The organism is Pseudoalteromonas sp. NFXS53 (genome assembly GCF_056629255.1).
Genome location: NZ_JBWVBR010000003.1, coordinates 1 through 57,671, shown reverse-complemented (window position 1 = coordinate 57,671; position 57,671 = coordinate 1). Strand labels below are relative to the sequence as shown.

53 protein-coding genes and 1 pseudogene (1 of these 54 running past the window's edge) are annotated in these 57,671 nt (G+C 38.3%); 17 read left to right on the top strand and 37 right to left on the bottom strand.

The features are described from left to right. The 10 genes from AC1HJP_RS05010 to AC1HJP_RS04965 all read left to right on the top strand — a co-directional run. Positions 1–600 carry the 3' portion of a GumC family protein gene (locus AC1HJP_RS05010; RefSeq protein WP_480360703.1) on the top strand. Its footprint begins 894 nt before the window's first position, so only the last 600 of its 1,494 coding nucleotides appear in the window; the start codon falls outside the window, past its left edge; the stop codon is at positions 598–600. Continuing rightward, the gene (locus tag AC1HJP_RS05005) at positions 593–1,669 is read left to right on the top strand and encodes a glycosyltransferase (RefSeq protein WP_480360701.1); all 1,077 of its coding nucleotides are present in this window, start codon (positions 593–595) and stop codon (positions 1,667–1,669) included. Before AC1HJP_RS05010 ends, AC1HJP_RS05005 begins: the two co-directional genes overlap by 8 nt. Positions 1,670–1,678: 9 nt before the next feature. Further along, positions 1,679–3,484 (top strand): sugar transferase, encoded by a 1,806-nt coding sequence (locus AC1HJP_RS05000; protein ID WP_480360699.1) that lies wholly within the window; start codon positions 1,679–1,681, stop codon positions 3,482–3,484. A gap of 252 nt (positions 3,485–3,736) precedes the next feature. Next, entirely contained in the window at positions 3,737–4,051 is a 315-nt protein-coding gene (locus AC1HJP_RS04995; RefSeq protein WP_480360697.1) for an STAS domain-containing protein, read from the top strand. 26 nt (positions 4,052–4,077) lie between these two features. Next, entirely contained in the window at positions 4,078–4,944 is an 867-nt protein-coding gene (locus tag AC1HJP_RS04990; RefSeq protein ID WP_480360695.1) for an OmpA family protein, read from the top strand. Beyond that, on the top strand, positions 4,931–7,057 hold the full coding sequence (locus AC1HJP_RS04985) for a polysaccharide biosynthesis/export family protein (protein WP_480360693.1): 2,127 nt from the start codon (positions 4,931–4,933) through the stop codon (positions 7,055–7,057). Before AC1HJP_RS04990 ends, AC1HJP_RS04985 begins: the two co-directional genes overlap by 14 nt. Continuing rightward, positions 7,054–7,761, top strand: a complete 708-nt coding sequence (locus tag AC1HJP_RS04980; RefSeq protein WP_480360691.1) for a tyrosine-protein kinase family protein — start codon at positions 7,054–7,056, stop codon at positions 7,759–7,761. The genes AC1HJP_RS04985 and AC1HJP_RS04980 overlap by 4 nt, the downstream gene beginning before the upstream one ends. A 7-nt stretch (positions 7,762–7,768) precedes the next feature. Next, positions 7,769–9,259, top strand: coding sequence for a SpoIIE family protein phosphatase (locus AC1HJP_RS04975; protein ID WP_480360689.1), 1,491 nt, complete (start codon positions 7,769–7,771; stop codon positions 9,257–9,259). Positions 9,260–9,287: 28 nt separating this feature from the next. Beyond that, complete coding sequence (locus tag AC1HJP_RS04970) at positions 9,288–10,733, top strand: sigma-54-dependent transcriptional regulator (RefSeq protein WP_480360687.1); 1,446 nt, start codon at positions 9,288–9,290, stop codon at positions 10,731–10,733. Positions 10,734–10,864: 131 nt separating this feature from the next. Beyond that, positions 10,865–12,025, top strand: coding sequence for a GGDEF domain-containing protein (locus AC1HJP_RS04965; protein ID WP_480360685.1), 1,161 nt, complete (start codon positions 10,865–10,867; stop codon positions 12,023–12,025). 82 nt (positions 12,026–12,107) lie between these two features. On the opposite strand, the gene AC1HJP_RS04960 is transcribed toward AC1HJP_RS04965, so the two are convergent. The 6 genes from AC1HJP_RS04960 to AC1HJP_RS04935 form a co-directional block, all read right to left on the bottom strand. Then, the gene (locus AC1HJP_RS04960) at positions 12,108–12,356 is read right to left on the bottom strand and encodes a DUF3862 domain-containing protein (RefSeq protein WP_480360683.1); all 249 of its coding nucleotides are present in this window, start codon (positions 12,354–12,356) and stop codon (positions 12,108–12,110) included. A 15-nt stretch (positions 12,357–12,371) separates the two neighbouring features. Continuing rightward, complete coding sequence (locus AC1HJP_RS04955) at positions 12,372–13,214, bottom strand: CsiV family protein (protein WP_480360682.1); 843 nt, start codon at positions 13,212–13,214, stop codon at positions 12,372–12,374. Next, complete coding sequence (mfd, locus tag AC1HJP_RS04950; RefSeq protein WP_480360681.1) at positions 13,211–16,684, bottom strand: transcription-repair coupling factor; 3,474 nt, start codon at positions 16,682–16,684, stop codon at positions 13,211–13,213. The genes AC1HJP_RS04955 and mfd overlap by 4 nt, the downstream gene beginning before the upstream one ends. 100 nt (positions 16,685–16,784) lie before the next feature. Continuing rightward, a complete protein-coding gene (locus AC1HJP_RS04945; protein WP_480360680.1) occupies positions 16,785–17,672 on the bottom strand; it encodes a carbon-nitrogen hydrolase in 888 nt (295 codons plus the stop codon). 1 nt (position 17,673) lies between these two features. Continuing rightward, positions 17,674–18,717, bottom strand: a complete 1,044-nt coding sequence (locus tag AC1HJP_RS04940) for an agmatine deiminase family protein (RefSeq protein ID WP_480360679.1) — start codon at positions 18,715–18,717, stop codon at positions 17,674–17,676. A gap of 76 nt (positions 18,718–18,793) precedes the next feature. Then, the gene (locus AC1HJP_RS04935) at positions 18,794–19,369 is read right to left on the bottom strand and encodes a PilZ domain-containing protein (RefSeq protein ID WP_480360678.1); all 576 of its coding nucleotides are present in this window, start codon (positions 19,367–19,369) and stop codon (positions 18,794–18,796) included. A 165-nt stretch (positions 19,370–19,534) separates the two neighbouring features. Between AC1HJP_RS04935 and AC1HJP_RS04930 the strand changes: the two genes are divergently transcribed. Together AC1HJP_RS04930 and AC1HJP_RS04925 are read left to right on the top strand one after the other, a co-directional pair. After that, complete coding sequence (locus AC1HJP_RS04930; RefSeq protein WP_480360677.1) at positions 19,535–20,548, top strand: S66 family peptidase; 1,014 nt, start codon at positions 19,535–19,537, stop codon at positions 20,546–20,548. A gap of 393 nt (positions 20,549–20,941) precedes the next feature. Then, the gene (locus AC1HJP_RS04925) at positions 20,942–21,850 is read left to right on the top strand and encodes a GGDEF domain-containing protein (RefSeq protein WP_480360676.1); all 909 of its coding nucleotides are present in this window, start codon (positions 20,942–20,944) and stop codon (positions 21,848–21,850) included. Positions 21,851–22,137: 287 nt separating this feature from the next. Here the strand turns inward: AC1HJP_RS04925 and AC1HJP_RS04920 are convergent, their stop codons facing one another. From AC1HJP_RS04920 to ggt, 15 genes are all read right to left on the bottom strand, one after another. Beyond that, positions 22,138–23,460: a Na+/H+ antiporter family protein gene (locus tag AC1HJP_RS04920; protein ID WP_480360675.1), complete on the bottom strand. Its 1,323-nt coding sequence runs from the start codon at positions 23,458–23,460 to the stop codon at positions 22,138–22,140. Between the two features lies 1 nt (position 23,461). Beyond that, complete coding sequence (locus AC1HJP_RS04915; RefSeq protein WP_480360674.1) at positions 23,462–25,396, bottom strand: transglutaminase TgpA family protein; 1,935 nt, start codon at positions 25,394–25,396, stop codon at positions 23,462–23,464. Then, complete coding sequence (locus tag AC1HJP_RS04910) at positions 25,386–26,324, bottom strand: DUF58 domain-containing protein (RefSeq protein ID WP_480360673.1); 939 nt, start codon at positions 26,322–26,324, stop codon at positions 25,386–25,388. Before AC1HJP_RS04910 ends, AC1HJP_RS04915 begins: the two co-directional genes overlap by 11 nt. Then, complete coding sequence (locus AC1HJP_RS04905) at positions 26,324–27,226, bottom strand: AAA family ATPase (protein ID WP_480360672.1); 903 nt, start codon at positions 27,224–27,226, stop codon at positions 26,324–26,326. Before AC1HJP_RS04905 ends, AC1HJP_RS04910 begins: the two co-directional genes overlap by 1 nt. Further along, positions 27,223–27,606: a response regulator gene (locus AC1HJP_RS04900; RefSeq protein WP_480360671.1), complete on the bottom strand. Its 384-nt coding sequence runs from the start codon at positions 27,604–27,606 to the stop codon at positions 27,223–27,225. Before AC1HJP_RS04900 ends, AC1HJP_RS04905 begins: the two co-directional genes overlap by 4 nt. A gap of 298 nt (positions 27,607–27,904) precedes the next feature. Further along, positions 27,905–28,630 carry a hypothetical protein gene (locus tag AC1HJP_RS04895; RefSeq protein ID WP_480360670.1) on the bottom strand — a complete coding sequence of 242 codons (726 nt, stop codon included), beginning with the start codon at positions 28,628–28,630 and terminating at the stop codon, positions 27,905–27,907. Between the two features lie 83 nt (positions 28,631–28,713). Next, positions 28,714–29,973, bottom strand: coding sequence for a Y-family DNA polymerase (locus AC1HJP_RS04890; RefSeq protein WP_480360669.1), 1,260 nt, complete (start codon positions 29,971–29,973; stop codon positions 28,714–28,716). Then, complete coding sequence (locus AC1HJP_RS04885) at positions 29,961–30,374, bottom strand: LexA family protein (protein ID WP_480360668.1); 414 nt, start codon at positions 30,372–30,374, stop codon at positions 29,961–29,963. The genes AC1HJP_RS04890 and AC1HJP_RS04885 overlap by 13 nt, the downstream gene beginning before the upstream one ends. 639 nt (positions 30,375–31,013) lie before the next feature. Next, positions 31,014–31,514: a P-loop NTPase family protein gene (locus AC1HJP_RS04880; RefSeq protein WP_480360667.1), complete on the bottom strand. Its 501-nt coding sequence runs from the start codon at positions 31,512–31,514 to the stop codon at positions 31,014–31,016. A gap of 36 nt (positions 31,515–31,550) precedes the next feature. After that, entirely contained in the window at positions 31,551–32,123 is a 573-nt protein-coding gene (locus AC1HJP_RS04875; protein WP_404395106.1) for a MiaE family protein, read from the bottom strand. Between the two features lie 54 nt (positions 32,124–32,177). Then, positions 32,178–32,831, bottom strand: coding sequence for a sulfotransferase (locus tag AC1HJP_RS04870; protein ID WP_480360666.1), 654 nt, complete (start codon positions 32,829–32,831; stop codon positions 32,178–32,180). A gap of 235 nt (positions 32,832–33,066) precedes the next feature. Continuing rightward, on the bottom strand, positions 33,067–33,771 hold the full coding sequence (locus AC1HJP_RS04865; protein WP_480360665.1) for an SIMPL domain-containing protein: 705 nt from the start codon (positions 33,769–33,771) through the stop codon (positions 33,067–33,069). A 90-nt stretch (positions 33,772–33,861) separates the two neighbouring features. After that, on the bottom strand, positions 33,862–34,674 hold the full coding sequence (locus AC1HJP_RS04860) for an ABC transporter substrate-binding protein (protein ID WP_480360664.1): 813 nt from the start codon (positions 34,672–34,674) through the stop codon (positions 33,862–33,864). Positions 34,675–34,779: 105 nt separating this feature from the next. Beyond that, positions 34,780–36,474, bottom strand: coding sequence for an NAD-dependent malic enzyme (locus tag AC1HJP_RS04855; protein ID WP_480360663.1), 1,695 nt, complete (start codon positions 36,472–36,474; stop codon positions 34,780–34,782). Positions 36,475–36,640: 166 nt separating this feature from the next. Next, positions 36,641–38,398, bottom strand: coding sequence for a gamma-glutamyltransferase (ggt, locus tag AC1HJP_RS04850; RefSeq protein ID WP_480360662.1), 1,758 nt, complete (start codon positions 38,396–38,398; stop codon positions 36,641–36,643). A gap of 87 nt (positions 38,399–38,485) precedes the next feature. On the opposite strand from ggt, the gene rrtA reads away from it, so the two are divergent. After that, entirely contained in the window at positions 38,486–39,082 is a 597-nt protein-coding gene (gene rrtA, locus AC1HJP_RS04845) for a rhombosortase (protein ID WP_480361083.1), read from the top strand. Between the two features lie 54 nt (positions 39,083–39,136). Here the strand turns inward: rrtA and AC1HJP_RS04840 are convergent, their stop codons facing one another. The 3 genes from AC1HJP_RS04840 to AC1HJP_RS04830 all read right to left on the bottom strand — a co-directional run bounded on the left by AC1HJP_RS04840 (position 39,137) and on the right by AC1HJP_RS04830 (position 43,369). Continuing rightward, entirely contained in the window at positions 39,137–39,967 is an 831-nt protein-coding gene (locus AC1HJP_RS04840; RefSeq protein WP_480360661.1) for an alpha/beta hydrolase, read from the bottom strand. Positions 39,968–40,104: 137 nt separating this feature from the next. Next, on the bottom strand, positions 40,105–42,006 hold the full coding sequence (locus tag AC1HJP_RS04835; RefSeq protein ID WP_480360660.1) for a S9 family peptidase: 1,902 nt from the start codon (positions 42,004–42,006) through the stop codon (positions 40,105–40,107). A gap of 178 nt (positions 42,007–42,184) precedes the next feature. After that, positions 42,185–43,369 carry a serine hydrolase domain-containing protein gene (locus AC1HJP_RS04830; RefSeq protein ID WP_480360659.1) on the bottom strand — a complete coding sequence of 395 codons (1,185 nt, stop codon included), beginning with the start codon at positions 43,367–43,369 and terminating at the stop codon, positions 42,185–42,187. Positions 43,370–43,568: 199 nt separating this feature from the next. Here AC1HJP_RS04830 and AC1HJP_RS04825 point away from each other — a divergent pair, with 199 nt between their 5' ends. Beyond that, complete coding sequence (locus tag AC1HJP_RS04825) at positions 43,569–45,683, top strand: winged helix-turn-helix domain-containing protein (protein ID WP_480360658.1); 2,115 nt, start codon at positions 43,569–43,571, stop codon at positions 45,681–45,683. Between the two features lie 44 nt (positions 45,684–45,727). Here the strand turns inward: AC1HJP_RS04825 and AC1HJP_RS04820 are convergent, their stop codons facing one another. The 4 genes from AC1HJP_RS04820 to AC1HJP_RS04805 form a co-directional block, all read right to left on the bottom strand. Next, positions 45,728–46,018: a YciI family protein gene (locus tag AC1HJP_RS04820; RefSeq protein WP_480360657.1), complete on the bottom strand. Its 291-nt coding sequence runs from the start codon at positions 46,016–46,018 to the stop codon at positions 45,728–45,730. A 41-nt stretch (positions 46,019–46,059) separates the two neighbouring features. Then, on the bottom strand, positions 46,060–46,242 hold the full coding sequence (arfA, locus tag AC1HJP_RS04815) for a ribosome alternative rescue factor ArfA (RefSeq protein WP_058029774.1): 183 nt from the start codon (positions 46,240–46,242) through the stop codon (positions 46,060–46,062). Between the two features lie 83 nt (positions 46,243–46,325). Next, positions 46,326–46,691, bottom strand: coding sequence for a DUF7674 family protein (locus AC1HJP_RS04810; RefSeq protein ID WP_480360655.1), 366 nt, complete (start codon positions 46,689–46,691; stop codon positions 46,326–46,328). A gap of 22 nt (positions 46,692–46,713) precedes the next feature. Further along, positions 46,714–47,091 carry a hypothetical protein gene (locus AC1HJP_RS04805; RefSeq protein ID WP_480360652.1) on the bottom strand — a complete coding sequence of 126 codons (378 nt, stop codon included), beginning with the start codon at positions 47,089–47,091 and terminating at the stop codon, positions 46,714–46,716. A gap of 358 nt (positions 47,092–47,449) precedes the next feature. Here AC1HJP_RS04805 and AC1HJP_RS04800 point away from each other — a divergent pair, with 358 nt between their 5' ends. Then, complete coding sequence (locus AC1HJP_RS04800; RefSeq protein WP_480360650.1) at positions 47,450–48,418, top strand: dihydrodipicolinate synthase family protein; 969 nt, start codon at positions 47,450–47,452, stop codon at positions 48,416–48,418. Positions 48,419–48,510: 92 nt separating this feature from the next. Here the strand turns inward: AC1HJP_RS04800 and AC1HJP_RS04795 are convergent, their stop codons facing one another. From AC1HJP_RS04795 to AC1HJP_RS04785, 3 genes are all read right to left on the bottom strand, one after another. Further along, a complete protein-coding gene (locus tag AC1HJP_RS04795; RefSeq protein ID WP_480360648.1) occupies positions 48,511–48,870 on the bottom strand; it encodes a VOC family protein in 360 nt (119 codons plus the stop codon). Positions 48,871–49,014: 144 nt separating this feature from the next. After that, a complete protein-coding gene (locus tag AC1HJP_RS04790; protein WP_480360647.1) occupies positions 49,015–49,326 on the bottom strand; it encodes a hypothetical protein in 312 nt (103 codons plus the stop codon). 930 nt (positions 49,327–50,256) lie between these two features. Beyond that, positions 50,257–51,090: an SDR family NAD(P)-dependent oxidoreductase gene (locus AC1HJP_RS04785; RefSeq protein ID WP_480360645.1), complete on the bottom strand. Its 834-nt coding sequence runs from the start codon at positions 51,088–51,090 to the stop codon at positions 50,257–50,259. 104 nt (positions 51,091–51,194) lie between these two features. On the opposite strand from AC1HJP_RS04785, the pseudogene AC1HJP_RS04780 reads away from it, so the two are divergent. After that, positions 51,195–51,997 (top strand): annotated as a pseudogene (locus tag AC1HJP_RS04780) (IS110 family RNA-guided transposase); the annotation flags it as partial. A 62-nt stretch (positions 51,998–52,059) separates the two neighbouring features. Here AC1HJP_RS04780 and AC1HJP_RS04775 read toward each other — a convergent pair. Next, positions 52,060–52,449, bottom strand: a complete 390-nt coding sequence (locus tag AC1HJP_RS04775; protein WP_480360643.1) for a DUF6678 family protein — start codon at positions 52,447–52,449, stop codon at positions 52,060–52,062. A 110-nt stretch (positions 52,450–52,559) separates the two neighbouring features. Next, positions 52,560–52,889 carry a hypothetical protein gene (locus AC1HJP_RS04770; protein ID WP_480360642.1) on the bottom strand — a complete coding sequence of 110 codons (330 nt, stop codon included), beginning with the start codon at positions 52,887–52,889 and terminating at the stop codon, positions 52,560–52,562. 127 nt (positions 52,890–53,016) lie between these two features. Between AC1HJP_RS04770 and AC1HJP_RS04765 the strand changes: the two genes are divergently transcribed. After that, positions 53,017–54,171, top strand: coding sequence for an IS110 family RNA-guided transposase (locus tag AC1HJP_RS04765; protein WP_480360641.1), 1,155 nt, complete (start codon positions 53,017–53,019; stop codon positions 54,169–54,171). 751 nt (positions 54,172–54,922) lie between these two features. Here AC1HJP_RS04765 and AC1HJP_RS04760 read toward each other — a convergent pair. From AC1HJP_RS04760 to AC1HJP_RS04745, 4 genes are all read right to left on the bottom strand, one after another. Next, a complete protein-coding gene (locus tag AC1HJP_RS04760) occupies positions 54,923–55,261 on the bottom strand; it encodes a DUF6678 family protein (RefSeq protein WP_480360640.1) in 339 nt (112 codons plus the stop codon). Between the two features lie 128 nt (positions 55,262–55,389). Continuing rightward, positions 55,390–55,659, bottom strand: coding sequence for a hypothetical protein (locus AC1HJP_RS04755; protein WP_480360639.1), 270 nt, complete (start codon positions 55,657–55,659; stop codon positions 55,390–55,392). Positions 55,660–56,151: 492 nt separating this feature from the next. Beyond that, positions 56,152–56,685, bottom strand: a complete 534-nt coding sequence (locus AC1HJP_RS04750) for a hypothetical protein (protein ID WP_480360638.1) — start codon at positions 56,683–56,685, stop codon at positions 56,152–56,154. A 117-nt stretch (positions 56,686–56,802) separates the two neighbouring features. Continuing rightward, positions 56,803–56,976 (bottom strand): hypothetical protein, encoded by a 174-nt coding sequence (locus AC1HJP_RS04745; RefSeq protein WP_480360637.1) that lies wholly within the window; start codon positions 56,974–56,976, stop codon positions 56,803–56,805. Positions 56,977–57,671: the final 695 nt, after the last annotated feature.

Here is a 57,671-nt window from a genome sequence, read left to right as displayed (position 1 = left end):
AAATCAATTGATTCAACCGATTTAGACTCGCTTTGGCAAATCGCTAATACCTTGCCTCAAGATGGAGAGAAACAAAATAACGCCTTGTTGGTATCTCAACTATTAACACTAGAAGAAGCAAAAAACAGTTTGGCTCAACATCAACAAGAACTGGATATGTTAGACGAGCAAATTAAACTAATTGCAGCCCGTTTAAGTAGTACCACTGACATAGATAAAAAGCTTCGCAAATTGCAACGTGATTTAGAAGTAAAACAAAATTTATATAAAGATATGTTAGAGCGTTATGAAATGTCTAAGGTAACAGGCCAGCTAGTACGCTACGAAGGCCCTGATAAAGTTAAGACAATTGAACGTGCTTATAGCCCTAGCGTGCCAATTAATAACCCATTATGGATCAGTGTCGTCCTTGGTATTGTCCTTGGGCTATTTTGTGGCATAGCACTTGTATTTGTCTATGCACTACTTGATACACGCATTAAAGACATGAAGACAGTGGCCCATCTTACAGAGCAACCAGTACTGACCGTCATGCCGATAGTTCATCAAGAGTTTGAACGAGAGATCATTATTGAAGCATCGAGGAGTTCTTATGAATAACGTACTACAGCTAATTCAGCATCCACTGGTAGGTGGTTTAGAAAAGATGGTTCTTACACTGTGTCAGCAAAGTAAGTTCTCGAATAAAATGGCTTTAGTTGCCCTTGAGGGGTCAACTAATCGAGCTTTATCAGCGTGGCCAGCATTAAAAGATCTTTCTCATTTTGAATGTTTAGATAAAGAACCTGGTATTTCTTACCAAACAGTTAAAAAGCTCATCAAACTTATTGACGAGTGGGGCATTGATACCATTCATAGTCATCATGTTGGTCCTCTATTTTATGGTGCTATGGTCAAAATGCACAGGCCGCACGTTAAACACATTCACACAATGCACGATGCTTGGTATTTAAATAACTTTAAACAGCGTGTGCTGACTAAATTAGTTCATAGTCTGACTAAAGTCACCATAGTGACAGACGCCAATGCGGTGGCATCTGAACTGACACATCAAACCTCGATTAAAGCAGACTATGTGGTTCATAATGGTATAGATACACAGCTTTTCAGACCTTTTTCAAAGTATCTTGCTCGTTGTCGTTTAGGTTTGCCAACTGGTATTAAACTAGTCGGTTGTGCTGCAAGAGTCGAGAAGGGGAAAGGTCATATAGCCCTAATTGATAGCCTTAAATCTTTGCCAGACCACGTTCACCTTGTTTTTGCTGGCGATGGCAGTCAACGTGAGTTTTACACCAAATATGGTATAGAAAAGTCATTACAAGATCGAATTCATTGGCTCGGTAAAGTCGATGCAATGCCCCTGTTTTATTCTGCCATTGATGTATTTTGTTTGTTTTCAGAACGTGAAGGCCTTCCGCTTACCTTGCTTGAGGCCATGGCCTGTAATATTCCCGTCATTGCTTCTGATGTCGGTGGTGTTAAAGAAATTGTCAGCAAACAAAGCGGTATTTTATTAAACGTAAATATGGCCCATTGTTTGCCAGATGCTATACAGAGAGGTTTGTCTTTACAAAACGGCACTAAGGTCAGAGCACATGCTTTAGAGCTTGGTTGTTCGAAAAAAATGACAAAACGTTATGACTACTTATATGAAAGCATAAAAAGCTAGGAGTAAGTTATGAATACCATGGATATCATTCTCATCACCTGTATTGGCTTAGTGATCTATCACCATGGGGTTTACCCATTGGCACTTAGTGTTGTTGCAAAATACAAACAGCGTCGCAATTTGCAAAGCGATTGTATTAAAGCGTATCAGCCAAAAATTGCGGTGTTCATGGCAGCTCATAATGAGCAAGCATATATTTATGACAAGCTCATCAATATTGCCAGTCAAATTTACCCGAATGAAAAGATTGCTATTCACCTTGTGCTTGATGGCTGTACTGATGACACACTCGCGTGCGCAACTCCAGCACTCGATAGACTGGCTGAACAAAACATATTTTGTCATATCGATGTGTTTGATCAAAATAAAGGTAAGCTAAACGCAATCAATCATCTCATTAACTTATACAGCAGTGATTATGATGTGGTGCTGTTTTCAGATGTGAGTGCTATGTTGAGCATAAATGCTTTTCAAGAAGTCGCGTGCAAAATGGCAGATAAGAAAGTTGCCGTTGTATCGGGCTTATATCAAGTGTATGACCAAGCTAACAATGAACAGAGCGGCTACTGGGCTCTGCAAAATAAAACGCGCTTAGATGAAAGTATCTTTGGCGCGGTCAATGGTGTTTCGGGCTCTTTACTTGCTATAAAAAGTCATTTAGTTAAGCCTCTTGATGAAGGCACCATTAATGACGATTTCATTCAAGCGGTTCAAGCAGTTGATAAAGAGCATGTGATTGCAATATCAGAAGACATCAACATGGTTGAGATGGAAGAAGATGCGTTAGACAAAGACTACACACGCCGTGTTCGTATTTGTGCAGGAAACTGGCAACAACTTGGCTTGCTAGTGAAGAAGTTCGGATCTTTTAACCTGTGGCAAAAACTTATTTTTACTTCTAGTAAAGGGCTAAGAGGTGTCATGCCAATTTGTATCGCTGTACTTTATATTACTTTATTCAGTCAGACAGTATTAGTTGGCGGTTTATATACAGTTGCAGCAATCGGGCTACTGATAACAAACTTAATTGGTTTAGCTAAAATCCGTGGACTGATCAGCTTTAAGCTCCCTGTATTCGATTCTGTGAATTATATGTTGTTTAGTTATCTAGTGGGTTTATACGGAATCGTGCAATTTCACAAAGGTGTCTATAAGCAAAGTTGGTCTCGTGTTCCCCCAAAAAATAACTCTGAGCAAAAACGTATCTTAATCACTAAACGTTTTATCGATGTCATTGGCGCTTCAGTTGGTCTGCTATTGACAGCTCCTATTCTGTTGCTTGTAGCCATTGCCATAAAGCTAGATTCAAAAGGGGGCATTATTTACAAACAGTTAAGGGTTGGAGAGTCTACAGATGATTTTGTAAGCCTAATTTACGTTTACAAGCTGAGAAGTATGTATATTGATGCAGAAGCACGCAGTGGTGCTGTGTGGGCGTCTGATAATGACCCTAGGATCACACGTGTAGGGCGTTTTTTAAGAAAAACACGTTTAGATGAATTACCTCAATTATGGAATGTACTCAAAGGCGAAATGTCATTAATTGGTCCTCGCCCTGAACGTCCTGTGTTTTATAAAAACTTAGAAGAAAACGTTCCTTATTTCACGCACCGTACTTATCAATTAAAACCGGGAATTTCAGGTTTAGCGCAAGTAATGAACGGCTACGATGAAAATATTGAAGGTGTTAGAAGAAAGATAGCCTGGGATTATGCTTATGCACTGTCGCTGTCTAGCTTTTCATCTTGGTACAGAACAGAGATGAGCATTCTAGTTAAAACTATTCAAGTCGTGCTTATGGGAAAAGGAAAGTAACCAATATCAATTGTCGCTTTGATATAAATCCAAGCCAGGTTTTTACTTGGCTTTTTTCATTTTTATAAAGCTTTTCGCGTATATCCATTTTTAATTCCCAAGTGACTCGCATTTTGCAACTGTTTGCTCTTTCTCTTATTGCAATTTGCGAAAACTAAAGTTCACAACCCATAAAAGATTCTTATTTCAATGGTTTAAAGTCTGGCATTCAACTTGATAGTTAAAGTTAAACCTAACGAGAGGATAACTATCATGTATCAGCAACTACCAACAGAAGTAATTGACGACAAAATCATCGTAGAACTACCAAGTGACTTTTCAGGTATGTCTGTAGATAGATATAGAGAACAATTTGATTCACTTGCGAATACACATAAGGACAACATTGTACTAAATTTCAATAAGACAGAGTTTATTGACTCATCAGGTATTGGTGCAATGGTGTTCTTATTCAAGCGGATTGAACAACGTGGTGTGAATATGCAATTGCTCAAAGTAAACGGTCAACCAAGAAAATTAATGACCTTACTAAGAGTAGACTTAACCATTGATTTTATTGATGAGTAGATAAAATTAAAACCAGGAGAGTTGCTATGAGATGGATGTATATTTTGCTAATGCTGATAGTAGTTTCGGGCTGTAGTACATGGCCCGAGCAAGGCAAAGGTGGTTGGGCTGAAGAGTATCACCCTGACAATGAGACAAATAGCGAAACCTGGTATGCATCAGCACCGATGCACATTGCAAACGAGTATGAACATATTCAAATGAAATTAGATTGGTTGAAAGTGCGTGGTATTAACAAATGTATGCCTGCACAAGTATATCAAGCTGAAATGTTATCTAATCGAATAAAGAGAATGCTTGCGGCTGAAATGTATTCAGATGCACAGGCGGATTTAAGAATTTTTTATCATCAACTGAATTTATTACAAAACCACTTTGAACGTGTCCTAAAGCTCACGGGCTGTGCTATGGCAAGAAGCGACACGAACAAAAACGATTCACTCAAAATAATTAAACAGATCAAATCATTGCTGAACAGTGACAATCAGTTTGCATTTGATAGTTTCGAAGTGACACCTAAATACATGAAAAGGCTTACCCAAGCCGCTGATCTATTGAAACTAGTTCCTGAAATTGAGTTACTGCTTGTCGGTCATACAGATAAGAAGGGCATTGACTCTGATAATTATGAGCTCGCCTTTAAGCGGGCAGAAAAGGTAAAGCATTGGTTAAGTGTATATGGTGTTAATCCTACAACCATTACCACCGTAACCCAAGGGAGTCTCTCACCGTATAGTGAAAGCGATAACAACGCGGTTAGCCGCCATTCAGATAGACGTGTAAATGCTTATATTCTCAATGCTGAATCACAAATCGATGCAGAAACTCAGCTAAAACCACTTACATCGTGGACGGATGAGCTGACTAAGGAGCGCAGTGATGGTAAGAATTAATCTAAACAGCCTGATACCTTTTTGGCTTTTAATTATTGCTTCTAGCATTTCTTTGCCTTCTTTTGCAGAAGAAACACCCTCAACAGAAGATAAAGCAACCATTGTAGAAGTGGGCAATAAACTATTTTTGAATATGCCAAATGAAGCAGACTTCGCTGATGTATTCGAAGTAGATAAAAAAGGCCAAATCAATGTGCCTGAAATTGGCAAGGTGACAGTGGCAGGTAAAACCATTCAACGCGTTGAAAATGAAATTAAATTGCAGTTGAGCGGAGTATACAAAGGTCTTGAGCAGTTTTATGTAGAAATAAGAGCAAGAGACTTACTTGTTACCGTTCTAGGTTATGTCAATGAGCCCTCTCAAGTCAGTATTCCTGAAGATGGCAATATACAGATGGTTATCTCTCGAGCTGGTGGGTTAAAACCGGGGGCTCAGTTAAATAAGCTTCAGATCCGCCGCGGTGATGAAAGTATTAGCTTTGATTATAAGGCTTACCTAGACAGTGGAGACCCAGATAAGCTACCAGCGCTGAAATCTGGAGATATTGTTTTTGTTCCAGTCTCACCACTGCTTGGTAATGTACAAATTGATTTCGACGCCCAGACGCTATCTGCATCAGGTGATGCCGAAGGGAATGAAAAAGCCGTGACCCTATTTGGCGAATTACACAGCCCAGGCAGTTTTTCATACAAAGAAGATATGAATATTATTGATGCATTAATGCGAGCAGAAGGGGTAACGCGCTATGCAGATGTAACAAAAATTCGAGTTATACGTAACGGCGAGCCTGAAATATTCGATTTAAAACAATATTTAGACTCTGGCGAAGAATCTTTACTACCAAAAATAGAAGGTGGTACCACAATCTATGTGCCGATTATGGTTGAAGATGTGAATACCACGGCTAGAACCGTTTATATTATGGGCGAAGTTCAAAAACCAGGTGCCTATGAGTCGACCGATAAAATTGGTTTTTTAGATATTCTTGCCAATGCTGGTGGACCTACTCGTTTTGCTGAAACACGACAAATTCGTATTTTGAAGCCATCTGGTGAAAGTATTTACTTTGATTTGCAATCTTACAGTGATGGCGTAGCTACTTCACCAATCCCGCCAATTGACCCTGGTGATGTGGTGTTTGTGCCTGAAAAAACTGACTTAAACGAAAAAAGCTGGCTGAAAGTACCGCCTCAACGTGCGGTTAAAGTGATGGGCGCAGTGAATAGTCCAGGGCGTTACGAATGGAGTGACGAGATGGATTTCACGGATTTATTTGCACACGCTGGAGGTCCAACTAAAGGGGCTAATGTAAATGATATTAAGATCTTTAGAGCCGGCGAAGTACTACAACGTTTTAGTATGGACGATTACGTAAACAGCCCTGATGGTAGTTACCCGCTACCAAGTATTCAAGCGGGCGATACAATCATCGTTGAAGAATTACCCCACGACCCTAAAGACAATAAATCTCAATGGGTTAGACAAGATCCAGATACTTCAATTTATGTGATGGGACAAGTCGGTGCCCCTGGAAGATATGCATTTGATGAGTCACTGCATTTCATTGACATTTTATCTGCAGCTGACGGCCCTAACAGTAATGCTGATATTAGAAATATTCGCATCACACACCGTAATGGCTATGAAGCCAGAGTGAGTAAACTTGACCTAGCACTTTATTTTGAGACCGGTGACGAAACACTTTTTCCTAAAGTACTGCCAGGTGACACAATTTATATTCCTGAAAAATCTAGAGATTGGTTAAGTCGAAAAAAAGAAAATGTCGTTCGTGTGATGGGGGCGATAAAAACACCCGGACGTTACTCGTTTGATGATTCTATGACTTTACTTGATTTATTAGCCGAAGCTGGTGGGCCAACTGGAAGTGCTTTAATTGAAAACATTGTTGTAATTAATCACTCATGTTGTAAAGAGCAGGCAAGACGTTTCGACCTTGAAGAGTTTATACGCGAACCGAACTCAATGCGCATTCCTGTTTTACGTGCAGGAGATACCGTATATATACCTGATCAAGGCCAAGACTTTGGACAAAGAGCGAAAAGTTCAATTGTCGATTTCTTAACAATACTTGCATTAGCGGTGGGTCTATGAAATTAATTCCTACAGAATATCAAGAAGTTGAAGCTGTCTATAAAAGTATTGTAGACAAAAAAGCCAAGTGCTTATGTGTTTTTTCTCCTGTTGGAGAAGAGGGCACAAGTTCAATTTCGGTTTGCCTAGCAAGAAGACTACAAACCATCGACAAGAAAGTATTATTAGTCGACTTAAACTCGTATAACCCAATGTCATTTGATTGGTTAGAAGAGCAGATGGATGACCAAGGCTGGAGTTTTGATGATATAAGCTGTCAGCTTTATACAAAACGATTAAAGCAGTTTGATTTCCTAACGGTTAAAGAGTTGAAAGAAGACGCACAAGTGAGAGAGTTTGGCATTTTACAGCAAGCGATTCTAATGCTTGAACAGGAGTTCACTTATATCATCTTTGATATGCCACCTTTGATGCAAAATAATCGGCAAAATATTCCGCTTCATGTTATTTCAAGTGCAACAGACATGGCTATTTTGAATGTAGCACTTGGCATTAACAATGAAGAACAAGTTCAAGTCAGTGTAGATAAAATTAAAAAAGCCAATTTCAAACATATTGAAGTCATCGTGAGCCAGTTTGCTCTACCTCCGTTAGGCCCTCGTTTAATTGAAAGTGTTGAGCATAGATTAAATCGCTTTCCTTGGCTCAAAGTAAAATTAATCACCGCGATTAAGAAACAAAAATGGCTATTTGAAGCGGTCTGAGGTGACTATGTCGACACTGTTTTATAGAAGGTTTAATTTAGTCTGGCCTGCAATTCAGTCAGTTAGAGAAATATTGCATCATTATCTTAAGCAGATGAAGGTATCTAAGGAAGACATAGATAATACCGGTCTTGTATTAACAGAGTATCTATCGAATTTAATACGTCATTCAGAAGGTGAAGATGGTGTAATGACCCTAGTAATAGACAATATTAAAGGGGGCGTTGCCCTAACAATCATTGATAATACACAATTTTTTTCTGAATTTGCTCAAGTTGAACAAAATGACAGAAGTGCTGTTATAAACGATGGGCAGTTAAGAGAAGGCGGTATGGGCTTGGCACTAATCAATCACTATTTCCCACAGTATCAATACTATAAAGAGTCAGCGCAAAACCATTTCAAAATCACACTCACCAGCACTTCAGATAAAACCAAAGTCGTCATAATTGAGGACGAACTATCAACTTTAAAATTAATCGAGTGCTATCTAAAAGATGACTATGACGTGTATGCATTCGACTGTGAATATAAAGCACATTCTTTTATTTCAAAGCATGACGTTGATTTATTGCTAATAGATTTGAATTTAAATCAGATGTTGGCAACCAAGTTCATTGAACAGATAAACCGTTACCAGCATTTAGCCAACCTTGGGATCATAGTTATGTCTGTTGACGATGCTATTGATACGATCAAGCAAACAGTGTCAGTGGGTATAGATGACTATGTAGTTAAGCCGCTTAACAAAGAAGACATTCAACTTATTTGTGAACGTGTTTTAAGACGAAAAAAAGACTCGATCAGATCAAAAGTTAAAAACGCATATAGCAATAATTTAATAGAGTTAGACTCGCACAAATCATTGTCTGTGTTTGGCAGTGCGACACACGAAAGAAGTGGAGATTTTGTGTTAAATTACAGCAACAAAGAAACAGGTGCGCACTTTGTATTTTTGGTCGATGTCATGGGGCATGGTGAACTTGCTGCAAACACTGCAAGTGAATTAAAAGGCTTTATTTATGGGTTAGTAAAGAACTCAAATGATTTACCGAGCATGATGAATGATTTGAACGATGCAGTAATCAACGGAATTTGTATTAATAAAGATAAAATTTTCACTTTGCTGGGGTTTAAATTTGACGACGACACTTTTGAATACATAAATATCGGTCAACCTAGTTTTTTACTCATTGATAAACAAAACGACACTGTAATGTCATTAGATTCGAGCGAGCCTATAATAGGGTTAAACCCATCATATCAATACAATTCAAAATCTTTGATTTTACCTTCGTCAGCTTACATAGTCGCTTTTACTGATGGTCTTCACGAGAATAGTGACAAGTTTAGCGCATCAGATGAGTTTATTAAAAATAAGCTAAGTGAATTGAGCGTTCAAAGTGCTGAATTTCAAACACAACTTTGGCAAAAATGCCTACCTGATTTAACAAAAGAGATTGACGATTCGACGTTACTGGTTCTTAATAAAGTATAGGAAATGATTTTGCAATCAGGAGGTTGCTATGCCAGCGAGTATTTTAATTGTAGAAGATACAGAGTCCCTTGCATTACTGTATCAGTCTTACCTTATTCCTACAGGGTTAAAAACTTTTGTAGCGGGCACAGGGCAAGCTGCATTAGATTATTTAAATGCTAATCAACCTGATTTAATCATTTTAGATATCATGCTGCCTGATATGAGCGGCATGGACATCTTAGCGCAGTTGCCAGAGCAAAATCGTCCTGATGTTATCGTACTCACAGCCCATGCGAGTAAAGAACTTGCCGTAGAAGCAATTCGTCACGGTGCCATCGACTTCCTAGAAAAGCCGATTGATGCTGAGCGTTTTAGGATCACGGTAAACAATGGTTTAAAATTAAAAACACTCAGCAAAAAAGTCGAAGAGTACCAATCAACATTTGAAAATGGTCGTTTTTGCCAGTTGATAGGTAAATCTTCTGCAATGCAAAGTGTTTATCAAATTATTTCTAATGCGGCGAACTCCAAAGCGACGGTTTTTATTACAGGTGAAAGTGGTACTGGTAAAGAGTTATGCGCAAAAGCGGTGCATGAGTGTAGTGATCGAAAACAAGCCCCTTTTGTTGCATTAAACTGTGCAGCGATCCCCAAGGATTTAATAGAAAGTGAAATTTTTGGTCACGTCAAAGGTGCGTTTACGGGGGCGACATCAAACCGCGAAGGTGCCGCAGGTCAAGCAGATGGCGGTACGTTATTTTTAGATGAATTATGCGAAATGGACCTTGGTCTGCAAAGTAAGTTACTTCGTTTTATACAAACCGGGACTTTCCAAAAAGTAGGCAGTGAAACCTTACAGACAGTAAATGTTAGGTTTGTATGTGCAACAAACCGTGACCCTTGGTTAGAAGTGCAAGAAGGGCGTTTTAGAGAAGATTTATATTACCGTCTTTATGTTATTCCGATACAGCTTCCACCGCTAAGAGAACGTGGCGAGGACGTTGTGCAAATAGCACAAGCTATGTTTGAACGGATCGCAAAAGAAGAAGGCAAACTCTTTGAAAAGTTAACTGAAAATGCGAAACAAAAACTGCTTAACTATGACTGGCCTGGCAACGTCCGTCAGTTAGAAAACATGATCCGCAATACATTAGTTATGAATCATAGTGAAGTCATTGACGCGCACATGTTTCCTGCTTTCCCTGTTACTAATAGCAACGTCCAACAAATTGCTCCCTCCAATCAAGTTAATACACAATCAACGCCTAACCAATCATTTGATGAAGCGCAAAGAGGGTCACCTGTTACAACACCTAATGAACCAACTGCTACGATGCAAAGCCATTTTGATATAAGACCGATGTGGATTGTTGAAAAAGAGTATATTGAACAAGCAATTGAAATTTGTGGTAACAATATCCCCAAAGCAGCTGCCATGTTGGAGCTTAGCCCTTCAACAATTTATCGAAAAATGAAAACTTGGGAGCAGTAGTGCCCAACTATTACCTTCCGAGTTTAAACTAAATTCTGCAATAAACTTGATCTAAATTAACAGTACTTTTTTTGCCCAGCCTAAAATCTCATCATAATAATGTTCATTACATAATGGGATGAGTTTTAGGCATGGTAAATTCAACAGATTCGATAAACTTTAACAATGGAAACAAAGGGAAGTGGCAGTTAAATACGGTTTTGAAACTACTAGGGCTTGAACAGAACACATTATTAGACTTATTGAGTTCAAATAATCATTCGAACGACTTTACTCAAAAGCGCTCAATTTATATCAGAAAACGACTTTGGGTAATGTGTATTTTCTTCGCCATTTCGGTGCCTTTTTTTTCCATTTATGACTTTTATGCCTTTGAATATGAACAAGCAACTACTATATTAATTAGCCGTCTTGTTTTGTCAGCCAGTTTGTTCGCAATGGCTTATTTTATTAAAAAATGCTGTTCTGCCTTACTCATTAAAAAAGTGGTCGCACTGTCTTTTTTCTTACCTTCATTGTTTTATTTAGCTTCAATGATGACCTTTGATAGCCTCAATGACGTGCCATTTATTTTCTCAATGTTACCTTATTTAATTTTAGCAATGGTCGGACTATTTCCTCTCACGATTAGAGGAAGCCTTATTCTAATGGCTTTTATATTTTGTCCGTTTGCAATTGTACAAAGTCTTTTCTACCAAGGTGATGTTTGGTCATTGTTTAATAATACTTGGTTATTTGTACTGTTCGCTGGGATCAGCTTATGGCTGCAAATAGCACAACTTTCAATGCTGATGCACCTCTATAGAGAATCCACAGTTGATCCTTTAACTAAACTGATAAACAGACGTGTTTTATTACGTTCGATCGAACATTTAAAATCTGAAGCAATTAAGTTCTCTGTTATTATGTTTGACCTAGATAGATTTAAGCGTATAAACGATACATTTGGTCATATTGCTGGTGATAAGGTACTGAAAGAGGCTGCATCTGTATTATCAAATTCGGTAAGAAGTACTGATATAGTTTCACGTTATGGCGGTGAAGAATTTTTAATAGTACTGCCACATAAGTCAAATGTTCAGGCTTTAAAACTTGCACATGAAATTGCTACACGATTAAGAGAAACACCAATTGCAGTGACGGAAGGCCAATCATTGTATGTAACCACAAGTATCGGTGTAACTGAATATCGTTCAGGTGAAACTACCGAGAATATTTTTAAACGCGTTGATGAACTCTTATACGATGCTAAAGAGCAGGGGAGAGATCGGGTTATATCTGATGCGGCTTAATTGTTTGATTTATAAAGACTGAAAAAAAAGAAAAATCCCCACTTTTGTGGGGATTTTCGTATGATCTGCTAAGGTATTTAAATTATTTTAAGCCTTTGCTAGAGAATAAGGTCACTTTATCTGACACGAGTGTAATAGTGATGTTTTTATCTTCACCACCCCAAACGCAATTTGTGTGTAATGTTTTTTCTTCACACGAATCTGCAGAGCCTATAATTGCTTCAACTTCAGCTTTGTCCATGCCAACTTTGATTTTGTCATAGTTTTCTTTATTTACTTTCGAACAGCCAGCTAATGTAAGAAGTGCTGCAACTAGTAGTAATTTTTTCATAATAACCCCTCGTGTTTAATGTTTATATTTTCTTATTTGAAATATTATCCCGAGTCTAGGGTGATCTAAGTAATGTATATCACCACTATAAACACGAGTATATTGAGACATTCTTGCTTGTTGTAATTCACCTTCGTTATCAATGAAATTGATATTTATATCTGTAGTAACAAACAAATAATGTCTGACATGAATTTTCATTAGCCCTTCAACTTGCCACTTAAACTCATCGTTAATCGCTTGATGTTGTATAGGCTTACCTAAAAGGCTAATGTAACCATCATTACTGATGTTATTAATTGCTTTATAGCTGGTTGGTTTAGCAATTTTTTGGCCGGCTATGATTTCAATACTTGGCGCTCGTCGGCTACTCATTTCAGGAAAGCGCCAGCCAGTGTGTAATATTGGATCCAACCCTTTACGTTTTAATTTATTTAAAACAGATTCAAATTGAAACTGTTCTTCAGCAAGCAAATACATTGAATCCATATGCTCTTGCGGCTCTGCAAAGGGTGTTAATGGCAACGACTGCATTTGTTCAAGATAATTTCTATCATCATCACATTGCCAAGAACTGGATGTTGCAACGATTTGCTGGCTTAATTCTCTAGGATCAAATTGTTGTTCACCTGCCAAACATTGGATCTGACCTTGATTGTTTAGCCCTGTTTCTATCATATCCAATGTTTTTCGAGCCTGAATCGGTTTACGCTCAAGTTTAAAATCTTCTCGTAACTCAGGCGTTGGTTTTTGCTCAAAAGCAATGAGTTCAATTTCAAACCAACGGGTTGCGTTTGCATTGGCTGCAAACGCAGTTAAAAACGTCAATGTTGTGAGCTTTAAAAGCTTATGCTTCATGCAGATGCCTTTTTATCAAAATCATTTATCATGGCACTGATTAATTTTAGTCTTTCTTGGCCATTTTTTTCTTCTATATTGAAGCGTAACTTATTTGCACCTTCCATTCTATAGACTGACGGATTACTTTGTATCAAAGCAATGATGAACGTTGGGTTAACTTTTGTATCAGAACTGAACTCGAAGTAGCCGCCTTTGATGTTCGCTTCTATTTTACTCACACCAATTTTGTTCGCTTGAAGTTTAATTTGCTGTATAGCAAACAAGTTTTTAGTCGCATCTGGTAGCAGCCCAAAACGGTCAATCAGCTCAACTTTCATTTCGTCGATTTCATCGGCGTTTGCAATAGAGGCGATACGTTTGTACATGCTAAGTCGAATATTCACATCTGGAATATAATCATCTGGTAGTAGCGCAGGAATTTTAAGGTCTACTTCAGTTTGCTGCTGTAACAAGTTCTCAAGAGTTGGCTCTTTACCATCGCGTAGCGCTTGAACAGCATGTTCGAGCATTTCCATATATAAAGTGAAGCCTACAGACTGGATTTGACCACTTTGATCATCACCTAACAGCTCACCGGCACCACGAATTTCTAAATCGTGTGTTGCCAGCGCAAAACCAGCGCCTAAGTCTTCAAGTGACTCTATCGCTTGTAGACGTTTTACAGCATCTTTACTGAGTGATTGGCTATTTCTTGTTAATAAGTAAGCATAAGCTTGATGGTGGCTTCGGCCAACCCGACCTCTTAATTGATGTAGTTGTGCCAAACCAAGCTTGTCAGCTCTATCCATGATGATGGTATTTGCAGACGGAATATCAATACCCGTTTCGATGATGGTCGTACACACCAGTACATTATGCTTTTGGTGATAAAAATCACTCATCAGGTTTTCTAATTCACGCTCGCGCATTTGACCATGGGCAATGGCAACACTGGCTTCAGGCACAAGTTCTGAAATATCAAATGCGGTCTTTTCAATGGTTTCAACATTGTTGTGCAAGAAGTAAACTTGGCCACCACGCTTGATTTCACGCAAAATGGCTTCTCTTATTAGCTCATCATTACGCTCTTGAACAAAGGTTTTCACTGCTAGGCGTTTTGCAGGCGGTGTAGCGATGATAGATAAATCGCGCATGCCACTCATCGCCATATTGAGCGTTCTTGGAATTGGTGTTGCTGTCAGCGTTAGAATATCAACGTCAGCACGGAGCTGTTTAATTTTCTCTTTTTGACGCACACCAAAGCGGTGCTCTTCGTCAACAATGAGTAAGCCTAAATCACTGAACTTAATATTGTCTTGGATCAGTTTATGTGTACCGATGACGATATCTATGGTGCCATTTTCTAACTTAGCTAATGTCTCTTTTTGCTCTTTTGTGCTGTTAAATCGAGATAATACGCCAACTTCAACGGGTAAATCTGCAAAACGGTCTTTAAAGTTTTCAAAGTGTTGTTGAGCAAGTAGTGTGGTTGGTACCAGTACAGCAACTTGTTTGCCATCGTTAACCGCGGCAAATGCGCCACGCATTGCCACTTCTGTTTTACCAAAGCCTACGTCACCACATACTAATCTATCCATCGCTTGATTAGATTGCATATCTGCAAGTACAGCTTCAATGGCGTTACGTTGATCGTCCGTTTCTTCAAATGGGAAGCTATCGGCAAAATCACGATAGCCCTGACCATCAAGTTTAAACTTGTATCCTGGTTTACTCTGGCGTTTAGCATAGATATCGAGTAATTCAGCGGCAACGTCTCTGACTTTTTCTGCAGCGCGCCTTTTTGCCTTTTCCCAAACATCTGAACCTAGCTTATGAAGTGGTGCGGATGCTTCTTCACCACCAGAATAACGACTCAGCATGTGTAAAGCAGAAACAGGTACATATAGCTTTGCTTCGTTCGCATAGGTGATGGTGACAAACTCGGTTGCAACGCCGGCTGCGTCGATTGTTTGCAGGCCTAGGTATCTCCCCACACCGTGATCTAAATGAACAATCGGTTGACCTTCTTTCAGCTCGGCTAAATTTCGAATTAAAGCATCTTGGCCTTGCTCATATTTATGCTTTCTTCGGCGTCGCTGTGAAACCTTAATACCAAGTAATTCTTGCTCAGTAATAATATTAAGTTTGGGCTTACCAGACAGTGAAATACTTTGTTCGAGTGGACTGACAATAATACCGACGTCATTAGAGGTAGAGATAAAATCGTTGAGATGTTCGAATTGCTTAAGTTTTAAATTTGTTGTTTTTAATAATGTAAGTAGTGATTCTCGACGACCATCAGACTCTACACTAAATAAAATGCGTGCTTTTTGTTTCTTTTGATCGGCAACAAACTTCAAAATAGCATCGTAAGGGTCAGCTTTTTTATGGTCGATTCGAATGCCATCAATTAAAGTCGCATCTACGTTTGTATTCCCCGCTTTTGTAGGTAAGCTGGCTTGAGATAAATTTACTCGTGCGAATTGTTTAAACTGCTGATAAAGCGACTCCACAGGTAAGTAGAGCTTTTCTGGCGATAATAACGGCCTTAAAGGGTCAACTCGTCGGTTTTCATATCGCTTTTCAACATCATCCCAAAAACCCTTTGCAGCATGTTCTATGTCTGCAAGATGCATAATAGCAGCATCTTCTGGGAGATAATCAAAAATGGTAGAAAGTGACTCAAAGAACAGGGGGAGATAATACTCGATACCAGCAGGCCAATTTGCCCTGCTGACCTGCATATAGATAGAGTCTTGCTCAGAGCTTGCACCAAACTCAGCTCGATAAGCAATTCTGAACCTCTCAATATCTTCTGGATTAGTTGGAAATTCATGGGCAGGTAATAGGTCAATTTCTTTGACGGTATCACTAGAGCGCTGAGTTTCAATATCGAATAAACGGATTGAATCTATTTCGTCGTCGAAAAAATCGATGCGGTAGGGGGTTTTACTGCCCATAGGGTATAAATCAACAATAGACCCTCTTACTGCAAATTCACCGTGTTCCATGACCTGTTGAACATGTCGATACCCAGATTCTGTTAAGGAATCTTTTAGCTGCTGCGCATCAACAGTATCGCCACACTTAAATTTAAGCGCTTGACCATAAATAAAACTAGGCGGCGCTGTTCTGAGCATGAGTGTCGAAACAGGAATAATTAAAACAGTCTTACTTTGCTGCTTTAACGCATTCAGTGTTTCAAGGCGCTGTGAAATAATATCTTGGTGTGGCGAAAAGTGGTCATAAGGCAGCGTTTCCCAGTCCGGGAATGTCATCACCTTATGTTGTTGTAATAAATAGTCTAACTCTGTTTCTAGGCGCAAAGCAGAAGGGGTGTCGGGGGTGACAATAACTGTCATGGTTTTCTTATCAGCTATATTTGCACTGATCGTGAGCGCCAAGCCACTGCCTGTTAACTGGCCCCAACTAATTTTATCTTTGTTATTTTTTACCCAAGGCATAGATTGCCAATGCGCAGACGCCATGAAAGCTCCTATTTATTATAATAATTCTGAGAATTATACCAATGCTCAATAATACTTAATTAAGAGGATTGGTATACGAGGTAGGTAACACCACCTCACGCTAGTCTCTATAAATTTTTTGTAAGTCACCATAATGGTCGATACGGCGGTCACGTAGATACGGCCAAACACGGCGAACAGATTCACTACGGGCCTGATCAATTTCTACCGTTGAGGTTTGCTCTTCTTGCTCATCAGCATGAAGTAACATTTCACCTTGAGGACCTGCAACAAAAGAGTTGCCCCAAAATTGAATGCCTTCACTTTGACCTGATGGATCTGCTTCATGACCGACACGGTTCACTGAAATAACAGGCACTCCGTTTGCAACGGCATGTGCACGTTGTGAGATGATCCATGCGTCACGTTGACGGATTTGCTCATCTTTATCGTCGCGTGGGTCCCAACCAATCGCTGTAGGGTAAATTAATAACTCTGCGCCAGCCATTGCCATTAAACGTGCAGCTTCAGGGAACCATTGATCCCAACATACTAATACACCTAATTTACCAACCGATGTTTGAATAGGCTCAAAGCCCAAATCACCAGGCGTAAAGTAGAACTTTTCGTAAAAACCAGGATCATCAGGGATGTGCATTTTTCTGTATTTACCAGCGATGCTGCCATCGGTGTCTAATACAACCGCAGTATTGTGATATAAACCCGTTGCACGCTTTTCAAATAGAGAAGTTACAATAACAACATTCAGCTCTTTCGCGAGCTCACCGTACAGTTCAGTCGAAGGTCCTGGGATTGTTTCTGCTAAATCGAACAGATCTGTATCTTCTGTTTGGCAAAAATAGAGACTTCTGTGAAGCTCTTGAAGCACAATAAGTTTGGCACCTTGCGCTGCGGCATTTCTAATTTCAGCGACTGTTTTATTTGTGTTTTCTGTAATGTTACTTGAGTTACTGTGTTGAACAATGCCCACTTTCAATTTGTTAGACATGTTAAATCCTCTTTAAAAAGCCTTTCGGCAATTGCATGGTAATACAGTGTAAGCTGCCAAATTGATGGATGATTGGAATACAATCAACTCCAATCACGGTATGTTCTGGGTAAGCTAGCTGAATTTGTTTAAGAGCAAGCGCATCTTTTTCATCATTATAAACAGGCACGAGTACTGTTTTGTTCATGATTAAATAGTTCGCGTAAGTTGCTGGTAGACGGCAGCCTTCATCATCAAAGATGGCTTTTGGCCAAGGTAGCTCAATTAGTTTATAAGCCTCACCTGCAGGTGTTCGAAATGAGCGCAACTGTTCAGCCATTTTAGCCAAAGCAGCATAATGTTCATCATTTTCATCATCGCAGCCAACATAAACTAAGGTATTTTTCGGTGCAAATCTCACTAGGGTATCGATGTGACTGTCGGTGTCATCACCTGCCAAATAACCGTGATCGACCCATAAGAAATCTTTAGCGCCTAATTTGTCTTTTAAGATTTCTTCAACGTCAACTTTTGACAATTCTGGGTTGCGGTTATCATTTAACAAGCACTCGGTAGTTGTTAATAATGTAGCCGCTTCATTAATTTCAATACCGCCACCTTCAAGCACCATGTCGACGACATCATAATCATTCTCTGTTCTGGCAAGTTCATTGACCAGTACTCTATTAATTTTATTATCTAGTTCAGCGGCAAATTTATTGCCCCAGCCTGTAAAGGTGAAGTCTTTAATGGATAACTTACCCTCGGCATTTTGAGTTGTGATAGGGCCGTGATCTCGAGCCCAGGTATCATTGCACGGGGTAACTACAAAATGAACTTTTGTTAGGTCAACATCATGGTTTTTTAGTAAGTTCGAAATATGAGCTTTAAGTGATTCATTGTGGGCAATAATAACCACGTCTTCTACTTGTGATATTTGCTGGCATAAAGCGATGTAAACAGGTTCAACTTTGTCTAAAATATCAGACCAATCAGTATCTAAATGAGGCCAAGTTAGCATGACTGCATCTTGCTCGGCCCATTCTGGTAAAAGTGTAAATTGCATTAGCGAATGAGATAAAAGAAATATAATTCTCTATTTTATCATTTACACTAGAACTGTCAGTATTTTTGTCTGCTAGTTATTTATTTTGCTTCTTTTTTAGTTGTCTTGTTTGCGCGTGTAGACTTGCTCTGACCATTAACTCTTGATCGTCGTCTCTTATTTGTACAAAAGCCAAAGTATGCTGATATTGATTTTCACCTAAATATTCAACGTCAATGACTTGTGTATAACAATAAATCGCACTGGCTTCATGATTTAAAAAAATCTTGGTTCTTAAGTTTTGACCTACAGCGAAGGGGGTCGCACACGTTACTTTAAGACCGCCACCGCCATAACTATCACAATATTGATTACTGTCGTCGGGTTGTTCTGTTGCGAGAATATGACTCATTATTAGGTCTATTTTTCTAGACTGTGCTTTTAAATATTCAGCAAGCTCAGAAGCAACGTCTCCTAAATTTCTTAGTGGCCTTAATGCATTTACGTCTAACTCATTGACCTCGTTTGCCAGTCTAAAAAGTGGAGGGATGGACAGCTCTAGCGCTTGTTTCGTTTGTGGTACTTCACTTTCTTCTACAGCAAACAGATTGACTTGATTTGCTTCTTCTACTTGAAAATAGGCACTAAATTCTTCTTTTAAGTGGCTGCTCATTGGGTTACGGCTTTATCAAATTTTAAGTATCTTAACCTTGTTTATTATTAATCTCTAGTTTTGTTGTATTCGGTTGTGTCTATATGATATGTAATAGAACACATCATACCAATTGAGTGTTAAGTAGATCAGTGTTATAGATGTTATAATTAAACAAGGAAAACAATGAAGATCCCAGCTAAATTAAAAAAAGGGTGTAAAGTTGCAGTTTGCACCTTTTCATCACCAGTACCTCTGAGTTTAGAAAAACGTTTTCAAGAATGTATCAAAACTTTAAAGTCATTTGGTCTTGACGTTTATGTTGATGAAAATGTCTTATCTGATGTGGCAATTTCAAAACAGTGCATTGCAAATTCATTGAATAAATATCTATCTGACGATAAGTATGATGCGGTTATTGCGCCATGGGGAGGAGATTTTGCTCTAGAGGTTTTGCCTCTAATCAATTGGGACGTAATTGCAAAATCGAAACCTAAATGGATTTTTGGCTTCTCTGATATCAGCACTTTGACTACGGCTATTACAAGTAGAGTAGGTTGGTATACCATTCATAGTGCTAACTTGATGCAAATTGCAGGAAATGAAAACAGTGATTATGTTAAATCACTGTTTGATTTACTTTTTAATGCAGCAGAGGGTTATTCGTTTGAGCAGAAGTCCTCTTCTTATCATGAGTTTGATTATCCAGATTATCAAAGTGACCCATTGTCATCTTATTCTTTAGATACATTGAGTGAATTGATCGCTATTAATTGTAATGAACAAACAACATTAAAAGGCTCATTAATTGGCGGATGTATTGACACACTCCAGCTTACAATGGGATCAGAATTTTTGTCTTTTGAAAATATTGCGGATTCAAAAGACATCATAGTTTATTTAGAAAATGCAGAGCTAAGTCCAACACAATATAAACGTGCACTTTTAAGTCTTAAAATTAAAGGGGTCTTTTCTGAATGTCGCTGTATTTTAATTGGCAGAAATAAATTCGAGTATTCGAATAACTCACTTGGAAATGAAGAAGTTATTTTGAATGAAGTATTTGCTGACCTAAACATTCCGGTTTTCGGAAATCTTGATATTGGCCATGTTTCTCCTAATTTGACACTGGTTAATGGTGCGGCAGCGCAAGTAAATTTTGTAAAAAATAAAATAATCATAAATCAAGAGCTGATATAAAATTATTATTATTCAATAGCTTGGGTTTTACCTCTTATAGGGATGTTTAATAAAATTCCTTTTAACTAGTTAAAAGTATTAGTTTTTTATTCATCCCCTAATATCTTTATCCCTTTCTCTTATAATCCCTTAAATTTAAATTGATATCGTTTCGGATTTCCATTAATTTAGCACTTAAGGGTTAGTTTTTTCTTCCCATTGTATAAAAATAAAGCGCATCACTGATTGTGAATGCCAATATGAGTTATCTCAACTATGGATTTTAATACCTCGTTATCTCATTCTGCCCAGTGTCTTAAGCAAGCAATACCGCTCCTGGTCAAATATAAGATACCTGTAACACCAATAAATTATGCTATTTGGTATTGCTATGTTCTAGGTAGCAATTTAGCTTTGAATATTGAGCTTGATAATATTCTCGCAGAACACGGGACTTGTCCGGCTTCATCAGCTAGATATTTATTTGACAAATATTTATCTGACAAAGACTTAGCGCTTTTTCATCAGATCTCCGATAATTTTCAAGGTACACTAGAGTCTGTACAAACTGACATAGATTCAACCCTCGCGAGTTCACAAAGCTTTAACTCTGTTTTGTTGCAGTGTAAATCAGACCTTAGTGAGCTTGATAAGAATGATATATCTAGTTTTGATAATGTATTAAGTTATGTTGATAAACTGACAGAAGAGTCTGTTGTTATGCAGCAAACGGCTTTTTCTTTTCAAAAAAAATTGCAAGCTGCTTATAGTGAAATTACCGAATTAAAACAGGCTCTTGTTAGCACACAGGAAGCGGCAATTACAGATCAGCTTACAGGTTTGCTTAACCGCGGTAAGTTCGACGAAGATATCGTTGTACATATCAACCAGTTTATTAGCAGCCCCCCGATTTCTAAAACACTTATCTTTTTAGATATTGACCACTTTAAACAATTCAATGACGACTTTGGTCATCAAAAAGGTGATGATGTACTCAAAGTTGTTGCCAATAAGCTTTCGAGACATTGTTTAAATAAAGCTAATGCTTACAGATATGGTGGTGAAGAGTTCTGTATTTTGGCTGATTTTAAGAGTGTTAGTGAGGCATTAAATTTCTGTCAGGCTATACGTCAAGATATTGAAAAACTCTCAGTTAAAGGTAAGAAAACCGGTAAAGCTATACGCAATATAACAGCGAGCTTTGGTATTGCTTTTTATAAACAAAAACAAAGTGTAGAGGACTTTATTGCTTCTGCGGACAAGGCTTTATATTTAGCGAAAGCCCATGGTCGTAATAGAGTAGAAATTGCACCAGCAATTTAATCAGATTTTAACGAATCAATTAGACGCAATAATGTGGTTTTATTTTACATAGGGATGGTTACAATAATCTTGTTTTCACACTTATCCCTCATGTTTACCCATGATGTGTTTTAGGCCGCTTTTAGCGGCCTTTTTTTACCTTTCTTGAAAATATGACACTCAGATCAGTACCTTTTTTATTTTTATCTTTACAAGCTTGAGCTAGCTAATTTAATTCGTGCCATTTATAAAAAAGCCGCATCAGAAGTGAGTGCGGCTTATCACGTTTTTCATTACTATGCTTTGTTTTATAGCACCATGGCTGCAACCCAACCAAATATGAGCAATGGAATATTAAAGTGAATGAATGTTGGGATCACTGAGTCTTTAATATGGTCATGTTGACCGTCGGTATTGAGTCCTGATGTAGGGCCTAAAGTTGAATCTGAAGCAGGGGAGCCTGCGTCGCCTAAAGCCCCTGCGGTGCCAACCAATGCTGCAGTTGCCATTGGCGAAAAACCAATAGTGAGGCAAAGTGGTACAAATAAAGTGGCGATAATTGGCACTGTAGAAAATGAACTACCTATGCCCATAGTGATTAATAAACCAACTAGTAAAATCATTGCAGCTGCTAAAGGTTTATTACCAGCCACAATATCAGCTGTGGTGTTGACTAAACTCGCGACATCACCTGTTGCTTTCATCACTGACGCGAAGCCTTGAGCTGAGATCATAATAAAGCCAATCATTGCCATCATAGCAACACCTTGGCTAAAGACATCAGAGCTTTGCTCCCACTTTACGATGCCGAATATACTAAAAATCATCACGCCAACAAGTCCACCTAAGATCATTGAACCACTCACATTTTGTGCTAGTAATGAGCATATAACGGCAATACCACCAATAATCATCACTTTTTTAGGGTTCTCGACATTTATTTTGTTTGATGATTTTTCTGACTCTTTGTCAGAATAGTGCCTATCTTTTCTATAACTAAAAAATACCGCGATGATCAGGCCGACAAGCATACCTAGCGCAGGAATAATCATGGCTTCAGGTACATCGGTATTTACAATTTCTAAGCCATTTTCAGCTAGGTTCTTATGTAAAATCGAATAAAGATAAATACCGCCAAAGCCATAGGGCAGAACCATATAAGAAGTCGCAAGCCCAAACGTTAGAATACAAGCAATAGCTCGTCTATCAAGCTGTAGCTTATTAAAGACCACCAACAATGGCGGGATTAAAATAGGTATAAATGCGATATGTACTGGGACCAAATTTTGTGATGCAATCGCACATGCCAAAATGATCGTCATGATCAGCATACTTAACGTTTGCATATGTTTAGAGTGTGCTTTGTCTACTTTCGACAGTAATTTATCGGCAAGAATGAGCGTTAAGCCAGATTTTGAAATGGCTACTGCAAATGCACCGAGCATGGCGTAACTTAAAGCGATTTCTGCGCCACCAGATAAACCACTGTTAAATGCTTGTAATGTGTCTCCTAAACCGAGACCTGCAATCAAACCTGCAGAAAGTGCACTGATTGTCATTGCAACAATCACGTTCACTCTGGCCAAAGACAGGCCTAACATGAGTAAAACCCCAATTAATACTGAATTCATACTAATCTCTTTTATTGTTTTTAAATTGTTTTGTTAATGCTAAATAGTGTTTCTTTAGTTCTGCTAATTCACTTTTATTCCCGTATCGGACTTTTTCGAACTCATATAAAAAATTACTCAGTTCAGCTTCTAGCTTTGGATGTTTGGATTGAATAGCTGAAATGATTTGCCCTGACGTTTTAGTATTATCAAATTCTCCAAAAGCGCTAACTTGTAATTTACGTAACAGTTTAACAGGCAAGGGAGTGGGTGGGTGTGAATTGCGTTGTAATACCCAATACACTAAGGTAAACAACAGGCTAAGCCCTATGATGACCGCGATACCTGAAAGCATTTTAGCTTTTTCACCAAATACATCTTTTAGAAAACTACTTTGCTTCTGGTCGTCAAAATTTAAAACCCAACGTGTCCATTGATAATCAAATGCTTCTAGTTGTAAACGAAGCCAATTAACTAGTGCGACATCCGACAACCCCATCAGTGTCATCCCTATGTTACTTTTTAACTCTTCAGACAATTGACTATGCTGTGACAAAGAACCATTTAATCGCTCTGGTGATACCCATGCTGTCGGATCTAACTCAAGCCAGCCTTGATTAGGCACGTAATATTCAAGCCAAGCATGTGCATCATATTGATAAATACTGTAATAGTTATTTTCTGTGTTGAGTTCTCCACCTAAGTAACCCGATACTAATCTTGCAGGGATCCCAACACTTCGCATCATCATAGCCACAGTAGAAGCATAATGCCCACAAAACCCTGCTTTGTTATTAAACAAAAATTCATCAATTTTGTCTCTCGACTGACTGATAGGTGGGTTAAGGGTGTATGTAAAGCCTTGTTCTAAAATATAGTTTCTCAATAAAGCAATAAATCCAGCTGTATCATTACTTTGCTTATCAAACTGCTCAGCCAGTGCTATTGCTTGTGGGTTTAACTCACTTGGTAATTGAATATTTTGTCTATATTGCCAACGGGTAATACTGGTATCTTGAGTGTCAACGACATTGTAAACCTGGTATTCAAATGCTGAACTGACTGGGCGCTTTCGATAAGGTAGGCCGAATACATTGGTAGCGACTAAATCTTGCTCTGTTGTCATTTTGTCGAGCGCATATAACCACTTTAAATGGCTTGGTTCAGCTATAATCGTGTAGCTATGTGTATTATTACTGGTTTGATAATTAGCTGAAACACTTTGCAATGACGACATATTCCATCTTGTACCATCAAATTCATCATGCACAAGTGCGCGCCAATAAAAGGGGCCTTCAATATTTCGCTCTTTTGGAAAAATAGCTCTAAAGACTAACTCATTTGACTCGGATAATTTTGAAATTTCAAACGGGTCAACGTTCTCTGATAAGCCAGTTTTAGCAGAGTTCGGTCCTGGAAGTTGCCAAAATGCAGGTAATTTAGGAATAAAAAGCACTAGCATTACGCTTACTGGGATTGTTAAGGCCAATTTGCTGAATGCGTTTTTAACGGCTTCCTTTGGTGAAAACTCATATTGATGGATCAGCATTAAGGCTAAATTAAAGCCAATTAATATAAATACCAGCAATGCTGAAAAGAAATTTTGTGAAAAAATAAATAAACAGGGGATTGTGAAAAAGTTAAGCACAAAAACCTGCATGGTCTGTCTTTCGCTTTGCGCTTGATAGATTTTGAGTAATGATGCAAGTAACATCATAGACACAAAAAATGCGACTGAGTTTTTTACACCAACAAACCCCATTAACAGTGCAATACCCGCCAAAGCACTGCCATTGATAATACTGCTAGTTATGGTTTTTTTATAGATTACTCTGTTCAACTCGTAAGCTACAAATAAGCCCGTAATATAAGACACAATAACGAAACCAAGATCATTGGCCATTATCCAAGCAAGTAATAGATAAATCACAGAGCAAGCAATTTGATTAAGCTTCACTTAACGCCTCCAAACATTGCTTTTTATGACTGTTTCCTTGGCTTAAAGTAATGAGTCTATTTGGTAATTTAAGGGCGTAACTTTGTTGCTCTATTTCGGCCTGCACGATTAAAAAGCTCAGCTGTGACAGTTTATCTTCTTTAGTACCTGAAACTTTATCAAAATCAAAGCCATAGCTTGCTGATTTATTTGGGGATTGATAGTCTTTGACTAACAGCTCTTTATTCTTAGCAAAATGCCGCCAAGATATCCTATGTATACTCATACCTTCGCGATAACTTTTTAATTCATTAAAGTCTTCAGCTAAAGCCTGATCGTCTAGTGCTTTTTCGCCTTTTTCGGAAATAATGAAGCTATTCTTTGGAAGCTCTGTTTCAACTTGTGCAGGGTAGGCATAGATGTGCTTTTCGCTTATCAAATAACTCCAAATAGTGACTAAACCAAACGGGTAGTGAGTCAGAATCTTGAAACGCCCGAGTGTATGTTTTCCACGTTTTACAGGCAAGAATACGTCGAGAAACTCATTACTTTTTATTCTCTTTAAAATGCCTTTTTCTTTTGTTGCAATATGCTCAATTTGAATATCGTAACGTTGTTTTTGATTTTCAATTTTGAACGTCACCGATGGTCGCTTATCTGCAAAATCATCTTTAATTGCTGCGACTTCAATCTGCATGCCATTGAAATTACTAAATGCATATATTAAGCACATAAGTAGAAGAACAAACATTAAATAAGAGACAGCTAAGATCAAATTATTTTGATAATTAATCCCTAATATAAAGTTTAAGACTGCGATCCCTAAAAAACCCAGCCCTGATTTAGATGGTGAAACATAAATGGTGTCATGTTTGAGTTTAATACTGTCTCCTTGATGCTTTTTTAATAACAAAGCATCAAACCAAGCAGGTTGGGGCAGTTTAATCATTACATCTGAACCGGCACTTGTGCATAGATATCGTCGATAATTCTAAATTGCTCTGTGGCATCTAAGTTGAGCCTATGGCCAGCAACTGCTGGAAAAACAGCCTGCACATCATCATGGGTCACATAGTCTCTACCGTGGATCATGGCCCATGCTTTACTGGCTGTTCCTAATGCAATACTCGCACGTGGTGATAGGGGATCTTTAAATAACCCAGACTCTCGAGTGAAACTTACTAAATCTAGTATGTATTGAACAACTTGCTCTTTTATGTCCATCTCTTCAATGGCTGATTGCAACTCAGAAAGGGTGCTTAACTCCATCAATTGTGTAAGCGTTGTTTTTCTACCATGATCACCAAGTATAAGTTTTTTCTCAGCCTCCTTAGACGGGTAACCTAAACTCACACGCATAAAAAAGCGGTCTAATTGAGATTCTGGTAGGGGGTGTGTACCTGATTGATGAAGTGGGTTTTGTGTCGCAATTACAAAGAATGGCTCAGGTAGACGATGACTATGACCATCCATAGTTACTTGTCTTTCTTCCATGGCTTCAAGTAATGCACTTTGTGTTTTTGGGCTCGCTCGGTTTATTTCGTCAGCAAGTAAAACCTGTGTAAAAACAGGACCTTCATGAAATACAAAGCTTTGTTTATCGGTATTAAATATGGTTGAACCAGTTATATCAGCAGGCAGTAAATCACTGGTAAATTGAACTCTTTGATAAGTTAAACCTAGCACTTCAGCTAAACCATGGGATAAAGTGGTTTTACCCATACCAGGTAAATCTTCAATCAGTAGGTGACCTTTACAAAGTAAACTACAAATCGCCAATTTTACTTGTGGTTGTTTGTCATAGATAACGGTCGAAAGCGCTTCTAGCAGCGAATTTATTTTTGTATTCATGTAACCAGTTCTAATCTTTTTAATACAGTATCAACTTTCTTGGCATTAAATGGTTTTTCTATAAAGTCTTTAGCACCACATTCCCAAGTATTTTGTACACACTCCAGACTATTATGACCAGAACACATGATGACATGTGATTTAGGATAGTGATCATTTAAATATTCTAAAATGCCTGAACCATCAGTATTAGGAAGCTCAATATCGAGGAAAATTAAGTTAGGAGGATTTTTTTCAAGGAGGTTCTTTGCAGACTCGAAGTCTTCAGAACCTGATACTTCTTCAAATCCGAGGTTTTCTAGTATATTGCTTAAATACTCACGGGCTTCAACTGAGTCGTCGATAATTAAAATTGGTTCTAGCGGTCTAACAAATTCCATATGTTTTTACTTCTTAAAAATTTTTTCTTCATACTAAGATAACAGCCAAGATTAAACAATACATTCGACCGCTTTAAAATGTCCGATACCGTCTAGTATTGGACATTAATGTGTATTTGTTAATGTTCAAAGTGGTGATGTCCGTATTTGTTAGAAACACATCTAATATCGCATAATTTATATTATGTTAAATAGGGTGAATGTTTAGATTAAACTTACACTACCTTTTATTTATTTAAGCTTTTATTACTCTTATCAATACTCTTCTCCATAGATTTAACTTTCAAATACCGAACTTTTAAAAATTTAGTTGTTTTATATGTTTGTTATTTTTTACAAGATCTGAAATAGACTTCGAATTGTTTTTAATGTTCTGACTGCGTTTCGAGAATTGTTCTTCTAAACTTGAAACTAAGTTTTTATGTTTTTTGTTTATATAGTGATGCCCTGTAACATCTTCTAATTTTCTACTCTTAAACAAAACTTGCTCGAAGCTTGCTAAGCTTGCGGCTATTTCTAAATCGTTAGATAAAATCGCGTCTAATTGATTGTGTTTAAATAGTACATTTGGATCGCCCTCAGTGTTAACGCCATAACATGACAAATATTCTTTTCTGCAGATATGTTCATAGATTTTATAACTCATGTTATAGCCAACTGGAATTTTTCCTTGTAATGCCATTTCACAATCTTTCGGGCTTTTACAATACAAATTGATAGATGCATAAATTAATGGCGCATCTATCTTTATGAGATTTTCATATTCATCAGCGACTGAGTTAACTCTCAAAAATTCTGCATCTAACTTACCTTTATTCGTTAACCTGAGCGATCTGCTTGTTGGTAAGTTTTTCCAAATTACGGTTTTGTCTAATTCTCTATAAGCTTGTGTGACAATTTCTTTTATATCTGCAATGTATTTGTTTTCTTTGACTGCAATACCAATAGAAATTTCATTGTTTGTACTGTTTGCTAAATTTGAATTTAATAACATCACCGTTGCAAATATCAATTTGTTAAACATATTCCTTCACCACAAGCACTTTGCGTTAGCTTTACTGCTTTGAGTATAGATTGTTTTTTCCAACCGATATTTTCTACCATGTTTTATTGGCATTTTATTAGCGGGATCTCAGGCCATCGCGTTGTATACCTTCTCGATAACCAATCTCTCTTCATTTGCCACTGATTGCTTTGTAACTCTGTCCCAATACGTAAGCTACTACTGCCATAGCGTTTATTTATTGTATCTAAACACTGCATAAGTTCGGGCTTATCGTCAGAAACATTGAACATATCAATTTGCTGGTGCATATCGTCTTCGAGTTCAATGGCGCCAATACCCGCTTTGTAGTATCGCACACCAGGTTGGAACAATTGGCTGAATACCAACTCGACTTGTTTGGCAAAGACCATACTATCATTCGATGGCACAGCAAGTTTCTGAATAAACGACCTTTTATAGTAATTATCTTCATGTGGAGAGCTATGAGCGAAGATAATTAATCGCTTCGTTAAAGATCCTTGTTTGCGTAGTTTTTTGGCTACGATTGAGCAATGCGTTACTAATGATGCTTTAAGTGCGAATGGGTTTTCAACGCGCTCACCAAAACTGCGGGTGCTGAATACTTCTTTTTTGCGCTGTTTTACATCATCCCATGATAAACAGGACACTCCATTAAGCTCCGATATCGTTCGCTCAAGCACAACACTAAATTGTTTTCGCATCATTTTTGGGTTTTGTTTAGCTAAATCTAACGCACTTTCGATGCCGAATAACTTAAGTTGCTTGGTTAATCGGCGCCCTACACCCCAAATGTCCGATACTGCCATATTGGCTAAAATTTGCTTTCGAGACTTTTCACTATCAATAACGGCAACGCCTGTTGCGCCTACAAACTTTTTAGCCGCATGATTAGCGGCTTTCGCAAGTGTCGGTGTTGGCCCAAAACCTACCCCCACTGGTAATTTGGTTTTTCGCCAGACTGTGCGACGAATGAGCTGGCCGTACTCATACCAAGAGTTCACCACATCACTATAGCCATCAAACTTTAGAAATGACTCATCGATGGAATATACATAATGTTGATCACTAAAATGGTTGATAACGGCCATCATTTTGTCGCTTAAATCGGCGTATAATTCGTAATTTGAGGAACGAATAACCACATTATGCTTATCTAAAATAGGCTTTAATTTAAAGTAAGGCTCAAACTTTGGAACGCCAAGTTTTTTTACCTCAGGAGATGCAGCAACAATGCAGCCGTCGTTGTTTGAGAGCACCACAACCGGTCGCTTACGTATTGATAAATCGAATACTTTTTCGGCTGAAGCATAAAATGAGGTGGCATCAATTAACGCATACATTGTTTTAATCTCATGTTTTGCCGATGCATTCTTAATGAACCAGTCACAATACCTTCGAGCTGAAAAACATCACATTCGCTGATCAAAACAGGTTTAAAAAAAGACGATGCAGACAGTAAACTGCGGTTATGTATATCAAGGATTTTACACACAAACTCATTATTGTAATTAGCAACAATGACATCTTGATGTTTTGGCTCAGTCGCCCTATCTACAATCAATAAATCACCATCAAAGATACCAACCCCTTGCATCGAGTCGCCAGATGCGAGCCCTAAAAAAGTGGCATTTGGATCGCTGACAAGGAGCTGATCGAGCGATAAACCGAGCTCTTTATATTCAGCAGCGGGAGACTCAAAACCGGAGATCCCCGCTGCGGCTTTAACAGGAATGACTTTCATACTGCACTAAAACACCTATACTGTATATAAATACAGTATAGGTGTAATTGGTCATATCGGCAAGCTTAACAACGTCAGCAAAAGCGTTACCAAATTGAACTATGGAGAGCATTGATAACATTCATCTTAATAAAGCGATCTATTTTGAGGCATGAAAACTTGTCGATAACGAGGCTGAAACTTTGCTGTTTAGTTGCTCTAAATGAGAGATTTGTAACGAAGTTAACTTTAGTTCTAGTGCCTCAAAATGATGGAGTATTATTGAGGATTGGCATGAGATGAAGTAGGCAAAAAAAGCGCCTTAGTATTCACTAGGCCGCTGAATTTTTTATATCAAACCTCAATGATAAATGCGCTATTTTGAGAGATTGGTTTAATTACATACTATATTAACCTGAGCTTTGGTTAAGAGACTTACTCACCCATTGATATTTAAATGATAAGTAATTTTTCAAGTCTGCAGCCGGAGACTTTTAGCGATAACACCGCTCACGCGTCCTGCTATAGCCAAGGTACCTACATCCATGTAGGCAAGGCGAATTTACGCGTCAATAGCTGGCCTATTGCAAGTAAATTCAACGCAGTTAAAGTTGAAAGTAGCCGCTGTAGATAGATTTATTATCCAGAACTCAGCTTATATTACTTCAAGCTAAACGCCCTACTCTGCTGATTGCTTTCTAAACGCACTTTATTACCTGAGAAAGTTTCGAATAATTTTGTATGAGCCGATTTTGAAAAGACATCGTCTCTGGTGTCATAGTCTTCAATCCAAGCCAATAACATGGCTAGATTTTCATCCTGAGCTTCTTTTGATGGGTATTTGTGCGGCTCCCAAGGGCGCGCTTTGGCATTCGCTTTACATGTTTCAACATCTAAATCGATAAACACCAAATGCTGACACTGCTCTGTGATCGGTTTTATTAGATCACTATAGCAACCCTCAATCACCCAATCTGAATGTGACTGAATAAACTCATTGATTTTATCGAGTGAAGACCCAAGTGGTGCCCGAGTCGGTGGTGACGTTGGCAACCAAGCAAGTGTATCTAAATCTAAATGTGCGGCTGAATGTTCTTGCGCTAAACGCTTTGAAAGTGTTGATTTTCCTGAGCCCGAGTTTCCAAAAATAATCGTTTTCATTCGCTAATCCTTACCTATTCAGCCGTCATAAATTGATTAATGAAGCGCCGCTGTAAATGGGATCTTTTTACAGATCTCCGCCTCAGCTTCAAGTATTTCAGCTAAACGTGCATCAATAATGTCTTTATCGAAGTATTCGTAGCCCAATTCTACAAACAGGTTTTTATGTTTCTCTTCTGATTTAGCAATGGCAACATAAAAGTCTTTCTCTTTGCCTTCAGGTAAGGCTTCTGCAACTAAAGAAAAACGTTCGTGGCCTCGCGCTTCAATCACCGCAGCTACTAATAGACGGTCGATTAAGAATTCATCGGTACCCTGTCTAAATAAAGCGCGCATACCTTTAATATAAGGGTCTTTTTGGTCATTACCTAAGGTAACCCCACGCTCTGTTAATAATTTCAACACTTGTTTAAAGTGGATCATCTCTTCGATGGCTAAATCTGTCATGGCTTTCACAAGCTTAATTCTGTCAGGGTAATGACCCAACATAGACATGGCCATGCCAGATGCTTTTTTCTCAGCGGCGGCGTGATCTTGTAAAAAAGTATCAAAATCAGCGAGCACTTTTTCAGTCCAATTAAACGGGGTGTGGTACTTCAGTTCAAACATAAACATTCTTACTCAATATAAACTGCGGGTATTCTAGCGTAGGAGATACACGAATTAAACCGATTGCATAAATGTGAGTAAATCGGCGTCTTTATCTACTTTTCCCATACGTGTAGAGCTTATTTTAAGTGGGTGCTTTAAGTCATTCCAAGCCGTAACTTTACCATTCACGTTGAGCTTAGGCATGTCTGTAATTTCTGTAGAACTAGTATCGACTTCTAAAAAGTCACACAGTTTTGCAAAACTACGAGGCTGGCTAACATTCAAAAAAACATGCTGCGCTTGAGTGTCCTCAAAAAACGCAATGGCTTTGGCTTTATGTGTTTCGTAACACTTAGTCAGAAATTCGAAGTTATCAAGATGCTCGGCATCTAATCCTGAAAAGGAGTTTAAGAAACAGCGCTTAATGGTGTCATTAAAGCCCCCTTTATCTGAGAACAGGTTACCTGACATGCGCGTTAATAATTTAGAGATAGACGGTAGCCACACTGCTAAGTCTCTTTCTAAATAAATGAATTTAGCATCAGGATATTTTTGATACAGCAACGCATAATCATTAAATATGGGCGTGTCGGCAATGACTTGCGCGTTATCAAATGACTCTATTGTATAAGCTGTATGTGCCGTCGTTAAACCAAGTTCAATGCATGCGGCACAAAGACTTGTCGTGCCAGTTCTCGGTAAACCAATAATAAAGATTTTACTCATAATGCGCCCTACAATAGTAAGGGCGCATTATAACGAAAAATTTATACCAATCCTCTTAATTAAGCGAGCTATTTTGAGTCGAGAAAAACTTGTCGATAGCACCGCTAACGCGTCCTGCTCTCGCTGAGGTACCTACATCCATGTAGGCAAGTCGGAATTTTGCTATTTAGTTGTTCTAAATAAAAAATTTTCAACGACGCTAGCGTCACTTTTAGTCCCTCAAAAAGATTGAGTATTATTGCTTAATTAAATAAGTGACGAAAACTTCTGAAGAAATAACAATATCAGAGACATTATACGCTTGCTTATGTGCTCGACCTGATTCAATCATTGATTGTCTTGCATACGGTGTAGGCATAGATGGCGCATGTGCAAAATTTACAGAGTAAACACGGTCTAAACTAGCATCGAACGCTTTAGCAAGCTCTCTAGCCTCAGATTTTGCATCTTTGATGGCCAATTTTTTAAGTTTATCTTGTACTTCATCAGCCTTTGAATATGAAAACTGTGTATAGCCAATTTCATTGACGCCGGCCTCTACAAGCTGTTGTAAAAATTGCGCATATTTATCGACGTCTTTCAGCTTTATCTCAACATTACGTGTTACCTGAAAAGTAGTAAACTCTTGCTGCTGCGTGCCTCGATTGTATTCATGTTGGCGATAAATATTAAGTTGCGATGCATCAATATTATTTTTACTGACATTAAAAGTATTGGCGACTTTAATAACTCGTGCGATCACACTATCAACTTCATCTTTTGCTTTGTTGATGTTTTTATCGGAGTGAGAAATTGCAACACTTAAAACAACTTGATCTGGCTGTACAAGCTGTTCAGCGTACCCTGTTACGCTTAAATGTGGACTGGTTGGCTCTGCATAAGCGTAGTTAAAACTTGAAGATAAAAGTAAAGACGATACGGCTAGTAATTTTTTAAACATACCTGCTCCATTTATAGGTATTAAGCCAATATAAGCGAAAAAACGCCTAATTTGACCAAAGATGCGCTATTAAAGTAAAAACTTGATTAATTATGGCTGAATAGAAAAGGCAATTTTTAAAGAGTCGGTAATAAAGTCACGCTCATGAGGTGAAAATAAGTCTCTATGCGCTTCAATTATTAACTCTTGAACCTCAGATTCGGCCATTTTTTTATTAAATAAATTAATCGCTTGTTTTCCTTGCGGTGTTTTTGCACAAGCAATATAACCAAATACACTCGGCGCTTGATCAATTATGCGATGAAAACTAATTTTATTTTCGCCGATCACCTCTGCATACTCACTTATTATGACTGACGTATATTCAATAATGCCGTCAAAGCGACCTTGCATGAGCATTTTACGTATACGCTTCGCGCTTTCTTCTCCTTCATTCACAAAAAATAGCTGTGGATGGGACTTAATAAAATCATCAATGTTTTTTCCGTAACTTCGGCCTTTCGTTATGGCAATCTTAAAATCTGTTTTGACTAAATCATTTAAAGCAACATCAGCGGAGAACCCTTTTTTATCTCTTAAAACTAATCTATTCGCAGGAAATGCCGTAAGCGGTCTGGCTGAGAAATAAGCTAAGGCTTCACGTTTTGGGTTTTTAACTTTGTTATACAAACACGTATTTGGATACATACTCAACGTTCGCCACTCGCGAATCCGACTTGCGGGCATAAAGTCTATTTCTAACTGCGGATATAGTCTTTTTGAAATATCAATTAATAAACGAGTAACCATATCGGCACTGCTGTTAAGACTCGGTACATAATCCGAAGCGATATTCACTTTTAATGGCGCACCATAAAGTCCGATACTGAATAGTCCTAACAAGAACACTAGCGCATACTTCATCAACTTGCCTCACCACATAGTTAAAATAAGTATAGAAGCTTGGTGAAATTAGACACAAAAAAAGCCAGCAAAGTTGCTGGCTCTTTTTACATTACAAGTTATGCATTAAATACTACAACGCTTGTAATTACGGTACTCAGGGTACCAGTAGTTTTTATCGATTGCTTTAAGGATTGCTTCATCAGACATTTCTAATGCGACACCTTCTTCCATCGCTTTCTTCGCAACAGCAAAGGCAATCTTTTTACTTAACGGTTCGATCTCCACCAGCGCAGGTAATAGACTGCCTTTACCTGTGTTTGCACGAGGTGAAGCTTCAGCAAGCATTTCACTTGATACCATCAGCATTGCATCAGTGATACGTTTAGCTTTAGCTGCAATGACGCCTAAACCGATACCTGGAAAAATATAACTATTGTTACACTGAGGAATAATGAACTTTTCGCCGTTATATTCCACTTCACCAAATGGGCTACCAGTTGCAACAATAGCTTGGCCATTCGTCCACTCAATCACATCTTTTGGATGTGCTTCAACTTGGCGTGATGGATTACTTAATGGGAAGATAATTGGCTGCTCACAACCTGCATGCATCGCTTTAACCACTTGCTCAGTGAACAGGCCTGGTTGACCAGAAACACCAATTAAAATGTCTGGTTTTGCACAGTGCATTACATCCAGTAAAGACGCAAAATCACCGCTATACTGCCAATCAGTTAAGGCATCTTTTTGTTGCACAAGCGCTGCTTGGAAATCACGTAACCCGTCCATCCCCTCAGTAAGTAGACCGAATCTGTCAACCATGTACACTTGGCTACGCGCTTGCTCATCAGAAATGCCTTCAGACACCATTTGACTGATGATCTGCTCAGCAATACCACAACCCGCAGAGCCTGCACCTACAAACACCACTTTTTGGTCGCTAAGTTTTACGTCTTTAACACGGCAAGCAGCAAGTAAAGAGCCTACAGTAACCGCCGCAGTGCCTTGAATGTCATCATTAAAGCTACAAATCGTATCTTTATAACGCTTAAGTAAAGGCATGGCATTTGGTTGAGCAAAATCTTCAAATTGAAGAAGTACGTTTGGCCAACGACGTTTAACCGCTTTAATGAATAGGTCTAAGAACTCGTCATATTGCTCTTGGTTAATACGCTTATGACGTGCGCCCATATACATAGGGTCGGCAAGTAGCTTTTCATTATTAGTACCCACGTCAAGCATAACAGGTAGCGTGTAAGCAGGGCTAATACCGCCACAAACGGTATAAAGAGCTAGTTTACCGATAGGAATACCCATACCACCGATACCTTGGTCACCTAAACCAAGAATACGTTCGCCATCGGTAACAACAATCACTTTTACCTTGCCTTTTGTGGCGTTACGTAAAATGTCATCGATATTGTGACGTTCTTCATATGAAATAAATAGACCACGAGAGCTGCGATAAATATCAGAGAATTTTTCACATGCATCACCTACCGTAGGCGTATAAATGATAGGCATCATTTCTTCTAAATGATCACGGACTAAACGGTAGTAAAGAGTTTCATTGTTATCTTGAATTGCGCGCAGATAAATGTGTTTATTTAAGTTATCTCTGAATGAAGAGTACTGCTGATAACATCGCTCTACTTGCTCTTCAATGGTTTCGAAACGCGGTGGCAATAACCCATTTAAGTTAAAGTTCTCACGCTCTGATTGACTAAATGCACTGCCCTTGTTTAATAAAGGCGTTTCTAACAGGTTAGGACCTGAGTATGGAATGTATAGATAATTTGGATCGGTTTGTTTAGTCATATTTACTTGTAATGATACGTCTGGCTAATTTTATTATTACTTAGCTGTGAATAGGCAAGAAAGCAAAAAATTGCTTATAAATAAAAAAGGCGCTTTAACACAACTAGATAATTAAAGAGCCTTGCAGTATATCTTAAAAATATCACTAAACCTACGGGTTTAGCCGTCATTCACCGAGCACAATGCCCTCTCGTCGAGGATCTGCGCCACCTACGAGCTGACCTCCGACCAGTTCAATACCATGTAAACCTGAATTCAAATCTCGAATAAAAACTTTATGTCCTAAACTTTCAAAATAGGCTTGGTGCTTTTCAAGCTCAGTGCCTTTTTCTAAAGTCGTTACTTTGTTGCGGTTAGTTATCTTTGGAAGATTGATAGCAGACTGAATATCTAACTGCCAATCTAGTACGCCAATGACTGTTTGCGCAACATAGTTAATAATACGACTTCCCCCCGGAGAGCCGACGACTAAACGTAGACTGCCATCTTTGTTGAACACCATAACAGGCGACATAGAGCTACGTGGACGTTTATTGGCTTCAACGCGATTAGCGCGCAATTGGCCACTCTTCCTCGGAGAAAGCGCAAAGTCGGTTAGCTGGTTATTTAACAAATAGCCGTCAACCATAACCGTCGAACCGAAAGCCATTTCGATAGAGCTAGTCATAGACACCGCATTTCCCGCTTGGTCAACAATTGAAACATGGGTAGTTGAAGGAAGCTCATAGCTGTTATCAGCGGCATAACTTAATGTTCCGTTTAGCGGTTTACCAACAGGCACTTTATGATTATCTGTGTCTGAAATCAGCTTTGCACGTTCAGCTAGATATTCATCATCAAGTAATGCATCAGTAGGCACAGTGACAAAGTCAGGATCAGCCACATAATAATTTCTGTCTGCAAATGCCAAACGTGAAGCTTGGGTGAATAAGTGCAATGCTTTAGGGTCATTAGGCTGATATTGGCTTAACTTTTTACCTTCAAGTAATTTCAAAATTTGTAGTACAGCAACGCCACCACTACTCGGTGGTGCCATAGAGCACACTTTATGAGCATGATAAGACGTACAGATAGCGTCTCGATGTTTACTTTGGTATTTTTCTAGGTCTGATAAAGACAATAACCCAGGTGCAATTTCAGAGTTTTGCACTGCATCAACCATATTTTTTGCATGTTGGCCTGTGTAAAAAGCAGAAATACCCTGCTCAGATATATTCTTATATAACGTAGCCAATTTAGGGTTTTTACGAATACTGCCCACAGCTAAAGGTTGATCATCTGGGTAGAAGTACGCTTGCGCTTCAGGCAAGCGGGTAAGGCCCGGATTAAACTTTTTAGACAACAACATATTCAATCGTGGTGAAACTACAAACCCTTGCTCTGCTAATTGAATTGCAGGCTCAAATAAGTCGGCCCAAGCCAATTTGCCATGTTCTTTGTGTGCTTTATCAAAAGCATGCAGAATACCGGGTACACCCACCGAGCGACCACCTACAACGGCCTTAATCCAAGGGGCTGCTTTGCCATTTTCGTCTAAGAATAAACCTGAGGTTGCTTTAGCTGGCGCTGTTTCTCGGCCATCTAACGTTGTTAGTGCATTTTCGCTTTTATCGAAATGCAAAATAAAAGTACCGCCACCAATACCTGAAGATTGAGGTTCAACCAAGGTTAAAACCAACTGCGTGGCAATTGCCGCATCAATTGCACTGCCGCCTTTGTCGAGCATCAATTTACCCGCTTTAACAGCGTAAGGATTTGCAGCCGCAATCATATAATTATCGGAGATGTGCTTTTGCTTTTTTGTAAAACCAGTGGCTGCTTCAGGCTCTCTTACTTCTTGTTTTGGTGAGATTTGACTAGAGCAGGCACTTAATAAAGCCAGTGAACAAAGCGATAACGCGAAAGGCAGAGATTTGAATGTCATAGTTGTTGTCATTAATTTTCAAGTTCTGGTTTGCATGATAAGAGTAAACGGGCAAAATATGCAAAAAATAAAAAAGAATTTTGATTGATGATCCAATTGCCACTAGATAAAAAATACATACTGCCTCCCATACTGCTTTCATTATTAAGCTTTACCTTAATGATCCTAAATACCAATGACTTACTAGAGTTTCATCGAGATAAAATCGCAACAGGTGAAATCTGGCGGATCTTAACTGGCCAATTTGTACACGCGAACCCAACACATTTACTACTTAACATTGTAGGTATTGGTTTCATATGGCTGTTACACGCTGAACATAGAACACAAGGCCAATATTATATACATACCGCTTTTTTAGCTTTATGGACTGGACTAGGCATTTGGCTATTTGTACCTGATATAAAAATCTATACTGGCCTAAGTGGTCTGTTACATGGCGTTATTGTTTGGGGTGCACTTAAAGATATTCAGGTCGGTATGCGCTCTGGCATATTATTATTTATAGGAATTTGGGGAAAACTCGCTTGGGAGCAGTATTCTGGACCAAGCGCTGAAGTAGGCACACTCATCCAATCGCGTGTCGCCATAGAAGCACACTTAATTGGCGCCATCGGCGGACTGGTTATGGGTTTTGGGTTAATTAAAGAAAAATTATTAGAAAACTCAGAAAAGAAAGACTAAATAAATATTAAAAAGGCCATACAGTGATATGGCCATTTTAAATGAATAGACTCACTAATCGATAAGTAAAGCTCTCATCGCGTCATCCATTGCGTGTTTGACTACTGGGATATGATCAACATCATAGTCTAGTTTTACGATTTCGAGCTCTTTAAATTGCTCATATTCCAGCATCTCTTGAAACCAATCTACATATCGGCCATTACTTACTTTGCCTCTAGCTGCAATCAAAATGGCTTTGCTTTTTAAACGACTGTCGAGCACGCCTCTATCTGAAACAAGTAAAGGGGTAATTTCTGTATGCGCCCAAAAGCTACCATCAAACGAGACATGCGCGCTAAAAAACGGATCTTGTGGGTCATCCATTAACATGGCCAAACCTGCAAACAAACCGGTATAAGAGTGCCCGACTATGCTACGTTTAGATTGATTTATTGGATAATTTGGCTCCAATTTTGGCGCCAACTCATTAACAATGAAATTAAAGTAATCTTGGGCTAACGGCCATTGAGAGTAATCCTCACGGTGCTTGTAGCTAGCATCGACAAAGTTTTCAATGCCAACAATAATCGCTTCAATTTCTAGTTCATCCAAACTATCGGCCACTTTACTAAAATGCCACTCTGCGTCTAAAACATATAAAACAGGGTACGTTCTATTGGCACTTATGTTTTTTGGTAAATATAGCTGAATTGGATAAGTAACACCTGTAAATGAAGAAGAAACAGGCTCAAGAATTGAACGCTCCCCAGCTTGGAAAGGCTGAAATGTCTGAGCACTTGGGTTTTCTGAACCGTCAGAACCAGAGCCTCCACACCCAGCAAGAATCAATAAAGAAAAGCATAAAATCAGCTTATACAATGTTTTGAACGAGTAAGAAAGCAAATCAAAAACCTTATAAGTTTTAAAAGATTAAATTAGCAAAAAGTCACTTAGTGCGCGAATGCATAAATAAGAAAGTTGAATGAAAAACGCCAGAGATTAGAGCTCTGGCGTTTTGGTAAATCACTAAAGCAAAATTGTTATAGTGTTTCTTCTAACCACTTGAAGAATTCACGCTGCCATACAATGCCGTTTTGCGGTGTGAGCACCCAATGATTTTCTTCTGGGAATAATAAAAAGCGACTCTTTAAGCCACGTAACTTAGCAGCTTGGAATGCCGCAATACCTTGCTCAAGTGGCACACGGTAGTCTTTTGCTCCATGAATAACAAACATGGGCGCATCCCACTTATCAATGTGATTGATTGGGTTAAATTGACCGTATGCTTTGTTTGTAGATGCGTTATTTTCCCAATAAGCACCGCCAAGCTCGTTATTGACGAAGAACAGCTCTTCAGTTGTACCGTACATGCTACGTAAGTCGAAAATACCACAGTGTGCAATAAAGGTTTTGAATCGGCCTTCATGGTTGCCTGCTAAATAAAACGCAGAGTAACCGCCGTAACTCGCGCCTACAGCACCAATTCGAGACTTATCAACGTAAGACTCTTTCGCAACATCATCAATCGCTGCAAGGTAATCTTCCATTACCTGACCGCCCCAATCGTTACTGATGTCTCTGTTCCATTGTTCACCATGACCTGGCATACCACGGCGGTTAGGTGCAACAACGATATAGCCCTGAGAAGCCATTACTTGGAAGTTCCAACGGAAAGAATAGAACTGTGAAAGTGCAGACTGTGGACCACCTTGTAAATAAAGAAGTGTTGGATACTTTTTCTTCTTATCAAAGTTAGGCGGGTAAATCACCCAAGTCAGCATGTCTTGGCCATCTGTTGTTTTAACCATACGCTTTTCAACGTTTGGTAAATCAAGACCCGCATAGAAAGCGTCGTTCTCTTTGGTGAGAGCTGTTAGTTTTTTGCTGCGAAGGTCAAAACGATAAATTTCACGTGCCGCATTCATGCTATTACGGGTAACAACTAATTTGTCTTTTAACACAGCAACAATGCCATTTACGTCAAACTGACCTTTAGTTAGTTGTTTAATTTTTGGTTGCGCTTTTGTTTTTGTATTCACAGCAACTTGGAAAAGTTGAACTGTGCCATCGATAGGCGCAATAAAGTAAATGCTTTTACCATCATGACTCCACTTAAAACTATTTACTGTGCCATCCCAGTGCTCAGTTAAGTTAAGCTCACGATTTTTAACTTTAACGATAATATCGTTTTTATCTGCTTCGTTACCTGCTTCATCCATCTGAAGCCAAGCTAAGTGGCCTTTTACAGAGAATGCAGGGTATTTGTCGTAACCTAAGTTACTTTCAGTGATATTGGTCGTCTTTTTACTTTTCAAGTTATAACGATAGATATCAGTATTGGTGCTTTTTACATACTCGGTGCCAGTAAGCTTTTTACTTACATAGTAAATGTTTTCACCCTTTGGGCCCCAAGTATAATCAGCGGCACCACCAAACGGCGATGTTGGGCTATCAAACGGCATGCCCTTCATGATATCGACTTTTTCTTCTGTCTTAAGGTCTTGGTAGAACACATGCTTATACTTACCGTCTTTCCAAGTATCCCAATGACGGTAATTTAAATCGTCGAACACATACGCATTGGCTTTGCCTAATTCTTTGTAACGTTCTGTCGCAAGTACATCTTCAAGCTGAACTTTTTTGTGGAAAAGTTTTTTCGTGCCATCAGGTGAAAGGCTTTTGTCGATCACAACACCTTGGTAGTTTTCTAATAGTTGTGCATCGCCACCATTTAAAGAAACCTGATAAACTTTGCTATCGAAGTTGTTGTTTTTAACGCTTGGTGTCGTAACTTTATAAATGACGTGGGTTTTGTCTTTATTAAGGCCTAAGGCACTGACTCTTTTTAGTTCCCACAACTTTTCTGGTGTCATCACCTCATTGGCAAAAGCACCAACACTAAAAGCCAGTCCTAAGCTGACTGATACAATCGTTCGCATCATCGCGAATGTCCTCCAAAAATAACTCGTTGTAAGAGTACATAATTAGAGGACCTGTGAATAGTAGATGAGATAATATAATGATTATCTTAAATTGATTTGTTTAAAACTGACTCTAGCCGAGTACGATTGCAGTTTTGAAGTATGAGGAGTTTTAGATAGCACCTCATACTTAATTAGATTATAAGAATGCCGGTAAAACCGTGTTCAAAGCAGCATCAAGAATTTTATCTTCTCCGTCGTGCCCCTTTATTACAACAACCAAATCAAGGTCTTTTACTGAAATAACGTATTGACCACCACCGCCCCATGCAAAGTTAGCTTTAAATTGTTTATCATCTATCGCAATGTCCTTCTGATAAATAAAATAGCCATACATGAAGGTTTCGGGGATCCAAGTATCAAGCGGGTCAACAATGGCTGAAGTCGCCTTATCTAAATACGCTTTAGAAACAAGTTGCTTACCTTGCCACTGGCCATCATTGAGTAATAAACTCCCCCACTTTAACATATCTCGTGATGTGAGTTTGGCACCATATCCGCCAGTGGGTAACCCACTGATAGATTTTCTCCATTGATAATTTTTAATGCCTAACTTATCTAGCAACTCGGCTTTAATAAATTGTTCTGCACCGCCAGGCACAACAGCATCAATGACTTGCATTACCAGCACATCATTTAAATTTCCATATGCATAGGCTTGTGACTCATCTGTAATGGCTTGAGAATTTTCAAAAATCGCTTGTATATGTTTTTTGCCTTTCAGATTATCAGGCTGATTTTCAAGTTCTTTAATCGTTTCTTGATCTATTTTAATCCCACCTCGCATAGTCAGTGCTTTATGAAGCGTTATTTTTTCAACACCAGACACAAATTTGCTCGGATTTAAATCATCGAAAAAGCTCATTAGTGGCTTATGTAAATCGTCTAGTGCTAAATGCCCCTTTTGAATTGCGATACCAACGATAAGACTGGTAAGCGCTTTTGTCGCAGAGGCTTGTCCTGTTGGTAAATCTACTCTTGAACGGCGGTAATAAGATTCATAAATCAATCTATCTTTATGGCTGATTAACAAACTGTCATACAAACCATACTTTCCTGACTGAATGTCTTTTGATAATTGAATAATTTCACTTTTATTTTTGGTAATTTTAGAAAGCTCACCTACTTCTATCCCATCCATTCTTTCTTCGGGACGAGTACTAATATAAGCACTTTCTAAGTATGGTAAATCCCAAAATGACATGGTTTGTTCATTTTTAGATGCAAGCGGTAGTTTTTTAGTAAACTCATGCGATACCGCATTACTCGATAAAATGCTCATAGAAACAATTAGTGTAATGCTTAATTTTGTTTTAAGACTCATACAGCCTCCTTTTAGTCAGTCGTACAACAAACCTACTAAAAACATTTAAAAACACATGAGCTGACAATGATTTTCTACTGACGTTTACCTGATAATTTTTAAAAGTAAATATATCAGCTAGTTAGAGAATTGCGTTTTGAAAGGCCCAAAGGTACTCTATTCTTAAATAACTCAATTATAATTGGCATTTCGAGCTGGCATGGCAGAGCAATATAAAATTGGCGAATTCATTATCGACCTTTCGCGCAATCAAATTACACAAGACACTAAACCACAAATCATTCCGCCAAAAGCCCTCGCCGTTCTTACTTATTTAGCCAAACATCAAGGCAAAGTGATTAGTCAGGACGAGTTATTAGATAACGTTTGGAAAGGCACTGTTGTCTCACCTAATACATTACAACGCAGTATTGCCCAGCTCAGAAAAGCATTAGGGGATGATGGTAAAGAGCAAACCTATATTAAAACCCATGCAAAACAAGGTTACAGCTTAGAGCAAAACGTACATTGGCTCACCAAAGAAGAACAAACAATACACTTCCAAAAGCAAGATCCTGAAGACGTATTTATAGGCCGTGATAAAAAAATAGCTCAAAGCGATAGCTCTACAAAAAATTCTAATAATCCGCTGTTAAACAAACCATTTTTCTTATTTGCATTCATATTATTGAGCCTTGTACTGATAAGTAGTTATTACTTAACAGCACAACCATCAAAACCCTTTTCCATAGGGCAAATACGAGCCCTCACCGCAACAGACGGCAAAGAATTAGCCAGTATTTATTCGCCAGATGGAAAATACATTATTTTTCATCGTTACTCAGAAGAAGAATGTATTAACGATATTTGGGCGAAAAACCTAGAAACACAACAAGAACACAAGCTCAGCAAAAATATGGATATTTATGGGCAGCATCGCTTCTCAAAAGACGGAAAGAAAATCATTGTTATCCGAACCGTTGACTGTACTGAACCTGTTATGCAGAAAAAATGCTATCAACTTATGAGTCTAGATTTCGAAAAAGCCTTAAACGCACCGCAGGAAATGGATTTAATCCTAGAGTGCAAAAACTCCGAGATTAGACGCCCCTATTGGATGAACAATGGCAATATCGCGCTAATGCAAAGACACACTGAGCGTTGGCAACTGGTGAGTTTTGAAAGTAATCAGAGTCAAACCAATGTGATCCATGATGGCTTTGTTTATCACTACGACTACTCGTCAAAACAAAATTTATTGGCCGTCACGAATATTAAGGAAGATAGTCAGTACTATATAGATATCATCAAACCTAACGGTGAGCTGATTTCTAGCCACCCTATTCATTTACCTCCAGAAATTAGAGGTTATCGTTTTATTCGCCCTAACTTTTCACCAATTGAAAATACATTAATTTTTAGTACAGGAAGACAATTGTTCTCAATGACATTTGATGGCGAAATACAGAATATTAGTATTCCAGTTGACAAGCCTTTCTCAAGTCCAATGTTTCACCCTGATGGTAATAGAGGCCTGGTTATAAAAGGGGTATATGATAGCGATATCATTTCGGTCGATTTAAACGATGGTTCATCCCGTGTTATTTCAAGGTCAAATACAGCTGAAAATAATGCAGTGTATCAACCAAACGGCAGTTATATTGCCTTTGAGTCAGCGCGCTCAGGTGAGGCACAAGTTTGGGTAACAAATCAAAGAACGACTACGCAACTGAGTCAGTTACCAACAGACAGCTATGTCACTGGTATGAAATGGTCGAGCGATGATAAAAATATATTAATGAACGCAAATAGCACGTTATTTAATATTTCTTTAGATAAAGTACAAACACCAATAAAGACAAGCTTACCCATACTTGCATTATTACACTGGGACGATAATAAAAACTCGGCATTGGTATTTGCTCAGTTCAATGGAGTGAAAAAACTGGCTCAAGTAGATTTAATTTCAGGCGAAGTGCAAAAGCTGACAGACAAGCGTGTCAACTGGGCAACAAAAACGGATACCGGTGCGATTGTACTCACCGATCATATGGATAAGTTTTGGATTTCAAGCTCAATGGAGTATCAACCTATTCCCGCACTTAATATACAAGGCGGTGATAACAAACGTTTCCTTATCCGCGATAATAAGATTTACGGCATAAACAACCTAAATCAAGTTTGGTGTTATGACATACAAACTAAAGACTTTGAGACTATTACGACACTTACAAAGAACACCGACAATATTACAGATATAAAGAACAACAAACTGTTAGTGACAAAAAGGCAAGTTGCCAACAAAGAAGTGGTAGAGCTACTACTAGTTAAATAAGTACCTAAAACTAAAGTGCTTAAGCTACTTATTTTAAAATCGGATTAATCTTGGAGAAGAAACGCCAATGGCTGCGCAGCCATGGTTGGTAAAATTTCTGTAATTTCATAATGCGCAAGAGCTTCAATAAAGAATGGGTCTTGCGCAATTACCTCATCTAACAGCTTTCTATCTTTAATTGTAGAAATGATCACACCACCTGTTCTTGGGTTCTTGCGGCCTGACAAAATAAAGTTACCGTTGGCATAGTGCTTCTCTAGAAACGTTTTATGCTCTGGAATGTATTTATCAATGACGCTAAGCGGTGCACAGTAACTCAAAGACACAATAAACATAGAATATCCTTATCTATAGAACAAAAACCTTATCTTAAAGCTTAGGCTGCCTTAAGGTAAGGCTCTCGGCCTTTATGTTTATTGCTACGTTGATAACTGCCCTTACCTTTTTTAGGCTTTTCGACTTTACTCTTAAACAATACGCTCGTCACAAGCGCCTTAATCGCATTATCTTTTATCTCACCACGATGGTGGTCGTGTTGATATTTTTTATTTTTACTCATCAATTCCTCTTTTAAAAATGAGTTAATCTCGAATTGGCTATCGTATATAAAAAACCTATAAAAACAATCAATATTTAATCAATTTAAAGTTTTTTATTTGGTGCGCCACCATGAAAGTTTATGTACAGCTGCTGTAAATTTTTAGGAACCAATGGCCAGCCAAAATTAATGGCTTCAGGAGTACAAGAAAAAAACAAGTGCTCAACATAATAAACATCTATGTACTCGGCTTCTATGCTGGATGCAGACTCAAACTTTTTACTCATGTAATTTAGATATGCGATGGCTTTATCGATATTGCCTGAGTTAAAGGCTTGGTTTGTTAACTCTGAAAAAGCTTCAAATCGAGAGGTATAAGCCCACTTTTCATGCTGCTCCATTAACGGAACAGCTTCAGGAAAATGTTTACCAATATCTTTTAAAAAGCGCCGTATCTCAACTTTTGACATGGGATCTTTCTAATAATTAAGACTAGATTACCCCCATAAAGCCCAATAACCCGACGGATAGCAAGAGTAACCACTGCGGTAACTTTATGAATGTACGCGTCTTAAAAAAGTACCATCCAACCAAAATAAACACGACAGAAAAAAAGACAAAGCTTGCAGAAAGTAAAATCACAAGGTTCTGAAATTCAACAAAATTAAACCAGCCAATAAAGCATAATGCTGCAGCAGAAATAAAAAGCATTACAGATACCATATGCCAGCAGCCTAACAAGGTTGCTTTTGGTATATCGGGTAAGTCAGATTTAAGAAAAGGCCTGACCGGATCAATCTGACCGGCAATTATATGAACCAATGCTGTTAGGAGCGCCAAAATACCTGCTGAAAAAATTAATGTATTCATCTTTTTTCCTTAAAGAATTAATTACAACCCAACCTAAAGTCTAAAATAAAAGTGGATTGTATGAGTCTAAATTTAATGGCTGTATAGAATGCTATCTTTGAACAATGTACCTAATAATGGACATTTAGAAAAGTTTTCTTTCCAAAACACACAAAAACAACAAGCGCTAACTTGCTGCTTTTATTTATATACTTTTAATTAGACTCGCACGTTAAACATACTCTAAGTGTGTTCTCTGCTCTAAAAAATGAAGTCGATAAACTCATACTTTTCTGATTGCAATTTAGGTGCTACAATCAAATTGTATATTTTATACGATCTTATTTATGATACGTTTTTTATTCTTTAAGGTATTACGATGGAAACAAACAGTACAGATTGGCGTTATACGGTTATGCCAGCCGTTTTTACATGGCTAAAAGAGTCTGAGTCTGGCGCTTTAGAAATAGATCTAGCAGCAACACAAAAGTATGCTGCAGATATTTTAAGAGTTGAAGGTAAAGCAGGAACCAGAATGGGCGGCCTAGTTGGCTCTGGCACACTTGGCGAAAATAGCTATTTAACCAATGAACAACGCTTATCTTTACTTGCTTCTCTTTCAGAAGTAGCCACAGAATTTAATGTACCTTTAATTAGTGGTGCAGCGGCAGAAACAAAAGAAGAATTAGCCGAAATCGTAAAAGAGCTAGCAAAAGTTGGCGTTGACACTGTCATGGTTATGCCGCCAAAAACCGAAGCTACACCATCAGATGATGAAATGTATGACTATTACGCGTTATCAGCGTCTGCAGCTAAAGAAGCTGGCGTAACGATCATGCCATATAATAATCCAGATGCCGCAGGCTACCATGCTTTGTCAACTTCATTATTAATGAGACTTGCAGCTTTACCAGAGGTAACAGCACTTAAAATTTCAACCACTGATGTATCAGTCATTGAAACATTAATGCTAGAAAACAAAGAATTAAAAGTACTTGCTGGTGTCGATACTGTTACCGTACACGCAGGTCTTGCTGGTGCATGCGGTGGTATTACTGGTGTTGGTTGTATCTTCCCTAAAGCAAGCGTTACGATGCAAGAGTATGTAAATAAAGGGGAATGGGCAGAAGCGAACAAAATTTCCCAAGCAATGAACTCTATTTCATACCTTGACGCACAGCCATTACTTTTAGAGTACTTAAAGTTTGCGTTTGGTGTTCACCATAATGACGCTGAAGGCGGCTTACGCACACTTGGAAAGAAACTGACTCAAGAACAAATTGAAGATGTTAGAGCAAGATACTTGCTGGCTAAAGAAAGACTTGAATTGCTAGGTTTAGCTGAGTAAAGCTCATAGAATTATATAAAAAGCTCTATTTTGGAGCTTTTTATATAGTATAAGAATACCTCAAGGTAACCACATTTTTATATCAATCATAGTTATACATGCAGCTGAAATAACTCATGCACAATACCTGATGGATCTTTAAAAGCAGAATATCTTCCCCAACGATTTTCATTCGGCGAGTCATGAACAAATTGAACACCAACAGACTTCATCTCTTTAATTCGACTGTCTAAGTCTTCAACAGTAAATAATAAAGTAGAATTTGCATTATAGCCATGTGCGTATTCAGTCGCTTTATTTGTGCCTTCAAACATAATGATTTCATGAGCCCCTGATTTCAATTTAATACAGTCATCGTATTGCTCTAGTAATTTAAGCCCTAAGATCTCAATGTAAAAATGAAGTGACTCTGCAATATTCTTAACAACTAAAAGTGTTAAAGGACTGTTCATAGCTCACCTTAAGTTTGATTAAAAAATAAATAGCAACTTTAATGCTTTGTTTTACTCAGAATTGAGGTTTATGTGCGAAAAAATATATAAAGACTCATAATAACCACTTAGTAATGAAACACTAGGGTAAACGAATCAAGTTTTTCAGAATATATATTTAGTTATCAAACCCAAAACACTCAAGGATAAGCCACTTATTAGTAAGAAGTTTAGTGTGCTAGCTTTTAATAATATAGGTTTCGGTGTTTCTGATAAAGCAGACTTTAAAGGCAAAGAAAAGAGCTTAGGGTTCAACCCTGCGCTAAATATTGTAATCGCAGCGCCCATTGCTATAGCTAAGTCACTTGTTGAGCTATTACTAATAAAAAAACCTATAAAACCAGCATAAAAGAAAATAAAGCTGATACAACAACACAAAATTAAAACTAGCTTTTCCTTAAATAGTAAGTTCCCCACTCTACTCTCCTTAATAAACAATATGTATTGAACCAAATTCTTCTTAAGAATTTTCATATTATTGCTTAGTTATCGAGACTATTGCCAACCTGACAAGATAATCGCTGTATACATTGCTAGGCACTTGTGCCTTGTTTAAGATGTTGTACTCAAATTACAGCAATCCATCATGAATAACATTCAAACACTTGTTATCGATTTAGCAAAATTTATTCTCCCTTGTTGAAATGAATGCTCATGGAAAGGTTGTTCTCAGAAAAACATTGTCACGTAAAAAACTACTCGCCTTTATTACAAAACTAAATCCTTACTTCATAGCTATGAAGCCTGCTCTAGTGATCATTATTGAGCGCGAGAGTTTATGCTTCAGGGTAACCAAGTCGCGATTACTGCTGCTAAGTTTATTGAAACTTTTCGTAGCGGCAGAAGAAATGATAATAACGATGCCTAAGCAATTTGTGAAGCCGCTATGTGTTCTAACATCTGGCATGTACCTGTAAAAAACTTTAGAACAACAATCTGTTTTCACACTACATAGAATTCGACAAGCCTTAGTCAAAAAGTATACTTCTATTATTTTTCATTTCGAGGTTTACTGAATGAGCTTGGTAATATCATTCCAAAAGGTCGTTAGAGTTTACATACTACATTGGTGATATTTTAGATGACGCTGATAATAAACTACCCCACCTCGCTCAAGAGATGACAAGTAATCTATGGCAGCGTATTAAACAAGCAAATGAACGAAGAATATAGAGCACTTTCAGATCTTCTTATTGTGGATGACACCTATTGCTTGAAAAAGAAGAATCGATGAAGCTAGCTTAACGGGTTAAAATTGTGGGCCAATGTCGAGCGAAGTTATTAGCCCTGAGTTTTAATTCCATGTTCATTTGTTTGCTAGCCGCATCTATGACCTAATCCAAAAGCTTATTCATACCTGAAAGAAGTTAGCCTCGCACTTTCAGTCCACAGCCAATTTGACATTGAATTATCCACGGCTAATTTACTAACTTTTTTGAGCTCACAGTCTCTAAAGTATCCTCCCGTAAAATTTGATTTATCGGTTAGAAATACGCCTGTCTCAGCACCTTTGTCAGGAGTACGAGCAAACAATCTCTTAAATAAAGGGAAAAGACTCCTTAAATATTTAGGAAAGGCTTGAGATAGCATCGGAGTATCGACAATTCCAGGATCAAAACAATTAACTGAAATGTTGCTATCGCGAAGTAAAAAAGCGAGTTTTTTCGTAAAAAGGACCGTATAGAGTTTACTGTTACAATATGCCTGCTCAGCATCAAAGTTATGTCTTAATTCAATATCATGTAATTCTACTTTTGCATCTTTATGCCTAAAGGATGAAGTATTAATTATGCTGGCACTCTCAGACCTTTTAAGTAGGGGCAAAAGCTTTCCAGTTAAGACATATGGAGCTAAATGGTTTACAGCTAACGTTAATTCAATATCATCTTTGGACATTGTAATATCATCACTAGACCACACTCCCGCATTATTTATAAGGTAATCTACTGAGGCTACTTTCTTTTTAATCTCATCAACGGCATTACCAATAGACACGAAAGAATCTAATTCACACTGGATAAAGCTAACTTTATTTTTTAGAGGCTTAATTCTAGTTAATTTATCGAATCTCGCTTTATCTCTTCCTAGAACAAAAAAACGGCATTTTTTTGTTTTATCCAAAAGATAAAGCCAATTTACTCCAAACCCTGAAGTAGCTCCTGTAATAACAATGTTTTCCATAAAACCTCCAGACTTTAAAATGCCTATAACGAATGATATGGACTCCCCGACCACTTCGCCACAATGTGCCATAGTGGTATTTGAACAAAACGAAGAGAGTCCATGTGTCTTTAATTAAAGTTGTCATTGATCTAACCAGATATGTTTTTAGTATCCATGGGGTTGATGAACATGGCAAGTGCAAATTACGTAAAACTACCAAACGAAACAACCTCTTAGCTGAAATTGCTAAATTACCACCCTGATTAATTGGTATTGATGCATGCTCAAGTGCACATTACTGGGCTAGAGCGTTTACAAAATTCGGTCACACAGTGAGTATCATGGCTTCTTAATTTGTCATTCCTTATCTCAAAAATGAAAAGAATGACCCCAATGATACTGAAGCCATTTGTGAAGCTTTGGCTCGACCCAAAACACGCTTTGTCTCCATCAAAAGTGAACAACAACAAACTGTGTTATGCTTGCATCGTATTCCTCAAGGGTTAATTTAGGGCCGTACTGGGAGTATCAATCGTTTACTTGCTGAGTTTGGTATCGTTATGCCTCAAGGTCGCTATCCAGCACAAAATACCATTTCCAGTATTTTAGAGAACGCTGAAAATGGTTTACCCCAGCTTGCTCGTGAACTATTAACCGATGTTTGGCTCAGCATACAAGGGCTTAATCAAGAAATATTAAAATACGACCGACAACTCTATGCTCTTTCTAAACAAATGCCTGCTGCAAAATTACTAATGAGTATTCAAGGTATTGGCGAAGTCAATGCAACCGCTGTTGTTACTACTGTAAACGATGTAAAGAACTTTAATTCTAGCCGCCAATTTGCTGCATGGATTGGCTTATTGTCACGACAATACACAACGGGTGGGAAATCTATTTACGTCGTATCAGTAAACGTGGTCAATAGAGGGCTAAAATCGAGCGAAGCGAAGAGTCCGCTGCTTTTAATCCCTATTTAATTGCTTGTTATACGAATTTTGGTGATTTCCCTGTTTCGTGGTAACCCCACACTCTAAAACATTCACCCTCTATTGAATAAGGGATACTGTGTTTTTTTAGCAAAGTTTCAATATAAGTGTGCAATGAAATTTGCTTATCAGCAACAAGAGAGCCTACTCTGATTTGTTGGATTGGGTTTATATCAACCCATTCAAATGCTGTGCAGTTTTTAATACCAAATTCCCAATCCATTAAAGAAAAACCAGTAGCTTGATCTTCGAAAAGAAATTTAACACTAACTGTTGGTTCTTTTTCAGGATTAGAGTCCATTTCAGAAGCCAACTCATACCATTTAGTGTTGTTCATAATTGAAACCAAATTTCTTTTTTCAATTATCGATAGGATTGATTTATGCATACCTGCTCAATTCGTATAACGCCTCGCTTAACCGGCGCAAAATAGCAGGCTAAAATTAGCGACGAAGGAGCGCAAGCCTGCTGTTTTGCGTCCTTTGGTTAAAGCGTTTGTTATGTTTCGAGCTCAGCAAGCCGTTTTTTCATTTCGTCTAATTTTACGTACTGCTTTGCATACTCTGAGACAGCAAGAGCTTTTTTAGTGGTTATGGACAATTGTAAGAACACTAATCCTAAACCAGATACAAAACCAATAACCCACGTAAAAGCATCCAGCTTTAAAGTTAGCAATATTGCAAAGGGAATAGCTAAACAAAATAACCCCAAAACCATTAGCACTTTAGATTGCTTACTAGCAGTTTCAAGTTCGGCATTCATTCCTTGAATCGATTGTTTCAGCGCCCATATTTCTTGTGCATTTTCAGGCACAGGTTTGTTATTCAACTCAGTTCTCCATTAGAAACATAGACATAATGACTCCCACAACGGTGCTAGCCTCCGCATTTTCGTGGGTTAGCTTAAAGCCAGAGCCATAATTAGTTTGTCAAATAACTAAATAGCAGAGGCTAGCATGACTAAACATAACATACTTTTCATTGGCTTAGATACTCATAAAGAATTCTTTGAAGTTGCCTATATTGAAGACAATCGCGGCGCTCAACCCATTTATTTCGGTCGCATTTCTTCTGCTAAAGTCGCTATTAAAAAACTTATCAGGCAATTCGAATCTAAATACCCTAATGCAACTCTGCATTTCGTTTATGAAGCTGGCCCCTGTGGTTACTGGATTTACCGCTTAATTACGTCTTTGGGACATTGTTGTTACGTGGTTGCACCTTCGCTTATTCCTAAAAAACCTGGCGAGCGTGTAAAAACCGACAAGCGTGATGTTCTAAAGCTTGCAAAACTTCTCAAATCTGAAGACTTAACCCCTATTTATGTACCTGAGCCAGAAGATGAAGCCATTCGAGATTTATCTCGCGCCAGAGAGGTTTCCATGAAAGACTTAAAAGATGCAAAGTACCAGCTAAAAGCACTACTCCTTCGCAACAACATCAGCTATGCAGGCACTGCAAACTGGTCTCTCAAAAACTTACGATGGCTCACCGAACTGGTATTGCCACACCCTGCACAACAAATCGTTTTACAAGAGTTTATTCAAACTATAAATGAGCGAATGGCTAGATTAGAGCGACTCGACAATGAACTCTCTCACCATGTTTATCAATGGCGATACTATCCCGTTGTTAAAGCCATTCAGGCTATGCGAGGTGTTCGTTTACTTGTAGCCACCGGCGTTGTCGCTGAGCTTGGCGATTTAACCCGCTTCGACCATCCCCGTAAATTAATGAGTTATCTGGGTCTTGTACCCAGTGAACACTCGAGTGGTGGCAAACGCCATATTGGCGCCATCACAAAATGCGGAAATGGCCGTGCTAGGAGATTATTAGTCGAAGGTGCTCATAGTTACCGTCATGCTGCCAACATATCGACCGAGTTACAAAAACGACAAGAAGGCTTACCAAAACAGATTGTTGATATCGCATGGAAAGCACAACTAAGACTGTGTAAACGTTATAAAAAGCTCATTAACAAAGGTAAGCATTACAACTTAGTTGTCACCGCCATTGCTCGTGAAATAATTGCGTATATCTGGGCTATCGCAAAACAAATTGTACTCTCTCCGATAAATCCTAAATTAAGATTATCTAGAGTACCGGCTTAATATGAACGAATTAGAGTTAATGCATTGGGTCAAGCATCGGGTGTGGCACAACCACCGACGGCGTTAGGATGGCAATGCAGCTAACGCTGCATTGAACCACGAACATAGACTGAAAACAGGTGCCACGTCGAGTTAAGTAAGGTCTGCTCTGCTCATGAAAATGAGTAACCAACGAATACCAGCATGAAAACCGACGACATTACTTGCTTCATCCTATGTATTAACTCGCTCTAATTCGAGTTGAAATAATTATGGCTTAAAAAGTTAGGCAAGGATCAGTGTGTTTAACTTGACAGTGGGAGTCATACCAACGCCGTTGTAACCGGCAAAAAATTGTTGGCTAAAATGTGAAGCGAAGCGTAACAGCCAACAGTTTTTTGTCCGCGTTGACGACTTTGTTATGCGTTGACACTCAAATTTAGAAGCGCTTGCGCCTGCACTAATAAGCCAAAATTAAAACTTAAAAACACTCACCTAACCAAAAATTGCAAAGAAGCGATTGACTGGTGAATGACCTTTCTGGTCACAACTTAAATTGAAAAAAGAAAAGCCAAGACCTACTTAAAGATTGATTGCACCACTGTACCTAAAAGCTGATTTGAAGGAAAGGCTTGAAGTAAAAACCGCATTAAAGACAGCGATTTAAAGTGACGCATAACGCCTCGCTTAACCGGCGCAAAATAGCAGGCTAAAATTAGCGACGAAGGAGCGCAAGCCTGCTGTTTTGCGTCCTTTCTGGTTAAAGCGTTTGTTAGTTGTTTTTATTACAGTAAATTAAGATGGTATCACCTCGGTTTTCAAACGGAACATTTTGAGAAAGTAAGAGTTTAATAAACTCGGCTTCACACGAAACGACCTTAGGTGGTACTAACCTACCAATACTTTTGAGGTATTGCGGGCGAACACAAAACCACTCAATACTTGAGTAAGGATGCAAACAATCAGCTGACCAATCTCCCAAATAGCTTACATTTTCAGAGAATGTTAAAGGAAATGGAACCTCGCCAAATTTTTTATACTGAAATGGAGGTGAAAATGGCAACTCAGTGTTAATTAAGCTGACTAAAGCCTCTATTTGATTCGCATCCATACTTTCAACTTACTCCAGACTTTCAAAACAACTAACGCCGCAAATAAACGGCAAAAATTAGTTGGCTAAAATTTGTGAGGTACGAACAAAGCCAACTGTTTTTTGTCCGCACTTTTTGATTTGCTTTGTTATGTATCTATTTCACGAAGCCAATCTTTAAACCAACTAAATGGTAAATTAACTGAATCCAAATTTATATTTTGTAATTCATCAACTTTATAAGTGTTAACTAGGTAAAGATCCCATTGAGTTTCGACATCAGCTAAAGTACTCAAGATATCTTCTATTTCTTTTGGTGCGTCAATGTCATGATACTTATTCCAGAACTTCTCACTCCACTCAGCTATTTGCTTATGAGAGTACGTTAATTGATTTTCATCGGCACCGTAATTCAACAAAGAAATAAAATTCTCTTTTGTGAAATCTAAATTTATAGGTTTACTCAATTCCATAGAGATACATAACGCTTGCCGTAAACGGCACAAAATAGCAGGCTAAAATTGGCGACGAAGGAGCACAAGCCTGCTGTTTTGTGTCCTTGGTTTAACGGCCTTGTTAGTTACGATACCTTTTGAGCATCTGATTTTATTGTAGAAACAAAACCGAAAAGACAAATTATGCTTACTAAACTTAAACAAATAATAGATAACTGATTTAGTTGTAAGTTACCAAAAATAAATAAGTCGCTTACTAGAAGTGCTGTACTTGACATGAAGCCAGCTAGAAAACCTGATTTGTGCTTTTTAAGATTCACCTTATCTCCTTACTGGATGAATTCCATTAGTAACTAACGCCGCAAATAAACGGCAAAAATTAGTTGGCTAAAATTTGTGAGGCACGAACAAAGCCAACTGGTTTTTGTCCGCACTTTTAATTTGCTTTGTTAGGCATCAAAATGCCAATACCTTTGAAAAGCTATATAACAATTTTCCATTAAGGCACTTATGATTACTTGATACAAATTGAGCTGTCCACCCCTTTGCACCACTTGAGCCAATTTTAGATTCAATTAGCTGGTTATATAACTGTTCTAAGTTTAATTCTTGAAACGAAGATAGTGCTTCCTCCAATTCAGCCTGACTCCCTGATGCGGGTATATTTACGTTGGCGTTGTAAACTGCATCTATACTCTTAGGTTTGTAAGCATCAAACTTTGCAACAAGCTCAGGGTTGCTTCTCATAAACGCATCCAATTCTTCTTTTTCATTTGAATCCAAATGATAAACAAATGCCGAATCACAGCTTTCTGTTGAAAAGGAGCGCTTATAAGAGTCGTTTACAAAGCGTGAAGAGAAAATGACAATTCTAGGTTTGTTAGTTTGACTTTGAATATCAAAATCATTGAGTTCTAGAATTCGGTGAACTCTCCATATTCCTGAACCATAGCTTCTGACCCAATCTCCGATCTTAATGTTATCGTCCATACTTTCCTTGATGCCTAACACTAAGCTAAGGGGCAAAAGCACAATGCGATAATGGCGAAGCCGCATTGTGTTTTTGTCCCAGCGACCCGCGCAGCGGGTTGCGAATTGAGCGTTTTGTTAGTTGCCATAAGCTTGAAACGCCATTGATGACGCACTCTTTGAACCCTCGATAATTGAGGAGTACCAAGGATCTAGTTTTTGGCTACTGTGATATGCCTGAACTATTTTACGTGCATGCTGTTCTATCGTTAGCTCACCGATTGCAGGGGTATTTGCGATTTCATTTGCCATGTCTAACCCCTCATATTCATTTTTAAGAGCTTCCCTATACTCATCGTAAGTCATTTGAAATTGAGAAGACAGTTCTGGCTCTAACCTACACATCTCGTCCGCTTTAATTAATTCGCCAACTATTGCTGATGGGTCTGGTTTTCCAAAGGATTGGAGTTTTTTCAAGATTTTCTTAAGCATGATTTCCCTGTGGCAACTAACGCCGCAAATAAACGGCAAAAATTAGTTGGCTAAAATTTGTGAGGTACGAACAAAGCCAACTGGTTTTTGTCCGCCCTTTTTAATTTGCCTTGTTAGGTATACAAATGCCTTACTAATGCAAATAAAGCTAATAATATAAGTACCATAAACAGTAGTTGGTGGACTAAATAAAAGCTCTTTAGGGCTTTTAAACGAACACTTGAAAAATACGCCTGTTTATAAACAAACCCGAAGACAAGCACCACTGAAAACATAGCCAAGATAAGAGCCAAAGCAATCAGTTTGGTAACAAATGGGTTTAGCAAATTTAAAAAGCTGGAGCCTGCCAATGCAATAAACATAGTGAGAATTGCAGTCTCAAAAAAGGCTTTAAATTTTACTTTTGAGTTTTCCAATTGCACAAATTCTCGATGTATACCTAACGCTTAGCTAACAGGCAAAATTGAATAAGCTAAAATCGAGCGAAGCGACGAGCTTATTTAATTTTGTCCTAG

Excerpts from the sequence above, each read along its gene's own strand:
- AC1HJP_RS04940 (WP_480360679.1), bottom strand. The coding sequence starts at position 18,717 with ATGCAATTTACACTTTTACCAGAATGGGCCGAGCAAGATGCAGTCATG.
- AC1HJP_RS04930 (WP_480360677.1), top strand. The coding sequence starts at position 19,535 with ATGAAGATCCCAGCTAAATTAAAAAAAGGGTGTAAAGTTGCAGTTTGC.
- rrtA (WP_480361083.1), top strand. The coding sequence starts at position 38,486 with ATGATCCAATTGCCACTAGATAAAAAATACATACTGCCTCCCATACTG.
- AC1HJP_RS04905 (WP_480360672.1), bottom strand. The coding sequence starts at position 27,226 with ATGAATACAAAAATAAATTCGCTGCTAGAAGCGCTTTCGACCGTTATC.
- AC1HJP_RS04900 (WP_480360671.1), bottom strand. The coding sequence starts at position 27,606 with ATGGAATTTGTTAGACCGCTAGAACCAATTTTAATTATCGACGACTCA.
- AC1HJP_RS04990 (WP_480360695.1), top strand. The coding sequence starts at position 4,078 with ATGAGATGGATGTATATTTTGCTAATGCTGATAGTAGTTTCGGGCTGT.
- AC1HJP_RS04820 (WP_480360657.1), bottom strand. The coding sequence starts at position 46,018 with ATGTTTATTGTGTCTTTGAGTTACTGTGCACCGCTTAGCGTCATTGAT.
- AC1HJP_RS04785 (WP_480360645.1), bottom strand. The coding sequence starts at position 51,090 with ATGGAAAACATTGTTATTACAGGAGCTACTTCAGGGTTTGGAGTAAAT.
- AC1HJP_RS04910 (WP_480360673.1), bottom strand. The coding sequence starts at position 26,324 with ATGATTAAACTGCCCCAACCTGCTTGGTTTGATGCTTTGTTATTAAAA.
- AC1HJP_RS04985 (WP_480360693.1), top strand. The coding sequence starts at position 4,931 with ATGGTAAGAATTAATCTAAACAGCCTGATACCTTTTTGGCTTTTAATT.
- AC1HJP_RS04935 (WP_480360678.1), bottom strand. The coding sequence starts at position 19,369 with ATGAGCAGCCACTTAAAAGAAGAATTTAGTGCCTATTTTCAAGTAGAA.
- AC1HJP_RS04810 (WP_480360655.1), bottom strand. The coding sequence starts at position 46,691 with ATGTCAAAAGTTGAGATACGGCGCTTTTTAAAAGATATTGGTAAACAT.
- AC1HJP_RS04885 (WP_480360668.1), bottom strand. The coding sequence starts at position 30,374 with ATGAAAGTCATTCCTGTTAAAGCCGCAGCGGGGATCTCCGGTTTTGAG.
- AC1HJP_RS04880 (WP_480360667.1), bottom strand. The coding sequence starts at position 31,514 with ATGAAAACGATTATTTTTGGAAACTCGGGCTCAGGAAAATCAACACTT.
- AC1HJP_RS04945 (WP_480360680.1), bottom strand. The coding sequence starts at position 17,672 with ATGTCTAACAAATTGAAAGTGGGCATTGTTCAACACAGTAACTCAAGT.
- AC1HJP_RS04775 (WP_480360643.1), bottom strand. The coding sequence starts at position 52,449 with ATGCATAAATCAATCCTATCGATAATTGAAAAAAGAAATTTGGTTTCA.
- AC1HJP_RS04830 (WP_480360659.1), bottom strand. The coding sequence starts at position 43,369 with ATGAGTCTTAAAACAAAATTAAGCATTACACTAATTGTTTCTATGAGC.
- AC1HJP_RS04970 (WP_480360687.1), top strand. The coding sequence starts at position 9,288 with ATGCCAGCGAGTATTTTAATTGTAGAAGATACAGAGTCCCTTGCATTA.
- AC1HJP_RS04980 (WP_480360691.1), top strand. The coding sequence starts at position 7,054 with ATGAAATTAATTCCTACAGAATATCAAGAAGTTGAAGCTGTCTATAAA.
- AC1HJP_RS04995 (WP_480360697.1), top strand. The coding sequence starts at position 3,737 with ATGTATCAGCAACTACCAACAGAAGTAATTGACGACAAAATCATCGTA.
- AC1HJP_RS04895 (WP_480360670.1), bottom strand. The coding sequence starts at position 28,630 with ATGTTTAACAAATTGATATTTGCAACGGTGATGTTATTAAATTCAAAT.
- AC1HJP_RS04855 (WP_480360663.1), bottom strand. The coding sequence starts at position 36,474 with ATGACTAAACAAACCGATCCAAATTATCTATACATTCCATACTCAGGT.
- AC1HJP_RS05005 (WP_480360701.1), top strand. The coding sequence starts at position 593 with ATGAATAACGTACTACAGCTAATTCAGCATCCACTGGTAGGTGGTTTA.
- ggt (WP_480360662.1), bottom strand. The coding sequence starts at position 38,398 with ATGACATTCAAATCTCTGCCTTTCGCGTTATCGCTTTGTTCACTGGCT.
- AC1HJP_RS04870 (WP_480360666.1), bottom strand. The coding sequence starts at position 32,831 with ATGAGTAAAATCTTTATTATTGGTTTACCGAGAACTGGCACGACAAGT.
- AC1HJP_RS04825 (WP_480360658.1), top strand. The coding sequence starts at position 43,569 with ATGGCAGAGCAATATAAAATTGGCGAATTCATTATCGACCTTTCGCGC.
- AC1HJP_RS04800 (WP_480360650.1), top strand. The coding sequence starts at position 47,450 with ATGGAAACAAACAGTACAGATTGGCGTTATACGGTTATGCCAGCCGTT.
- AC1HJP_RS04875 (WP_404395106.1), bottom strand. The coding sequence starts at position 32,123 with ATGTTTGAACTGAAGTACCACACCCCGTTTAATTGGACTGAAAAAGTG.
- AC1HJP_RS05000 (WP_480360699.1), top strand. The coding sequence starts at position 1,679 with ATGAATACCATGGATATCATTCTCATCACCTGTATTGGCTTAGTGATC.
- AC1HJP_RS04955 (WP_480360682.1), bottom strand. The coding sequence starts at position 13,214 with ATGAAGCATAAGCTTTTAAAGCTCACAACATTGACGTTTTTAACTGCG.
- AC1HJP_RS04760 (WP_480360640.1), bottom strand. The coding sequence starts at position 55,261 with ATGGATGCGAATCAAATAGAGGCTTTAGTCAGCTTAATTAACACTGAG.
- AC1HJP_RS04835 (WP_480360660.1), bottom strand. The coding sequence starts at position 42,006 with ATGATGCGAACGATTGTATCAGTCAGCTTAGGACTGGCTTTTAGTGTT.
- AC1HJP_RS04865 (WP_480360665.1), bottom strand. The coding sequence starts at position 33,771 with ATGTTTAAAAAATTACTAGCCGTATCGTCTTTACTTTTATCTTCAAGT.
- AC1HJP_RS04890 (WP_480360669.1), bottom strand. The coding sequence starts at position 29,973 with ATGTATGCGTTAATTGATGCCACCTCATTTTATGCTTCAGCCGAAAAA.
- AC1HJP_RS04860 (WP_480360664.1), bottom strand. The coding sequence starts at position 34,674 with ATGAAGTATGCGCTAGTGTTCTTGTTAGGACTATTCAGTATCGGACTT.
- AC1HJP_RS04805 (WP_480360652.1), bottom strand. The coding sequence starts at position 47,091 with ATGAATACATTAATTTTTTCAGCAGGTATTTTGGCGCTCCTAACAGCA.
- arfA (WP_058029774.1), bottom strand. The coding sequence starts at position 46,242 with ATGAGTAAAAATAAAAAATATCAACACGACCACCATCGTGGTGAGATA.
- AC1HJP_RS04920 (WP_480360675.1), bottom strand. The coding sequence starts at position 23,460 with ATGAATTCAGTATTAATTGGGGTTTTACTCATGTTAGGCCTGTCTTTG.
- AC1HJP_RS04960 (WP_480360683.1), bottom strand. The coding sequence starts at position 12,356 with ATGAAAAAATTACTACTAGTTGCAGCACTTCTTACATTAGCTGGCTGT.
- AC1HJP_RS04765 (WP_480360641.1), top strand. The coding sequence starts at position 53,017 with ATGACTAAACATAACATACTTTTCATTGGCTTAGATACTCATAAAGAA.
- AC1HJP_RS04745 (WP_480360637.1), bottom strand. The coding sequence starts at position 56,976 with ATGGCAAATGAAATCGCAAATACCCCTGCAATCGGTGAGCTAACGATA.
- AC1HJP_RS04750 (WP_480360638.1), bottom strand. The coding sequence starts at position 56,685 with ATGGACGATAACATTAAGATCGGAGATTGGGTCAGAAGCTATGGTTCA.
- AC1HJP_RS04965 (WP_480360685.1), top strand. The coding sequence starts at position 10,865 with ATGGTAAATTCAACAGATTCGATAAACTTTAACAATGGAAACAAAGGG.
- AC1HJP_RS04795 (WP_480360648.1), bottom strand. The coding sequence starts at position 48,870 with ATGAACAGTCCTTTAACACTTTTAGTTGTTAAGAATATTGCAGAGTCA.
- AC1HJP_RS04975 (WP_480360689.1), top strand. The coding sequence starts at position 7,769 with ATGTCGACACTGTTTTATAGAAGGTTTAATTTAGTCTGGCCTGCAATT.
- mfd (WP_480360681.1), bottom strand. The coding sequence starts at position 16,684 with ATGGCGTCTGCGCATTGGCAATCTATGCCTTGGGTAAAAAATAACAAA.